General features: G+C 71.6%; 48 protein-coding genes and 4 pseudogenes (1 of these 52 running past the window's edge). 22 read left to right on the forward strand and 30 right to left on the reverse strand.

Annotation, left to right across the window (positions count from 1 at the left end; genetic code table 11):
• The coding region (locus ACFC1R_RS24600; protein ID WP_375942005.1) for an MFS transporter at positions 1 to 365 on the reverse strand (365 nt) is incomplete at its 3' end.
• A 505-nt stretch (positions 366 to 870) separates the two neighbouring features.
• On the opposite strand from ACFC1R_RS24600, the gene ACFC1R_RS24605 reads away from it, so the two are divergent.
• Positions 871 to 1,344, forward strand: coding sequence for a MarR family winged helix-turn-helix transcriptional regulator (locus ACFC1R_RS24605; protein WP_375942007.1), 474 nt, complete (start codon positions 871 to 873; stop codon positions 1,342 to 1,344).
• A 489-nt stretch (positions 1,345 to 1,833) separates the two neighbouring features.
• Here ACFC1R_RS24605 and ACFC1R_RS24610 read toward each other — a convergent pair whose 3' ends face one another.
• The gene (locus tag ACFC1R_RS24610) at positions 1,834 to 2,109 is read right to left on the reverse strand and encodes a hypothetical protein (protein ID WP_375942119.1); all 276 of its coding nucleotides are present in this window, start codon (positions 2,107 to 2,109) and stop codon (positions 1,834 to 1,836) included.
• Between the two features lie 108 nt (positions 2,110 to 2,217).
• Positions 2,218 to 2,550 (reverse strand): annotated as a pseudogene (locus ACFC1R_RS24615) (transposase); the annotation flags it as partial.
• 155 nt (positions 2,551 to 2,705) lie between these two features.
• Here ACFC1R_RS24615 and ACFC1R_RS24620 point away from each other — a divergent pair.
• Positions 2,706 to 3,440, forward strand: coding sequence for a dienelactone hydrolase family protein (locus ACFC1R_RS24620; protein ID WP_375942009.1), 735 nt, complete (start codon positions 2,706 to 2,708; stop codon positions 3,438 to 3,440).
• Positions 3,441 to 3,907: 467 nt separating this feature from the next.
• Here the strand turns inward: ACFC1R_RS24620 and ACFC1R_RS24625 are convergent, their stop codons facing one another.
• On the reverse strand, positions 3,908 to 4,153 hold the full coding sequence (locus ACFC1R_RS24625; protein WP_375942011.1) for an alcohol dehydrogenase catalytic domain-containing protein: 246 nt from the start codon (positions 4,151 to 4,153) through the stop codon (positions 3,908 to 3,910).
• On the reverse strand, positions 4,150 to 5,121 hold the full coding sequence (locus ACFC1R_RS24630) for an antibiotic biosynthesis monooxygenase (protein WP_375942013.1): 972 nt from the start codon (positions 5,119 to 5,121) through the stop codon (positions 4,150 to 4,152). The genes ACFC1R_RS24625 and ACFC1R_RS24630 overlap by 4 nt, the downstream gene beginning before the upstream one ends.
• An 80-nt stretch (positions 5,122 to 5,201) precedes the next feature.
• Here ACFC1R_RS24630 and ACFC1R_RS24635 point away from each other — a divergent pair, with 80 nt between their 5' ends.
• The 6 genes from ACFC1R_RS24635 (at position 5,202) to ACFC1R_RS24660 (ending at position 12,802) form a co-directional block, all read left to right on the forward strand.
• Complete coding sequence (locus ACFC1R_RS24635) at positions 5,202 to 5,771, forward strand: nucleoside deaminase (protein WP_375942015.1); 570 nt, start codon at positions 5,202 to 5,204, stop codon at positions 5,769 to 5,771.
• A gap of 255 nt (positions 5,772 to 6,026) precedes the next feature.
• Positions 6,027 to 7,418, forward strand: coding sequence for an FAD-binding oxidoreductase (locus tag ACFC1R_RS24640; protein ID WP_375942017.1), 1,392 nt, complete (start codon positions 6,027 to 6,029; stop codon positions 7,416 to 7,418).
• Between the two features lie 228 nt (positions 7,419 to 7,646).
• A complete protein-coding gene (locus ACFC1R_RS24645) occupies positions 7,647 to 8,972 on the forward strand; it encodes a UDP-glucose dehydrogenase family protein (protein WP_375942019.1) in 1,326 nt (441 codons plus the stop codon).
• 321 nt (positions 8,973 to 9,293) lie between these two features.
• Positions 9,294 to 9,905, forward strand: coding sequence for a DUF4190 domain-containing protein (locus ACFC1R_RS24650; protein ID WP_375942021.1), 612 nt, complete (start codon positions 9,294 to 9,296; stop codon positions 9,903 to 9,905).
• Between the two features lie 232 nt (positions 9,906 to 10,137).
• The gene (locus tag ACFC1R_RS24655; protein WP_375942023.1) at positions 10,138 to 11,115 is read left to right on the forward strand and encodes a hypothetical protein; all 978 of its coding nucleotides are present in this window, start codon (positions 10,138 to 10,140) and stop codon (positions 11,113 to 11,115) included.
• 7 nt (positions 11,116 to 11,122) lie between these two features.
• On the forward strand, positions 11,123 to 12,802 hold the full coding sequence (locus ACFC1R_RS24660; RefSeq protein ID WP_375942025.1) for a M16 family metallopeptidase: 1,680 nt from the start codon (positions 11,123 to 11,125) through the stop codon (positions 12,800 to 12,802).
• A gap of 793 nt (positions 12,803 to 13,595) precedes the next feature.
• On the opposite strand, the gene ACFC1R_RS24665 is transcribed toward ACFC1R_RS24660, so the two are convergent.
• From ACFC1R_RS24665 to ACFC1R_RS24695, 7 genes are all read right to left on the reverse strand, one after another.
• Positions 13,596 to 14,831 carry an alpha/beta hydrolase family protein gene (locus ACFC1R_RS24665; RefSeq protein WP_375942027.1) on the reverse strand — a complete coding sequence of 412 codons (1,236 nt, stop codon included), beginning with the start codon at positions 14,829 to 14,831 and terminating at the stop codon, positions 13,596 to 13,598.
• A gap of 290 nt (positions 14,832 to 15,121) precedes the next feature.
• Positions 15,122 to 16,381 (reverse strand): VWA-like domain-containing protein, encoded by a 1,260-nt coding sequence (locus ACFC1R_RS24670; protein ID WP_375942029.1) that lies wholly within the window; start codon positions 16,379 to 16,381, stop codon positions 15,122 to 15,124.
• Positions 16,378 to 17,649 carry an AAA family ATPase gene (locus tag ACFC1R_RS24675; protein ID WP_375942031.1) on the reverse strand — a complete coding sequence of 424 codons (1,272 nt, stop codon included), beginning with the start codon at positions 17,647 to 17,649 and terminating at the stop codon, positions 16,378 to 16,380. Before ACFC1R_RS24675 ends, ACFC1R_RS24670 begins: the two co-directional genes overlap by 4 nt.
• 146 nt (positions 17,650 to 17,795) lie before the next feature.
• Positions 17,796 to 19,223 (reverse strand): hypothetical protein, encoded by a 1,428-nt coding sequence (locus ACFC1R_RS24680; protein ID WP_375942033.1) that lies wholly within the window; start codon positions 19,221 to 19,223, stop codon positions 17,796 to 17,798.
• Between the two features lie 798 nt (positions 19,224 to 20,021).
• Entirely contained in the window at positions 20,022 to 20,753 is a 732-nt protein-coding gene (locus ACFC1R_RS24685) for a hypothetical protein (protein ID WP_375942035.1), read from the reverse strand.
• 28 nt (positions 20,754 to 20,781) lie between these two features.
• Positions 20,782 to 21,003 carry a hypothetical protein gene (locus ACFC1R_RS24690; RefSeq protein ID WP_375942125.1) on the reverse strand — a complete coding sequence of 74 codons (222 nt, stop codon included), beginning with the start codon at positions 21,001 to 21,003 and terminating at the stop codon, positions 20,782 to 20,784.
• Positions 21,004 to 21,187: 184 nt separating this feature from the next.
• Positions 21,188 to 22,153 carry a GlxA family transcriptional regulator gene (locus ACFC1R_RS24695; protein WP_375942037.1) on the reverse strand — a complete coding sequence of 322 codons (966 nt, stop codon included), beginning with the start codon at positions 22,151 to 22,153 and terminating at the stop codon, positions 21,188 to 21,190.
• 71 nt (positions 22,154 to 22,224) lie between these two features.
• Between ACFC1R_RS24695 and ACFC1R_RS24700 the strand changes: the two genes are divergently transcribed.
• The 3 genes from ACFC1R_RS24700 (at position 22,225) to ACFC1R_RS24710 (ending at position 23,935) form a co-directional block, all read left to right on the forward strand.
• Complete coding sequence (locus tag ACFC1R_RS24700; protein WP_375942039.1) at positions 22,225 to 22,899, forward strand: HD domain-containing protein; 675 nt, start codon at positions 22,225 to 22,227, stop codon at positions 22,897 to 22,899.
• Positions 22,900 to 22,945: 46 nt separating this feature from the next.
• On the forward strand, positions 22,946 to 23,368 hold the full coding sequence (locus tag ACFC1R_RS24705; protein ID WP_375942041.1) for a Rid family hydrolase: 423 nt from the start codon (positions 22,946 to 22,948) through the stop codon (positions 23,366 to 23,368).
• A 219-nt stretch (positions 23,369 to 23,587) separates the two neighbouring features.
• A complete protein-coding gene (locus ACFC1R_RS24710; protein WP_375942043.1) occupies positions 23,588 to 23,935 on the forward strand; it encodes a hypothetical protein in 348 nt (115 codons plus the stop codon).
• A gap of 608 nt (positions 23,936 to 24,543) precedes the next feature.
• Here the strand turns inward: ACFC1R_RS24710 and ACFC1R_RS24715 are convergent.
• Positions 24,544 to 24,819: an isoamylase early set domain-containing protein gene (locus tag ACFC1R_RS24715; RefSeq protein WP_045303993.1), complete on the reverse strand. Its 276-nt coding sequence runs from the start codon at positions 24,817 to 24,819 to the stop codon at positions 24,544 to 24,546.
• A 603-nt stretch (positions 24,820 to 25,422) separates the two neighbouring features.
• Between ACFC1R_RS24715 and ACFC1R_RS24720 the strand changes: the two genes are divergently transcribed.
• The 3 genes from ACFC1R_RS24720 to ACFC1R_RS24730 all read left to right on the forward strand — a co-directional run bounded on the left by ACFC1R_RS24720 (position 25,423) and on the right by ACFC1R_RS24730 (position 28,763).
• Entirely contained in the window at positions 25,423 to 25,650 is a 228-nt protein-coding gene (locus ACFC1R_RS24720) for a CsbD family protein (RefSeq protein ID WP_375942045.1), read from the forward strand.
• A 37-nt stretch (positions 25,651 to 25,687) separates the two neighbouring features.
• Positions 25,688 to 25,834, forward strand: a complete 147-nt coding sequence (locus ACFC1R_RS24725; protein WP_375942047.1) for a hypothetical protein — start codon at positions 25,688 to 25,690, stop codon at positions 25,832 to 25,834.
• Positions 25,835 to 26,318: 484 nt separating this feature from the next.
• A complete protein-coding gene (locus ACFC1R_RS24730) occupies positions 26,319 to 28,763 on the forward strand; it encodes a SpoIIE family protein phosphatase (protein ID WP_375942049.1) in 2,445 nt (814 codons plus the stop codon).
• Between the two features lie 184 nt (positions 28,764 to 28,947).
• On the opposite strand, the gene ACFC1R_RS24735 is transcribed toward ACFC1R_RS24730, so the two are convergent.
• From ACFC1R_RS24735 to ACFC1R_RS24745, 3 genes are all read right to left on the reverse strand, one after another.
• Complete coding sequence (locus tag ACFC1R_RS24735) at positions 28,948 to 29,541, reverse strand: hypothetical protein (RefSeq protein WP_375942051.1); 594 nt, start codon at positions 29,539 to 29,541, stop codon at positions 28,948 to 28,950.
• 67 nt (positions 29,542 to 29,608) lie between these two features.
• Positions 29,609 to 33,742 (reverse strand): DUF6531 domain-containing protein, encoded by a 4,134-nt coding sequence (locus tag ACFC1R_RS24740; protein ID WP_375942053.1) that lies wholly within the window; start codon positions 33,740 to 33,742, stop codon positions 29,609 to 29,611.
• A complete protein-coding gene (locus ACFC1R_RS24745; RefSeq protein WP_375942055.1) occupies positions 33,739 to 34,464 on the reverse strand; it encodes a WXG100 family type VII secretion target in 726 nt (241 codons plus the stop codon). Before ACFC1R_RS24745 ends, ACFC1R_RS24740 begins: the two co-directional genes overlap by 4 nt.
• A gap of 380 nt (positions 34,465 to 34,844) precedes the next feature.
• On the opposite strand from ACFC1R_RS24745, the gene ACFC1R_RS24750 reads away from it, so the two are divergent.
• From ACFC1R_RS24750 to ACFC1R_RS24760, 3 genes are all read left to right on the forward strand, one after another.
• Positions 34,845 to 35,792, forward strand: a complete 948-nt coding sequence (locus ACFC1R_RS24750; protein ID WP_375942057.1) for a CPBP family intramembrane glutamic endopeptidase — start codon at positions 34,845 to 34,847, stop codon at positions 35,790 to 35,792.
• A 22-nt stretch (positions 35,793 to 35,814) separates the two neighbouring features.
• A complete protein-coding gene (locus ACFC1R_RS24755; RefSeq protein WP_375942059.1) occupies positions 35,815 to 35,943 on the forward strand; it encodes a hypothetical protein in 129 nt (42 codons plus the stop codon).
• A 61-nt stretch (positions 35,944 to 36,004) separates the two neighbouring features.
• Positions 36,005 to 36,733, forward strand: a complete 729-nt coding sequence (locus ACFC1R_RS24760) for a hypothetical protein (protein ID WP_375942061.1) — start codon at positions 36,005 to 36,007, stop codon at positions 36,731 to 36,733.
• Between the two features lie 160 nt (positions 36,734 to 36,893).
• Here ACFC1R_RS24760 and ACFC1R_RS24765 read toward each other — a convergent pair whose 3' ends face one another.
• Positions 36,894 to 37,067 carry a multicopper oxidase domain-containing protein gene (locus ACFC1R_RS24765; protein WP_375942063.1) on the reverse strand — a complete coding sequence of 58 codons (174 nt, stop codon included), beginning with the start codon at positions 37,065 to 37,067 and terminating at the stop codon, positions 36,894 to 36,896.
• Between the two features lie 400 nt (positions 37,068 to 37,467).
• Between ACFC1R_RS24765 and ACFC1R_RS24770 the strand changes: the two are divergent.
• Positions 37,468 to 38,055: pseudogene (locus ACFC1R_RS24770) on the forward strand (DUF6192 family protein); the annotation flags it as partial.
• A 455-nt stretch (positions 38,056 to 38,510) separates the two neighbouring features.
• Here the strand turns inward: ACFC1R_RS24770 and ACFC1R_RS24775 are convergent.
• The 7 genes from ACFC1R_RS24775 to ACFC1R_RS24805 form a co-directional block, all read right to left on the reverse strand.
• Positions 38,511 to 39,095 (reverse strand): hypothetical protein, encoded by a 585-nt coding sequence (locus ACFC1R_RS24775; RefSeq protein ID WP_375942065.1) that lies wholly within the window; start codon positions 39,093 to 39,095, stop codon positions 38,511 to 38,513.
• Entirely contained in the window at positions 39,092 to 40,489 is a 1,398-nt protein-coding gene (locus tag ACFC1R_RS24780) for a hypothetical protein (protein WP_375942067.1), read from the reverse strand. Before ACFC1R_RS24780 ends, ACFC1R_RS24775 begins: the two co-directional genes overlap by 4 nt.
• Positions 40,486 to 41,295 carry an ABC transporter ATP-binding protein gene (locus ACFC1R_RS24785; protein WP_375942069.1) on the reverse strand — a complete coding sequence of 270 codons (810 nt, stop codon included), beginning with the start codon at positions 41,293 to 41,295 and terminating at the stop codon, positions 40,486 to 40,488. Before ACFC1R_RS24785 ends, ACFC1R_RS24780 begins: the two co-directional genes overlap by 4 nt.
• A gap of 32 nt (positions 41,296 to 41,327) precedes the next feature.
• The gene (locus ACFC1R_RS24790; protein ID WP_375942071.1) at positions 41,328 to 41,954 is read right to left on the reverse strand and encodes a zf-HC2 domain-containing protein; all 627 of its coding nucleotides are present in this window, start codon (positions 41,952 to 41,954) and stop codon (positions 41,328 to 41,330) included.
• Entirely contained in the window at positions 41,951 to 42,454 is a 504-nt protein-coding gene (locus tag ACFC1R_RS24795) for an RNA polymerase sigma factor (RefSeq protein ID WP_375942121.1), read from the reverse strand. Before ACFC1R_RS24795 ends, ACFC1R_RS24790 begins: the two co-directional genes overlap by 4 nt.
• Positions 42,455 to 43,098: 644 nt before the next feature.
• Positions 43,099 to 43,680 carry a DUF6368 family protein gene (locus ACFC1R_RS24800; protein WP_375942073.1) on the reverse strand — a complete coding sequence of 194 codons (582 nt, stop codon included), beginning with the start codon at positions 43,678 to 43,680 and terminating at the stop codon, positions 43,099 to 43,101.
• Between the two features lie 251 nt (positions 43,681 to 43,931).
• Positions 43,932 to 44,120: a hypothetical protein gene (locus tag ACFC1R_RS24805; protein WP_375942075.1), complete on the reverse strand. Its 189-nt coding sequence runs from the start codon at positions 44,118 to 44,120 to the stop codon at positions 43,932 to 43,934.
• Between ACFC1R_RS24805 and ACFC1R_RS24810 the strand changes: the two are divergent.
• A pseudogene (locus ACFC1R_RS24810) lies at positions 44,113 to 44,409 on the forward strand (transposase); the annotation flags it as partial. The gene ACFC1R_RS24805 and the pseudogene ACFC1R_RS24810 sit on opposite strands and share 8 nt — an antisense overlap.
• A 9-nt stretch (positions 44,410 to 44,418) precedes the next feature.
• Here the strand turns inward: ACFC1R_RS24810 and ACFC1R_RS24815 are convergent.
• The 3 genes from ACFC1R_RS24815 to ACFC1R_RS24825 form a co-directional block, all read right to left on the reverse strand.
• Entirely contained in the window at positions 44,419 to 45,657 is a 1,239-nt protein-coding gene (locus ACFC1R_RS24815; protein WP_375942077.1) for a multicopper oxidase family protein, read from the reverse strand.
• A 616-nt stretch (positions 45,658 to 46,273) separates the two neighbouring features.
• A complete protein-coding gene (locus ACFC1R_RS24820; RefSeq protein ID WP_375942079.1) occupies positions 46,274 to 46,978 on the reverse strand; it encodes a VOC family protein in 705 nt (234 codons plus the stop codon).
• 366 nt (positions 46,979 to 47,344) lie between these two features.
• A complete protein-coding gene (locus ACFC1R_RS24825) occupies positions 47,345 to 47,887 on the reverse strand; it encodes a hypothetical protein (RefSeq protein ID WP_375942081.1) in 543 nt (180 codons plus the stop codon).
• Between the two features lie 808 nt (positions 47,888 to 48,695).
• On the opposite strand from ACFC1R_RS24825, the gene ACFC1R_RS24830 reads away from it, so the two are divergent.
• Positions 48,696 to 49,520 (forward strand): FAD binding domain-containing protein, encoded by an 825-nt coding sequence (locus ACFC1R_RS24830; RefSeq protein WP_375942082.1) that lies wholly within the window; start codon positions 48,696 to 48,698, stop codon positions 49,518 to 49,520.
• Positions 49,517 to 52,303, forward strand: a complete 2,787-nt coding sequence (locus ACFC1R_RS24835) for a molybdopterin-dependent oxidoreductase (protein ID WP_375942084.1) — start codon at positions 49,517 to 49,519, stop codon at positions 52,301 to 52,303. The genes ACFC1R_RS24830 and ACFC1R_RS24835 overlap by 4 nt, the downstream gene beginning before the upstream one ends.
• A gap of 123 nt (positions 52,304 to 52,426) precedes the next feature.
• Here the strand turns inward: ACFC1R_RS24835 and ACFC1R_RS24840 are convergent, their stop codons facing one another.
• The 3 genes and pseudogenes from ACFC1R_RS24840 to ACFC1R_RS24850 all read right to left on the reverse strand — a co-directional run.
• Positions 52,427 to 53,899: an NADH-ubiquinone oxidoreductase-F iron-sulfur binding region domain-containing protein gene (locus ACFC1R_RS24840; RefSeq protein WP_375942086.1), complete on the reverse strand. Its 1,473-nt coding sequence runs from the start codon at positions 53,897 to 53,899 to the stop codon at positions 52,427 to 52,429.
• The gene (locus ACFC1R_RS24845) at positions 53,896 to 54,738 is read right to left on the reverse strand and encodes a hypothetical protein (protein WP_375942088.1); all 843 of its coding nucleotides are present in this window, start codon (positions 54,736 to 54,738) and stop codon (positions 53,896 to 53,898) included. The genes ACFC1R_RS24840 and ACFC1R_RS24845 overlap by 4 nt, the downstream gene beginning before the upstream one ends.
• Before the next feature lie 347 nt (positions 54,739 to 55,085).
• Positions 55,086 to 55,541, reverse strand: a pseudogene (locus ACFC1R_RS24850) (NAD(P)H-dependent oxidoreductase); the annotation flags it as partial.
• A 142-nt stretch (positions 55,542 to 55,683) separates the two neighbouring features.
• Here ACFC1R_RS24850 and ACFC1R_RS24855 point away from each other — a divergent pair.
• Positions 55,684 to 56,153, forward strand: partial view of an alpha/beta fold hydrolase gene (locus ACFC1R_RS24855; protein ID WP_375942090.1) — the 5' portion only. It continues 373 nt past the right edge of the window; the window shows 470 of its 843 coding nt (coding positions 1-470); it begins with the start codon at positions 55,684 to 55,686; its stop codon lies beyond the right edge, outside the window.

Consider the following 56,153-nt stretch of genomic DNA (forward strand, 5'->3'; position numbering starts at 1 on the left):
GGGGCGACCAGGTCGGCGGCGACCACCGAGCCGATGCCGAAGAAGGCGCCGTGGGCCAGCGAGGTCACGATCCGTCCGACGAGCATCAGCGGGAAGCTCGGCGCGAACGCGGAGAGCAGGTTTCCGACCACGAACAGGCCCATCAGCAGCATGAGCATCGTCTTGCGGCTGATCCTGGTGCCGACCGCCGTCATCAGCGGCGCGCCGACGACGACGCCGAGCGCGTATCCGGTGACGAGCAGGCCCGCGTTGGGGATGGACACGCCGTAGTCGCCGGCGATCTCGGGCAGCAGGCCCATGACCACGAACTCGGTGGTGCCGATCCCGAAGGCCCCGATGGCCAGGGCGAGGAGCGCGAGAGGCATGACGCAACCCTCCGTACGATTGCTAGTGCGTCTTACAAGCCTCAACAATAGTTGCAGACGCGTCATATCTGCAAGTGCGGGCAATTTCCCCTGGCATCCCGCCCGGGGCGGGCCGAGGCGTTCGACAGCAAGCCCCGAGCCACTCCCCCAGGAAGCCCAGCACCGGCCGCAGGACACCCAGGCGTCGGCGGCACTGCCGCACGCCGTATCCGGCCCGACCGGGCACGGCCCCTGCACCGCAACCACCGACACTGGCGCCACCACGGGAACGGCACCGGAACCGGAGCCCGGACAGAGCGCCGGCGGGCGCGGGGCGGGCCCTCGAAGGGTCGAGCGGAACCGGCACTCGGGCGGCGGCGGATCATGCTTCTCGCCCCCCGGCACCTGGCTCCCAGCTCCGGCACCGAACGAGAGATGGTTGCACAGGCCTTATACATGCTCTGGCTGATATTTCAGAACAGGGCTTATCCTGGTCCCTGTCGCACCCGGAAGGAGACCCGGACCCATGACCGCCACGGACCCGGCGCTGACCGCCCTCGCCAACGGATGGGCCGCCCTCTACGTCCTGTACGGCAGGATCGAGGCGCACATCGAACGCGCCCTGCAGTCCGAGCACGACCTGAGCGTGCGCGAGTACTCACTGCTCGACGTGCTCAGCCGCCAGCACGACGGCGTGGGCGGGCACCTGCAGATGAAGCAGGTCGCCGACGCGGTCGTCCTCAGCCAGAGCGCCACCACCCGGCTGGTCACCCGCCTGGAGGACCGCGGCCTGCTCTCCCGCTACCTGTGCCCCACCGACCGCCGCGGCATCTACACCAACGTCACCGAGGACGGGCTGAAGCTCCTCGACGAAGCCCGGCCGACCAACGACGCCGCCCTCCGCGAGGCGCTCGACGAAGCCGCGCGCAATCCCGAACTGGCTCCCCTCGTCACGGCGGTCGAGGCGATCGACCCCCCGTTGGCACTCCGGCAGCCCTGAACCGCCCGGCAGCGGGCAGAGGCCTTTTCCTCAAGTTCCCCCAAGGCCGGGTAGTTGGCGCTGGTGGCGTGGGTGCGAGGAGCAGGCTGTGGGGGCGTGGCTGCCGTGTAACGCCCGGTGCGGACCCTTCTGATCAGCCCTCTCTCCGTCCAGCGGGCGAGCTGTCGATAGGTGGCGACGAGGGTGACGTCACCGAGGAGTCGGCGATCTCCCTTGCCCGCCACTGTCGTTGGGGTTCTGCCTGCGGCAAGGCGAGGACGCGGGGCATGCGATTGCCGGTCCTGCCGGGGCCGCGTTGCTCACGTTCCGGGCATGACGCGGGACCTCGACCTCGCCTTGCACCCCCGCCACCAGCGCCAACCACCCGGCCTTGGGGGTCACCTCAGCTGCAGTCCAGCCCGGTATGCCGGGCTTCAGCCGGTCCGGAAGAACAGCTGAGGCGCGGAGACCAACGTCATGATCGAAGTCAGAGGCGGGCAAAGATGAAGATCAAAACGGGACCGACACCCCGGCCTTGCGCAGCTGGGACAGGGCGGCGGACATGCATTGCTGCACAGTCCTCCCGTCAGCACGCATGCCATGCTCCAAAGGACCGCCACTGGCGGCGAATGTCCACGCCGGCGCGTTGTCAGCCACCCTCTCGGCGTCCACCCTGATCATGGCATTCACGCCCTGTTCGCCCAGCCATTCCAGGATGAGGAGCGTCACGTCCTCGATGCCACGATCCTGGTCGATCTTCGGCCAGCGGCCCCGGTTTCCTGTCATTGCCCAGACTCTACCGAGGGCCCTGCACCTGTCGGCGCGCCCACCGGTCAGGGGTCTGCGTCCGCACTTTCGCCGAACGTGGCAGGAGTAGGGAAACAGTGCAACCTCCGGCGGGTAGTGCACGAGCAGACGGACGTGGGTCTTCTCGCCGTTGGACTCGACCAGTTCGGTTTCGAAGTCGGCACAGACGGCGCGCATGGTCTCCTCACGGCGTCGAAGGATCTCGTCGGTGCAGGGTCCGCGCCGGTGCCTGGGCGTGAAGACCAAATGCGCGTGCAGCGTGCAGGCGGCTGTTCGCCCCTTGCGGATGCCGGGGTTTGACTCCCGGATCCTGAGGTGTTGACCGAGATCGTTCTCGCGAACAGCCCTGTGTGCGTGGGAGGCTGGCATCGGCTCCATCCGGTGGGCTACGTTGTACAGCCATGACGACCGGGACGGCATTGCGCCACACACGGATCGGTGACCCGGTGCTCCTCTGAGCGCCGTACGGGCCGGTGCCGGCCCGCTGTTGGACCGAGGGCCTCGCGCTGCTGCGCGGGCTCCGCCTCCGTCGTGTTGACCACAGGCTCGACACGTCAACCACGACAGGAGAATTCATGCCCACCAAGATGCTGCAGATTCCCACCGCGGACGGCCAGGCCGACGCGTTCGCCTCCTTCCCCGACGGTGGCGGGCGGCACCCGGGGGTGCTGATGTACGCGGACGGCTTCGGCATCCGGCCCGTGCTGCGGGAGATGGCCCGCGAACTGGCCGGGCACGGGTACTACGTGCTCGTCCCCAACCTCTTCTACCGGCACGGCCCGGCACCGGTGATCGAACTTCCCGAGCACATCGGAGAGGAGGTCCGGCCCGCGGTCTTCGCCCAGCTGATGCCCCTGATCGAGGCGCACACCGCCGAACGTGTCCTGAGCGACGCCGACGCCTACCTCAGGTTCCTCACCACCCAGCCCGAGGTCGCCGCCGGACCGGTCGCGGTGACCGGCTACTGCATCGGCGGCCTCCTGGCGGTGCGCACCGCCGCGGCCCACCCCGGCCAGGTGGCGGCCGTCGCCGGATTCCACGGCCCCGTGGGCGCCGACGGGCCCGACAGCCTCGCCAAGCTCACCGCCCAGGTCCACCTCGGTCACGCCGAATCCGACATGACGCCCGAGGCCCTCGGCGAGCTCAACCAGGCCCTGGACGCCGCAGGCGTCAGCTACACCTCCGAGATCTACCCCGGCACCGTCCACGGCTTCACCATGGCCGACACCGACGCCTTCGACCCCGCCGCACTGCAGCGCCACTGGGACTGCCTGCTCCCCCTCCTCGGCCGCACCCTGGCCAACGGCTGAGCATCCGACCCGGAAACCGAACCCGACGTACACGTCTCCGAAGTCCTGGCGATGCGTCGGAGCCGGTGTGAGGGCGGGCACAGCCCGCCCTCACCGACTGCGAGTCGGAGCGAGCCGCGGCAGGTTGGCCGCGTACGCGGGGCGAACTCGGCCAGCAGACACGGCAGGCGGACCCAGGGGCGGGATGGGCAGGGCTTGCCCCTGGGCCCGCGCAGGCCGGAGGGCCGGTCCCCGCAAGCCGCGGTGAACACGTCCCGCTGCCCGGCGACCGGTCCGGCGATCGCCGGACCGCCACGGACGCGGCCGACACCGTGGGCCCCGGGCCGCGGCATCCGCATCATCGTCGTCCGTACGCCGTCGTGATGCCCGGCGCACGAAACGATCACCGCCGCCCATCATCCTTCCTCCGCACTGGGAGGCGAAGCCTCGTTGGCAGGAGTCGCACTGGAAGCACGGCGTGACGCCGCTCACCGCGACCCGTGACCCACCTGCAGGCCGTTCACTTCGACCCCCAGTGCGTGGACGAGGCCGACCGCTTCGTGCCCCAGCGTGACGCCGGGTGCGATCGGGATGGCTCCGTTCACGTTGTGCACGTCCGAGGTGCAGACCATGGCCGCGGTGGTGCGCACCAGCGCCTCGTCGGGCCCGGGTGCCGGTACCGGCTTCTCCGTGACGCCGACTTCGCCCACGCGTTTGAAGACGAACGCCCTCATGATCGGCCGACCGTCCAGCCGAAGAGCGCCAGCAGCGCCACGTAGGCGGAGGCGACCACCAGGGTGCCCAGCACGTGGGTACGTCCCGGAGCCGCCGGCCCGGGTACCAGCCAGAACTCCAGGGCCCGGTTGATCAGCGGCATCACCACCCAGGTGAGGATGCTGACGCTCAGCACGTTGCTGATGAACAGTGCCAGGTAGCCCGGGACGTCGGCGGCCTGCAGCACCTTGCCCACCGTCAGGTTGAGCACCATGACGGTCGGGTAGAGCCCCAGGACCACGGACATGGCCTGCTTCCAGTTGGACGGGATGTCGGCCGCTCCGGTGTCGCGGCCGAAGCGGAACCATCCGCCGAACGCCGAGGCGATCTGCCGTACGTCGAAGGAGGCGTAGGCGTCGCGGCCCTCGGCGAGGAGCTTCCTCCTCGCGGCGGACGCGAGCCACGTCTCCAGGTGTTCCTGGGTGTCGAAGCGCACGACGGACACCCAGTTCTCCTGGACTCCCGGCACCGGCCGGAAGAGTTCGTCCCCCATGTAGCCGGGGGATTTCTCCTGCACCTTCTGCAGCTTCGCGTGCCAGTGCACGAACCGCGGCTCACGGCCGGGGGTGACGCGATGGGAGATCACGGCCGTCACGGCCGCTTGGGCCGGTGGCTCGTCGACCAGCACCTCCTGGGTCAGCGGCCCCTCGAACAGGGGGCGCCCCTCCTCCAGCATCCGCCCGCGCTCGGGGGAATCGAGCCAGGCCGTGAGCTGGTCGATGCGCCCGAAACGGAAGACGACCACCCATTCACCCTCCGCACTCTCCCCGGGCGGATAGACCTCGGTGCCGCTGAAACCGTCGAAGCCTCGCGCCAGCGTGGTCATCCGGTCCTGCCAGTGCCGGTAGTCCGCCTCGCGGTCTTTGCGTACCTTCTGCGAGAGGACCACGGTGGCGAGGTCGTCCCGACGGCTTGCGGAAGCATTCACCCGGACTACGCTAGCCAAAAGGGATCAATCGGGTAATACATGACACTCACCCACACGATGGGCCATCGGGAGGTCATGCCATGGACAACCACAAGGCTTTCCTGGAGGAAGCCGTACGGCTGGCCATCGAGTCCGTCGAGAACGGCTGGGGCGGTCCCTTCGGCGCCGTCCTCACCCGGGACGGTGAGATCATCGCGCGTGGACAGAACCGGGTCCTGCTCACCGGGGACCCCACCGCGCACGCCGAGGTGGAGACCATCCGCAGGGCCAGCCAGATGCTCAACCCGGAGTCGCCCTCCATTCCCGAAGACCATCAGGACGAGTCGACCCTCGAGTACATCCCACGGCCGGAAGGATCCACCGACCCGGTGCCGGAGCGCGCCCGGATGCTCAAGGGCTGCTCCATCTACATCAGCGGCGCGCCATGCCCCATGTGCATGAGCGCCATCTACTGGGCACGGATCGACCACGTCTACTTCTGCCGCGACCTGGAGGACACCCGGAAGATCGGGTTCGACGACGCCTTCCAGTACGAGGACTTCCAGAAGCCCTACGAAGAGCGACGGATCCATGTCGAGCAACTCCACCCCGAGCTCGGTGTGCCCGCCTACCAGGCGTGGACGGACAAGCCGGACCACCACCCGTACTAGAGCAACCACGGCCCGGCTCCGGCCGGCTCGCCGACTCGACGTCGGCGGGGCGTGACGGACCGGCCGGTGCGGACGGGTCCATGCCGGATCTGCCGGGCCGGCCCGTCGGGCCCGGTGGCAGCGGCTGCCACGCGTCCTCCCGCTTTCCAGCGCGCCCGGCGCGGGTCCCTCGCCCGGCACGGGTCCGTGGAGGTGCGTGGAGGTGCGCGGTGGTCGGAGGGCGCTGGAGCCTGAGCGGCCCACCAGGAGGCCGGCATGAGTGAGCACGGTGGGTCCTCGGGCATCGAGGGCGCGCTCGTCCACCGGGGCGACCCGGGTTACGAGGCCCTCTGGGCGGGTGAGCTGTGGAACGACCTCAGACCGCAGCGGTACCCGGACGTGATCGTCCGGGCCGCCGGCGAGCGGGACGTCGCGCAAGCCCTCAGACTGGCCCGGTCCCGCGGTCTGCGGGTCGCGGTCCGGGCCGGCGGACACAACTGGTGGGGCTCGCCCCTGCGCGACGGCGGCATGCTCCTCGACCTCGCCGGGCTCCGCAGGTGGGAGATCGATGCCGACTCCGCGACGGCGACCGTGCAGCCCGGCGCCATCGGCAGTGAGTTCGCTGCGGAGCTCGCCCGGCACGGTCTCGCCTTCCCGGCAGGGCACTGCCCCTCCGTCGCACTGGGCGGCTACCTGCTCAGCGGCGGGCTCGGCTGGAACTCCGGTCTGTGGGGAGCAGGCTGCGCGAGCGTCCAGGAGATCACGGCGGTGACGGCCGGCGGTGAGACGGTCATGTGCACCGAGGACGAGCACCCGGGCCTGTTCTGGGCAGCGCGGGGCGCGGGTTGCGGCTTCTTCGCCGTCGTCACCGGCTTCCGCCTCCGCCTGTACCCGCGGCCGGCGGCACTCGCCACCACCTCCTACGTCTTTCCCCTGACGGCAGTCGAACCCGTGGCCCGCTGGGCCGTCGAGACGGCGCACGAGCTGCCGGCGAACGTCGAACTGTCCTTCCTCCTGGCCACCGCGGACCCGCCCCTGACGGAGGACCGGCCATCCGCCAAGGTGGTCACCGTCACCGCCACCGCGTTCGCAACCTCCCACCCCGAGGCCGTCCGCGCCCTGCGGCCGCTGCACGGCTGCCCGCTCGCCGAGCGCCCGCTCTCCCGGCGGCTCGACGAGCCGACGTCCCTCGCCGCCCTCTACGAGGCCGCCAGAGGACTGTGGCCCGAGAACCACCGGTACGCCGCCGACACCCTGTGGTCGCAGGAGGACCACGCCTCACTGCTGGCGAAGCTGGGCGACGCGCTCACCAGCGCACCCTCCGCGAAGTCCATCGTCCTGGCGCCCGTCTCACCGGTCTCGCAGGAGGACGGGCTGCTACGGAACATGGCCTTCTCCCCCCTCGGCGACAGCTACGTCGTGCCCTACGCGATCTGGGACGATCCGGCGCGTGACGACGTCAACATCGCCTGGCTGCGCGAAGCGATGCACACCCTTCAGCCGCTCGGAACCGGGCACTACATCGCCGAAGCGGACCTGACCGCCGACCGTTCCCGCGCCCGCCGGTCGTTCACGGCGCCCGACTGGGAGCGTCTGCAATCGCTGCGCGCCGAGTACGACCCGCAGCGCCTCTTCTTCTCCTACCTGGACGGCTCCGCTGAGCCGTGAGAGAAGCCCGGGCCGCAGGGCACCTTCAAGGAGTACCCGATCGAGGGCGCCCGTCAAGGTGACGCCGCCATCCGCCAGGAGGAGATCCCGGCGTCGGCTCAGCTGTGCGGGCCCCTGAACGGCGGGCCTGACGGCCGGTCGACGATGCGACGCCCAACTCGGCCGAAGCGATAGCGTTTTGGGGCACACAGCGCTGCGACCCGAGACCACCGAGCGACAGGGGCCATCATGCGAGTTTCCGTCATCGGCTGCGGCCACCTGGGGATCCCGCACGCCGCCGGCATGGCCCACCTCGGGCACGAGGTGCTGGGCGTGGAGCTCGACCGGTCGAAGGTGGACCGGCTCAACCGCGGGCAGGCCCCCATCCACGAGGCCGGCCTTCCCGAACTGCTGGAGAAGCACACCGGCTCCGGACAGCTCCGGTTCACCACCAGCATCGCCGAGGCCGCCGACTTCGCGGACGTCCACTTCCTTGCCGTCGGTACCCCCATCGACGCGGACGGCCGCTCCTACGACCCGGGCCAGGTCTTCGGGGCCGCCCGCGCCCTGGCACCGCTCCTGACCCGCCCGTGCACGATCATCGGCAAGTCCACCGTCACCGTCGGCACCACCGCCCACCTGACCCGGCTCGTCCAGCGCCTGGCGCCCGCGGGGAAGGCCGTACAGGTGGTGTGGAACCCGGAGTTCCTGCGCGAGGGCCACGCCGTCCAGGACACCCTGCACCCGGACCGCCTGGTTGCCGGGCTCACCACCCCCGAGGCCGAGGAGACCGTCCGGGAGGTGTTCGCTCCGGTCCTCGCCGACGGCGTCCCGCTGATCGTCACCACCCCCGAGACCGCCGAACTGATCAAGGGCGCCGCGAACACCTTCCTCGGGCTGAAGGTGTCCTTCATCAACGCCGTCGCCGACATGTGCACCGCGGCCGGGGCCGACGTCCTCACCCTCGTACGGGCGCTCGGCCTGGACCCGCGGATCGGCACCGGCGGGATGCAACCCGGCATCGGCTACGGCGGCGGCTGCCTCCCCAAGGACGTCCGCGCCTTCACCGCGAGCGCCGACCACCTCGGCGCCACCGACGCAGTCGTACTGCTGCGCGCCGCCGAGCAGATCAACGAGAACCGGCCCGACACCGCGCTGCGCATGATCGAGACGGCCCTCGGTCGACCCGTCGGCGGGGCCCGCATCACCGTGTGGGGCGCTTCGTTCAAGGCCGGCACCGACGACGTCCGCGAATCGCCGTCGCTCGCCCTGGCCGGCCTCCTGCACCGTCGGGGGGCGCACATCACCGTCCACGACCCGCACGCCAACGGAGCCGCGATCGTCCGGCACCCCGAACTGGACTACGCCGACGACCTCACGGCCTCCTGCCAGGACGCGGAGGTGATCGTGATCGGCACCGAGTGGCCCCAGTTCCGCGACGTCGAACCCGCCGTGCTGCAGAACCGGGTGGCAGCCCGACTGCTCGTCGACCTCCGCAACGTCCTGGATGCCGGACCGTGGCGCGAAGCCGGATGGACCGTCCACCAGCTCGGACGCCCCCAGTTCACCCGGTAGCAGGGAGCCGCGGCGGCAGACTTCTCCGACCAGATCGAGGCCCTGGCAGTCAAGGGACAGCAGGAGCTGCATCGTCGGCACTTTCCGTGATGCCGGACCCGGCACCGGCGGGGCAGTGGGATGCACCGGTAGCAAGACGTGCTGCGTGGCAGGGTCCGCGGCACTGACGGCCACAAGGGCCGGCCGAGTGCGGGTTTGATCGGCCCCCGGTCCGATCCGAGAACCGCTCCGACGGGCCCGCGGGGGTTGCAGTGGGCGGGACCCGCTAGGGTCTCGCCTCACGGTGATTGCACGGGAGTGCGGGCGAAGGTTGAGGTAGTGATGGCACAGCAGGGCCCCCTCGCGGTACGTGAGTGGGGGGCGGGCAGGGCGGACGACGGTGGTCCGCCGCTCGGTACGAATCGCTTCGCGAGCTGGGCACGCCTGTGCGGGCTGCTGGCGCTGGTGCCGTTGGCTCTGGTCTTCGGTGTGATCGGGCTGGTGCAGGTACGGCGCAGCGGACAGCGCGGCAAGGGCGTGGCACTCACCGGCCTGGTCGCCGCGGTGGTGTGGGTCCTGTTCCTCGTCGGTCTCGCGGATGTGGCCGGTGCCCATGTCCAGCGGGACAAGGCGGGTGGAGTCTCGAAGGAGCAGGCGGACAGTGTGTTCGACCTGAAGCCCGGGGACTGCTTCCTGGTGCGTTCCCGGGATGCGGGCGGCGGGATCCGATCGGTTCTGCTCGTCCCCTGTTCCGAGAGCCATGACGGCCGGGTGTACGCCACGCCGGGGTTGCCCGGTGGGGACGACGTCAACCCCCAGGCCGCCGCGGAGGATGCCTGTACGAAGGCTCGGCCGGCTTCCGTCCCTGCCGACGCCGCGTTCGGCTACCTGTATCCGGATGCGCGCGAACTGTCCCTGGGGCGCGGCCGGGCGTCCTGCTTCGTCCAGCCCTGACCGTGCAAGGGGGCGTTCCCCCGACCGCACCGGATCCGGGCACCCCGTGGTCGGAATGCTGCGCGGCACAGCAGGTGGGCTCCGGCGCCCGAACGGACGACGGGTCACGGCTGAGCGCACGCAGCGCAGGTCGGTGCTGCCGCCGGGGCCGGTGTGCCGTCCGGCCACAAGGCCCCAACTCCACCGGACATCCGGTGCGATGACCGGCTGACAACCTCTTATGATCATCCGCGTGTCCTCTGCTCAGCCGCCGGGTCAACCGGTCTACGACCTCTACGCGGCCTTCCCTCATCTCACCACCCTGCGCACTGCGGTGCGGCAACAGGACTGGTCCGCCGTCAGCGACTTCTTCGCGGCGCTCGACGATGACGACGACGTGGCGACCGCCGCGCGGACCGTTGCCGACACCGCGGGCGCCGATGCGTTCCTACGGTCCGCTGTCGCGGAGCGGCAAGAGGGAGTGGATGCCGGCCTGGCCCGGTCGCTGCTGGCCTTCCGCCTCATCCGTGCCGGCTGGGCGATCCGGTCCGGCTACCGAGCCCAGAACGTGTCACGCGATCAGTTCGCGCAGTTCCACGACCACCTGCGGCGGGCCGAGCAGTTGCTGATCGACGCCGTGGCCATGGAGCCCGGACACGTACTCGGCTGGTACCTGCGCCTGATGACCTGCCGTGGGCTGGAGCTCGGTCAGTCCGAGGCCAGACGGCGCTACGACCGCCTCGCGGCGTACCAGCCGCACCACTTCCAGGCACAGGGCCAGCTGTTGCAACAACTCTGCCCAAAGTGGGGCGGCAGCTGGAAGGCGGCCCACGCCTTCGGCAGGCAGTGCCGGAAGAACTCCCTGCCGGGTGGCCTGGATGCCCTGATCACGGTGGAGGCGCACCTGGAGCGCTGGATGGAACTGCCCACCGGTCGGCAGCACACCTACTGGTGGGCCGAGGGAGTGCAGGAGGAGCTGACCGGGGCAGCGGAGGCATCCGTACTCCACCCCGACCACCGGCCGAACATGAGCTGGATCGCGGCACGCAGCATCCTGGCCGCGGCCTTCAGCGTCTGCGGTCAGCACGGGCCGGCGGCCGTCCACTTCGCTGAGCTGGGCGAGTTCGCCGCGGAATACCCTTGGGACGCCATGTCCGGCCGGCCGGACGCGCTGCTGGTACGCCAGCGCGAGGCCGCACTGCACGCCGCGGCGAGCGCGAAGAAGGGCTGAGCCGAAGATGATCCGCCACACCGAGGTCAACGGCATTCCGACCGTCCTCACCCCGATGAGCGGTCCGCTGCAGGCCGGGCTGATGTTCCGCGTCGGGCGGGCCGACGAGACCCTGGCGACCGCCGGAATCACCCACCTCACCGAGCATCTCGCACTGCACCGGCAGGGCTTGACCGACTTCCACTTCAACGGTGCCACCTCGGCCACCGAGACACACTTCGTGGTCCAGGGGACCGCGACCGAGGTGGTCTCCTACCTCAACGGCGTCTGTGCCTCGCTGCGTGATCTGCCGCTCGACCGGCTGGAGATCGAGAAGGAGATCCTGCGCACCGAGGCGGCCGGACGCGGTGGCAACAGCCCGCTCCCGCTCTGGCGTCACGGCGCGCAGGGGTACGGTCTGCTGAGCTATCCCGAGCACGGACTGCACCGGGTCGGCCCTGACGATGTCCGGGAGTGGGCGGCCCGTTGGTTCACCAGGCAGAACGCGGTGCTCTGGCTCACCTCCGACCACCTGCCCGACGGCCTTGACCTGCAACTCCCCGACGGGGTACGGCATCCGGCGCCGGCCGCGACCTCGGCGCTGCCCACCTCACCGGCGTACTTCCACGGGGGCGAGAACCATGTCCTGCTGCACTCGGTGGTGCGGCGCAGCCCTGCGGCGATGCTCTACGCGGACGTGCTCGGCCGGGCGCTCTTCCGGCAACTGCGCCAGGAGGACGGCCTCTCGTACCAGGCGGCGGCCGAGTACTCGTCGAGGGACGCCGAGTTCGCGGTCGTCACCGCCGTGGCCGACGCCCTGCCGGCGAAACGGGAGGCCGTACTGGGCGGCTTCGTCGACGTACTGGCCGGGTTGCGGGTGGGCCGGATCGACCGGGCCGAGCTGGACAGCGTCCGCGACCAGGCGCTGGGCCGGCTCGAGGAACCGGATGCAGCGGCCCGCAGGCTGCCCGGTACTGCCCGCGACCTGCTGCTCGGCCGCACTCCGCTGGGTGTGGCCGAGTTGAGGTCCCAACTGGCCGCGGTGACCGCCGCGGACCTCGGACGGGTCGCTCAGGAGGCGGCCGCGTCCGCACTGCTGATGACGCCCCGGGGCACCGGTGCGGACTGGGCCGGCTTCACCGCCGCCCCCACCTCGTCGGACACGGCCGTGGCCGGCAAGCGCTGGCGCTCGGCGCCACACGAGGGACACGCTCTCGTGGTGGGGGCCGACGGTGTGAGCATCGTCGGTCCCCACGGCCAGGCGACCGTGCGCTACGAGGAGTGCGCGGCCATGCTGACCCACCCCGACGGCGCCCGCTACCTAACCGGCTTCGACGGCATGAGCGTGGACATCGAGCCCACTCTGTACCGGCTGCCCGCGCGCGTCGTCGCCCAGGTGGACGCGGCGGTTCCCCAGGCCGTCGTGGTCCCGCTCCCCGCCCGTCCGCAGGAACACATCCCCAAGCCTCCGGCGAAGCCGGTGGCGCCTCCCACTCCCCGCTTCAACAGGATCTCCGCGTGGAAAGCGCGGATCTCCCTGTGGGTGCTGTCCCACCCGCGCTCGGCGGCCGCACTGGGACTCCTGCTGATCCTCGGAACTCTGACGGTCGTCGGCAACGACCAGAACCCCTCTGCTGCCGCCGTCATCGCGATGGTCGTGCCGGCCGTGGTGATCTCGTTGCGGCAGATGCTGCGACGACGACGCTGACGAACGGTCAGGACCGGCGGGGCGACGCGGCTGACACGACGATGAGGAGTGTCGACGGCATCCCCCGCCGGTCCGGCTTCGGGTCGCGTCAGCGGCGATTGTCCGTAGCGTCTCCGGGAGCGGCTGTGCAGGTGAGAGCCGAGATCGTGCCGCCCGGCGTGTCACACGCTTCCGACGGTCAGCCGGACGACGTCTCGACTGTCGCTCCGACGGAGTGGTGTCGGAGTCGGGCAGCCACGAGTTCCATCTCGACGAACGTGCCCACGAGGCCGACCGTCTTCAACTCCTCTGCCAAGGAGCGTGCTTGTGCCAGTGACAGGCCGTGCACCTCTCGAATGGCGCGAAGGACGGGCACTGCACTCGCTCCGGGCTCTGTCAGCCGGAGCCGGGCGGGTCCGTGTTCTGCCAGGAGGGCCTGGCGGATCTCCTCCGGAGTCGCGTCGCCGAAGTCCTGCTCGCACCAGGCGACGGGGCAGGACTGGCAGTCCCCCACGTTTCCCCACCGCAAACGTCCGTCTCAACGGCCGCCGCAAGCGGCGGGCGGCTCCCTCCGGTGCGAAGGCACGGCCATCCTCGCTCGGCTCCGCCAAAACGCCGACGTGGAGCAGGAGTTGACGAAGGCGGAGCGGGTTCTTGCTGTGCGGGGGTTCGTCCAGCAGCCCGTGGCCGAGCATGTGTCCCTCGGTTGCGGCACGGGCGAGGAGCCCGGTGTCCGGGCCCTGCTCGATCCTCTGCCCGAGGTTTCGTACGGACCGCGGCGCACCCCCGCGGCGCCGCGGTCCGTCCGCTGCCGCTACGGCAGGTACTGCACCTCGGGGAAGGCCCGCGACGGCCCGTCGAGCAGGTGGCCCCGCTGGTGGTGGCGCAGGTGCTGGTCGAAGAAGGCGACCGGGTAGGCCTGCTGGATCTTCACGGCCCTGGCCGGGTCGAGGGTGCCGATCCAGCCCTTCAGCTGGTCGTCACTCATCCCGACCAGCTTCGCCACCTGTGGCACGAGCACCTGGTTGTCGCCGTAGGACTGGTGGGTCGCGCCGTCGGCCTGGACGTTGAGCCGCCAGCCCTTCAGGTGGGACCAGAACACGGCCGCGTCCGGGTCCTGGGCGCGGGTGTACACGGCGGTCATCATCATGAACGGCCGGTCCAGGTCGGTGGTGATCGTGGGGTGCATCGGTCCGTCCAGGCTCAGCCCGGCCCGTACGCGCCCGTCCGCCAGCATGACGCAGGCGGTGGCCGTGCCGCCCTTCGACCAGCCGAACATGCCGATGCGCGACGCGTCGAGGGCCTCGCACAGCCCGTCCGGCAGCGGGCGGCGCTCGGCGTCGGGGTTGTGCCCGGCGGCGAGCTGCTCGACGCAGTCGAGGACGAAGCGGATGTCCGTGGCGAAGTCCGCCGGGCCCATCCCGTGCTGACCGTCCATGATCGGGGTCACCACCCGGCCGTCGGGCAGCCGGCTGAACGCGTCGTTGATGTGGTCCACCGTCACCACGACGTAGCCGTGGCTGGCGAGTTCCTGCACGATCACGGTGTGGTCGGCGCGGTGGCTGTGTGCGCCGTGCGAGTACACGATCACCGGCAGGCCTTGGCCCGTGCGGTGCACCGGGGCGCCCTCGTGACCGGCCGTCAACGGCGCCAACGCGACGTCGGGCGGGAAGTCGGCGGAGGAGAGGAACGCCCGCAGCACGCCGGCGGGCATCCACGGCACGCGCAGGTACCGGTCGACGTCGCCACGAGCGGGGTACCAGACGCTGGCCATCAGCTGGCGGTAGTGGCCGGGGCCGGCGTCGGGATCGGGGCGGGAGGTGTCGACGAGGTGCAGCTCCACCGTGCCCACCCGGTACGGGCCGGTGGGCTCCGGCAGCGTCAACTGCGCCGGGGCCGAACCGGTCGGGGCCGACGCGCCCCGGGTCGCCGGGGCGGCCCAGCCGGGGCCCGCGGCGGCGAGCGGCACGGCAGCCCCGGTCGCGAGCGCGGCGCCCAGCATGCGGCGGCGCGTCATCCCGTCCCGGCTTGTGAACGGCGTGGTGGTCACGGACCCTCCCCTGGGTGTTCCTGATCCTCGGATGCGTCACGGAGGCCGATCTGACGGTCCGTGAGCACAGACGGAACGCTGTCACGCGCCCCGCTCGGGCTGCATCCGCCCACCGGCTGATCATTCGGGTACGCATTGGCCCGCGGGTCTACATCCGCAGGATGACCCGCTCGGCGGCGCGGTGTTCGCAGAGGACGTTGCGCCCCGGCGGCCACGCACCCTTGACGGCATCGCCGTTTCGAGGTCGGCCGCACACCGGATCCGATGTGTCCGCCTCATCCTGACGGGGCTCACCGAGCAGCCGGAGCCGACCCGATGTCAACCACCCGTGCCCACACGGGCGGTGAGTCCGGCACGTAGTCCGGATCGTCCTCGTCCCACGACCGGGTCACCTGTTGCCGGGAGAAGAGGCCCACCACCGTCCGGCACGGTGGTCGCGTGCTCGGCCAGGGTGTCTGGCCGTCGGTCAGGACCACGATGACATCCGGCCGGGGCCCCGCCCGGAGCGCCCTGGCGAAGCCCGTGCGCAGATCCGTGCCCCCACCGCCGATCAGCGGTATTCCCTCGGCACGGCACAGCGGGTGCACGATCCGGGCCGCCGCGTCGCACGGCAGCACGGTGATCAGGTCGCGACGGCCGCCCACGGCGCGGGTGATCGCGGCAACCTCGTGGAGCGCACTGCCCAGTTCGGCGTCACTGACCGACCCCGAGGTGTCGATGACCACGGAGACCCGGGGCGGTCGGCGCCGCAGACTCGGCAGGAGCGCGCCGGGCACCCCGGCCGAGCGGCGCGACGGCCGACCGAAGGTGTAGTCCTCGCCCGCACCCGCGCCGGAGGTCGCCGAGCGGACCGCCGCTCCCAGCAACTCCCGCCAGGGCTGCGGCGGGTGGAACGCCTCCTCGGCCCATCGGCGCCACCCCTGCGGGGTGCTCCCCGGACGGGCGGTGATGCCCTGCGCCACCCGGAACCTGACCGCGTCGCGTTCCTGCGCGCTGAGGCCGTGTGCGCCGTCCGGTCCCAGGTCCCACTCACGGTCCGAGCCGTCGGCGCCGCTGCCGCAGTCCAGCCACACCAGGCTCTGCGTGCGCGGTCCGAGCCGGAACCAGCGCAGGTAGTCCTCCATGAGCTCCCCTTCGGGCAGCCCCAGGGACCCCGGTTCGACGGCGCCTTCGGGCCGGACCAGCCCGTCGCCGAACACGTCGTCGTTGATCTCGAAGTCCGCGGCGATGTTCATCCGCAGCCGCTCCCCCGGGCCGGTCAGCCCGCGCTCGCGCGCGACCCGGTCACTGCGCCCGTGATGGTCGCGCAGCAGGTGCGACACCTCGTGCACCCAGACCCCGGCCAGTTCCTCCACCGGCGTCCGGTTCACGAACGCCGGGGAGACGTAGCACCGCCAGTGCCGGTCGACGGCCATCGTCGGTACCCTCCGCGACTCCACGGTGTGCAGGGCGAACAGTGCCGTCGCCAGGTAGGGACGGGCCCGTGCCGCGTGCAGCCGGGCGGCGAAGAGCTTGTCGAGGTCTAGTGCCCCCGGTGCGTCCGGGCTCATCGGCCGGCCTCGGCGGCGGCCGCGGCCCGGTCCGCCGCGTGGTCCGCCCGCCGGGACAGGGACACCGCTCTGGCGAGCCGGTCGATCGACACCGGTACGTCCCAGTCCTGTCGGCGCAGCGCGGCGAGCGTGGTCGCGGGGACGACCACCAGGTCCGGGGCTCCGGTCTCGATCGCCCGGGCCATGAGCGCCCACGCCGCGTCCCAGCGGGACTTCTCCGGGCGCCTGCGGACCGCCTCCACCACGCCGTCGAGCACGGCCTGGCGCAGGTCCCCCCGCTCGGGCAGGACGACGCCCGCCGGGTCGGCGAGGAGCACCTCGGGGTCCGGGAGGTCCATCCGGTCCAGGCCGGCCAGCAGCTCCAGTCCCGGCCCGTCCCCCACGGTGCCCCTGACCAGCAGGGAGAGCACCTCCCGGGAGGAGTCGGCCGCGGTCGCGAAGGCGGTCAGGCACAGTGCCATCTCCCAGCTCCGAGGAGACGGCCAGGGGCCGCCCCGGCGGGTTTCACCGCTGGGCAGCCGGTGCACGAGCGCGGGGCGGGCGGAGAGCAGCCCGCAGACCGCACGACGGGCGAAGTCCACGGCCTGTGGCAGCCGCTCGGGGTCGAGCCTCGGCAGTGTGGCCCGGGGCCAGGTCCCACCGAGGCCGCGTACCACGACCTCGTGGTCGTGGGTCCACTGGAGATGGACGAACCGGTTGGCCAACGGCGGGCTCAGCTCCCAGCCGTCGGCCGCCGAGGACCGCGGATTGGCGGCCGCCACGATCCGTACCCCGGGGGGCAGTTGCAGGGCTCCGATCCGCCGCTCGAGCACGAGGCGGAGCAGGGCGGCCTGGACGGCCGGCGGCGCGGTCGACAGCTCGTCCAGGAACAGCAGCCCCCGGCCGGCCCGTACCAGCCGCACCGCCCAGTCCGGCGGGGCCATCGGGACGCCCTGTTCCGCGGGATCGTCTCCCACGATCGGGAGCCCCGAGAAGTCGGACGGTTCGTGCACGCTGGCGATCACTGTGGTCAGCGGAAGGTCCAGGGCCGCGGCGAGCTGGGTGAGAGCTGCGGTCTTGCCGATCCCAGGCTCACCCCACAGGAGGACCGGCAGGTCGGCGGCCACGGCCAGTGTCAGGGCCTCCAGTTGGGTGTCGGGGCGCGGTTCGGTGGTCGTGTCGCGCAGCAGGGCCAGCAACTCGCCGGCGACGTCGAGCTGGGAGGCGCGGGCCGGGCCGGACGGGGTGCCGGCGGCGGCGAACGGGGGGCGTGCGGTGTGTACGGGCATGTTTGATCACCTGTCGGTCGGTGGTGGGCCGAAGTGGGAGCCTGGGCGCAGGCCCCCGGGTCAGCGGGTCAGCGGGTCAGCAGGACAGCGGGTCAGCAGGACAGTGCGTGGCCGGTCAGCGGCACAGCGGGTCAGCGTGTGGCCGGTCAGCGGGACAGCGCGTGGCGCGGGTGCGCGCGGAAGTCACGGGAACGGCGGCGCTCCGGGTGGATGCGGCCGGGGTCGGGCCCGGCCAGGCCTGCCCTGAACAGGCCGTAGGTGATCCGCCGCAGCGCGGCCGCCTCCAGTTCGTCCCGCAGATCGCCGCTGCGCAGCACCGCGTCGGGGCCCAGCAGGCCCTCGACGACGGCCAGCGCGCCGGCGGTGTCACCGTGGTCCAGGCGTTCGCGGACACCGGCGAGGCAGTCCGGACGGCGGTGCGCCAGGTCGATCGCCTGCAGGCAGGGAAGCGGAGTGCCGGTCAGTGCGGCCAGCAGTTCCTCCCGGCGGATCTCGGCCGGGTCGTGGTCCAGCGGGGACAGTACCCCGTCGACCAGGCCGATCCGGTGCCGAGATCCACGGCATTCCACGAGGCGCGGATGTCCCGGCCGGTCCGGGGTCCGGAGCGGACCGGCCCGCGGATGATCCGGTGCCAGCGCCGAGGCGACCAGCGGGTGCAGCCGGCCGACCTCGATCAGACCGGCCCGGATCAGTTCCAGATCGGGCAGCACCCAGGTCGCCGCGTCGGGCAGGACCGGCAGCGCCGCGGCGCCGCCGTCCGCGGACGACGGCGCCGCGATCCGCAGTGCGGGCGGCCCCGCGCCGTCCCGGTCCGCGGCCACGTCGAGGACCAACCGCTGCCGGGCGCCGAGCCGCACGGTGACGGCACCGGCGGGCCGCCCCTCGGCGCGGAGCAGCAACCCGGCCTCGGCCGCCCACCGGTCGACGGCACAACGGCGGTCCTGCGGCCCCGGCCCCAGCAGATCCGGGTACGGGTCCGGCAGATCCGGGCCCGGCGCCGCAGGGCCGTCGGCGAGCAGCCGGTCGGCACCGGACCTGATCCGCAGCTCACCGGCCCTGCGCGCGTCCCAGAGGTGGCGGTGCAGGTCGAGGCGGAACCGCCGGTCGGGACGGGGATGCGGATGACGGCAGGCGCCGGCACCGAAGTGGGATCCGTCCCACAGCGCGAGGCTGATCCGCTGACCGGCATCCGCCCAGGCCGGTGGAGTCCGGACCACGAGGTGCACGGGGCACTCGCCGTCCGGCCCGGCATCGTCGTACCGGGCCAGAGTGATGGTCAGCCCCGGGCGCAGCAGCCCGTCAGGGGCAATCCTCGGCAGGTGCCAGCGCAACAGGTCGGGAGCCAGCCGGCGGAGGTCGGCCCGGACCCGGGCGGCCAGTTCCCGGCCGTGGGTACGCGCCACGGAACGCAGTCCGAGGTCGACGTCGATGCCTGCGGCGGCGCACGCCCCTGCCCAGTCCCCGGCGGAACGGCGGGCTGTCGCAGCATCGATCATGGAGGGCGGCACGGCGAACTCGCGCACGCGCAGCCAGCGGGAAAGGTGGGAGTCCCCATTCGCGGTCCGAGTGAGCATCAGCGCTCACCTTGCGCGGACGGGACCCCCAATCTGTCATCAGAACGAGTCATCATCACGGGGAGCCTATCGTTCCCCACCCGGCCTGTCAGTTGCTTTTCAGCCGGAGCGGCACGCCACCCGTGACTACCGCCCAGGCCCCGTCGGGGACCCCGGGATCCGTGCTTCACCGGGAGTGGAGAGAGGCGGTGCCGCGCGGACAGCAGCGGCAGACGGCCGGCACGATGCGGTCCCTCGTCGAGAACGACCGCACGGACCGAGCGACGCAGGTGCACCAAGGCGATCCGCGCATGCTATCCGCCTGCCCACGGAACGATCCCTCGGAATCGGTCATCCTGCCGTACCAGCCGTCCTGGAAGCGCGAGAGGACCCGGGAGCGTAGCCAGCTCCCGGGCCCCTGTTTGCCGCCCAATTGCGCACACCGGCACGTTTAAGGGTCGCGGATCAGATTGAAATCGACGCGTTCTACCTTTGAACTACCGTGCCACGGAGCGGCACAGACAGGACTTGAACCCGCATTCGTCGATATTCGTCCGCACCCGGTCGATCCGGTGTTCGGCGGCGAATGCTGAGACTGGAGCGAGAGTCTGAGCTTGATGGGGTCTGCCTCTTCCTGGCTTGGGCTACCCCGGCCGGTGGTGCCGGGGGAAGGATTTGAACCTCCACTGTGACCCCTGGTCAGCTTCAACATCAGTGTCAGCTTTTTCGCACCGCGCAGCGCACCCGCCCGGTCTCCCGGACGGGGTCCTTAGCGCGCTCGGCGCACCCGCCCGGCTCCCCGGGCGGGCGATCATGAGGCTACCGGAACAGGTAGCCGAAGACTGCGTCACCCACCCGCTGGTCGGTGACCTCCACCGCGTTGGCCTCCTCGCGGGCGAACTTGACCGCCTGCTGGAGCTTCTCCACCCGCTCGGCGAGCTCGTTCACCCTGCGGGCCGGCAGCGCACCGGAGAACTTGACGGTGGTCCAGTAGCCGACCGCGATGTCCTCGTAGTAGACCTCGACCTGGGCCGGGTGCTTCTCGGTGGCCTCGGCCTTGACGTGGTTGCGCGGCACCTTCTTGGTCCGGATGGTGCGCACCGGCTCGGTCTTCCAGGAGTCGGTGGACGGGTCGAGGTTCCAGGACTCGGAGGCGTCCAGCACCGGGAGCTTCTTCACGAAGGTGAACAGGTCGGTGAGCTGCTTCTCCAGGAAGAGCAGGTACGGGACCGGCACCCGGGCGAGCAGCACCTGACCGTCCACCACCACGTCCGCGCTGGCGCCGATGTTGGCCCAGTCCTTGGTGGCCGTCACGTCGAACAGCCGGGTGAGGGTGACCGCGGTGGACCGCAGGATGTCCTCGGCCTTCAGCTGCACCCGGGTCGACTCCGGCGGCAGCTGCTCGCCCTCCTCGTCCTTGGGCTGGTACGTGCGGGAGATCCCGGCCAGCAGCGCGGGCTTCTGCAGGTCCTGGTGGGCCTGGGTCAGCTCCTGGAAGGACTTGGACTTGACGCCCTTTTCAACGGCGATGATCTGGTTCAGCTTTGCCACGTCGAGGACGCTACCAGTCCCGAACTGATCAGCGACACTCAATTGTTGATCGAGTGGTTTCCCCGCGGGTCGTCCAGTGCAGCGGCGGGTTGAGATCCAGGTGGCCCGCCTTGCGGAAGACCCGCTGCTCGGTGCCGACCCTCCTGGTGCCGAGCCTGCTGGTGCCGTGTGCGCGGCTCCGCCCCTCGCCATGAGTCACGCCGCGCCAGGCCGTGGACTGGCCGTTGAGGCGGTGCTCCTCGGAGGGCATCGAGTCCCATTCGGTATACGCCCCGTCGCGCGGCACCATGAACAACGGACACGATCGGAGGACCGCGCCGACCTCCACCAAGGCCTGCTTCAACTCGCCTGCGGCATCATCTGCTTGAGACGGCTCGGAGCCTCGTTCCGAAACGATCGGCAAGGCTGTCCGAGGCAGTGGTGAGGCGTCCGGGTCATGGCGACGGGTCCGGCTTGCGTGTGTGGTCCGAACACCAGAAGGTGCGTCGGTAGGCAGTGGGAGTGGTGTCGAGTGCGCGGCGGAAGTGCAGGCGCAGGTTGGCGGCTGTGCCCAGTCCGCAGTCGCGTGCCACCCGGTCCACCGGGTGGTTCGTGGTTTCCAGTAGTTCCCGTGCCAGGCTGATTCGGGCGTTGAGCAGCCACCGCAGCGGGGTCGTGCCGGTCTCCTCGGCGAACCGGCGGATGAAGGTGCGCTGCGACAGGCCGGCGTGGCGGGCGAGCACCGGCAGGGTGAGTGGCTCCTCGAGTCGTTGCAGGGCCCATCCCCGGGTGGTGGAGAGCGAGGCCTCGCCAGTTACTGCGACCGGAGCGGGTACGTACTGCGCCTGCCCGCCGTCTCGGTGCGGGGCGGCGACCAAGCCGCGGGCGATCTGGTTGGCCACCACCGCCCCGAGGTCGCGGCGCACGATGTGCAGGCAGAGGTCGATGCCGCAGCAGACCCCGGCCGAGGTGAGCACGTCACCCTCGTCGACGTACAAGACGTCGCGGTCGACCGTGATGGCGGGGAAATCTCGTTCGAGCTCCTCGATGTGCTTCCAGTGGGTCGTGGCGTGCAGGCCGTCCAGCACGCCCGCCGCGGCCAGCGCGAAGGCTCCCGTGCAGATCGACACCACGCGCCGACCACGGTCGCGGGCCTCGGCCAGCGCGTCGAGTACGGCGTTCGGAAGCTGGAGGATCGGCTCGAACCCCGGAACGATCACCGTGTCGGCGACGCGCACCTGCTCCAAGTCCCCACCGGCGATCAGTGCGAAGCCCGCGCTGGTGGTCACCTGCGCGTCGAGCGCGCACACGGTCATCTCGTACGGGGTCTCCGGTCGGGCGTTGAAGATCTGCGTCGGGATCGCCAGATCGAGCGGGGTGACCCCGTCCAGCGCCAGGACTGCGACTCGGTGCACTGCCATGGCAGGATCCTATCGAAGTTGGGTAATTTTGCCTCTCGCCAGGTCAGGGCGGTCACGGCCACGCTGAAGTCATGAACGGATCTACCCGCGAGGTGACCACGGACCTGATCACGCTGCCCGGCACACCACTTGCCGACGCCGTCGTGAATCTCGTCCGGACGGTGCAAACGCCCTCCGTGTTCAACCACAGCGTCCGCAGCTACCTGTTCGCCAGGTTGGTGGCCGGCCGCCTCGACCTGGCCGTCGGCCGTGACTACGACGACAACCTGCTGTTCGCCGCCTGCGTGATGCACGACCTCGGCGTCGCGTCGGACGGCGCGCACTGTCAGCGTTTCGAGGTCGAGGGGGCCGACCGGGCCGCCGAGTTCCTCGTCGCGCGCGGAGTTTCCGCGGCTGACGCCGATGAGGTCTGGCAGGCCATCGCCCTGCACACCTCCCCAGGCATCGCGGAACGGCGCGGCACGTTGTGCCTGCTCGTCCGCGAAGGCGTCGCACTCGACTTCGGCGGCGCGGTGGGCAGCGGTCACGTCGAAGCCGTCACCGACGAGCAGGCCGACGCGGTGCACGCCGCCTACCCGAGACTGGAGATGATCCGCTCACTCACCGACGCGATCGTCGCGCAAGCCGCGAAGAACCCGAAGAACGCACCCCGCTACACGAATCCCGGTGAATTCCTCCGAGAACGTGAGACCTACGGCCGGACCCGACTGGAGCACGCCTGTCGTTCGTCCCGCTGGGGCAGCTGACGTCACGGATCCCACGACCACTCAACAGAGAAAGGGAAGCACTGCCATGACCATCCACACCGTCGAGATCCCCGAGGGCTCCGAAGTCTTCGGAGAGACCCGCGGCGCCTTCGCCCGCTTCGGCTATTCCGCCGCGGTCCGTGCGCACGGTCTACTCTTCATCGCCGGAACCATCGGCCGCCGTGCCGACGGAACCATCGCGGACACCATCGAAGAGCAGACCGAGATCGCCATCCGGCGCATCGAGGAGATCCTCCGGTTGGAGAACCTCGACCCGTCCGCCCTCGTGGACGTGACCAGCTACCACGTGGACATCCACCAGCACATGCCCGGCTTCCTCGAAGCCAAGCAGCGCCTCATCAAGCCCCCTTTCCCGACCTGGTCGCTGATCGGTGTCAGCGCCCTCGCCAGTCCGGGGCTGCTCGTCGAAATTCGCGCCACTGCCGCCTATTCCGACGCATCTCGGTAGACCGCCGCTCCTGGGCCGCCCCCGGCTCAGGAGCGCCCCACCACCGACCTGAGGTCCCATCCCCGGCCCCTGCCGTCTTCGGAGCAGGCGGTCTGCGCCGCTCTCGGCAAGGGGCCGGTGCAACGTGAGCAGCGACCATGACTTCCCGCCGGACGCCGGAGGTTCACCCGGCCTCGGCCCCGGAGGCGACCAGGGGCAGCCCGACATAGATTGCGGGGCATGACCGGTGACGAGACGGCGATACCGACCGTGGGGGCGCGCGGCCTGGACGAGGTGTTCGAGGCGATATCGGAGGCGAACGGGCGGCCCCCGCCGTGGAGCGGCTTCGAACACGGCGTACTGGGCAGCTACCGATGGGCCGTCGGATGCCAACTCGGCGGCCCGGTAACGGCCGTCGCTGCCGTCCTCGGCGCCGCCGGTCCCTGCCCGGCGCAGCTCGTCGCCGAATGCGAGGCGGCCGCCGTACGGCTGCGCGAGTCCCGGGGCGATGACGCCGACGCCGCGTACGCCCTCGGCGCCTATCGGGCACTGGCCTGGCTCTGCGGCCATCACGACGACCGCCCCTGAACGAAGCGGCCGGCTGACTTGTCGACGGCAGCTCCCGCTCCCTACCGCGGGCTCGATCCGACAGTCCGGTACTTCCGCTGCCGAAGCCGCAAAGGGGTTGTCCCGCGAACCGCTGGGCCGCAGGGCCGCTGGGAAGGGCCTCTGCGTCAGGATGCGCCAGCGTCCGCCCCGTCGTGAGGAACTCCTCCAGGAGCTGTTCGAGCCCGCTCAGCCGGACCGCTCACTCGGCGTGTCACCGGTCACGGTGACCTCCCGAGCCTCCTGCGGTTCCGCAGGAGGCTCGGGAGGCAGGGCCGCAGGAGGCGGGCCCGCCCGTCGGCCGAACGTCGTTGCCCGGCCGCTGCCCTCGTTCCGGCGAGCCGCGCCGCACGGTGCGGCCGTCGTGCACCCGGGCGGTCCGCTGCCCTCCGGCATGCCGCGGACCGGATCTCCGGTGGGCGACGTCCCGGCGACCGGCTCACCGGTGGGCCGCGGCGTCCTGCACCTCCGTTTCGGCTACCGCGTCGAGCGGCAGCGAGCGGCGGCACGCTGGGTGGATGTCCGGACGGACCGCCCGGTTCGCTCGGAACCGGGCCGTCACTCGGAACAGGGCTGCCGAACCTGGGATGTCAGGTGTTCAGGAGGCTGTTGCGCCCGTCGTGGCCGTCCGCCGCCTCCTCGTCGAACCAGTAGTCGCCGTGCGCGAGGTAGCGGAACCCCACCTGCTGGTCCGCTGGCAGGGCGACCTTGACCGCCCGGGAGCCGTCGGGGCGCGGCGCGAGCGGATGGGCGCCGGGCCGCCAGTCGTTGAAGTCGCCGACCACACTGGCCTCGCCGGCCGGATGACCGGCCGGCAGCACGAAAGTGACCTCGGTGCGGTTCTTGCGACGGGTGCGTTCCAGCATGGGTGATCGCTCCTAACAGCGTTCGGGGAGTGCATTCAGCCGATCCTCGCGCGGCCGGGCCACTCCCGCGCGCGGTGGCAACCCGCCCGGTGCAACTGCCACTCGTCCGGCCCTGCCGTACGGCCCCTCGGCCGAGCCCGGTCCACCTCTCGGAGCTCCCGGAGCTCCCGGAGCGTCCTCGCCGACTTCCTCGGCGCCGAGGACGCGGCCACGGTGGAGGAGAGCTCGGACGCGTATTGGAGACCGGCACGCTGATGATCCTCACCGAGCTGCCGCAAAGGCTCCCACGGGACCTTTTCCGCGAGCGGTTCGTGTCCGTCTCGGCGTTCCACCTGAATGAACTCCCTAGCCCAAAAGGGTAGTTCGGTTATCCGGTGCCGGCCGACCGCTCCCGGAGGCGCAGTTCGGCACTCCGAGCAGACGGCGGGGCATCTGCACCGAGGGCCTGTGCGGCACCGTGCGGCGTGTGTCACCCAGCCGGCCTGACGGGTAGCTCGTCGTCCCTTCGGCCGACACGGGATGCGTGGTCCCGGCGGGTCGACCAGGCTCGGCTGAGCCGGTGGGCGAAACGGTTCCCGGCGTGAACCCCCCAAGGGAGTGACGATGAGCAAGGTGTCCGAGAAGGCCAAGCAGTCCAAGGGCAAGGCGAAGGAGAAGGTCGGCCGGATCTCCGGGGACCGGCAGATGGAGACCGAGGGCCACGCCGAGCAGGCCGCGTCCATGGCCCGCGAGGCCGCGAGCAAGGCCAAGGACGGCGCCACGCACGCGGTGGGTGCGGCGAAGGACAGCACCCGGCAGGCCGCCGACAAGGTGAAGAACACCGCCAGGTGACGCCTCCCCGACCGCCCCGGGCATATCGGAGTTCGCCGTGGTGCTCATCCTGCTCATCCTGCTGATCGCGGTCGTCTGCGGATTCGTCGGTGCCCTGGCCAAGGGCCTGTTGCGGCTCCTGGTGATCGGCATCGTGCTGTTCCTCGCGGGCCTTGTCTTCGGCGGCGTGCCCCTTGGCCTGTGATCGCGCCGGTGACGTCACCCGCTGACCAACGACCGAGCGCGGCTCAGGGAGCACGGTCCGGTGACAGAGCGGCTCCCGGTCGGCCGGCCGACCGGTCCGAACTGCCGACCGTCCGAACTGCCGGGGCGCCCCGGGCCGCTGTGGGCGGACGTCCACAGCGGCCCGGACATATCCGGCCACCCGTGAGCCGCCGCGGACGCACAGCGCCTGAGTCGGTGCGGGCGCCCGAGCCTGTCCGGTCCGCTCACCACTTGCCGACTCCCCCGGCCCGTCGTGGCCGGGTGCCCGCCAGGAGTCGGCCCTCGTCCCGGTCCGACGGGGGCGTGGCCGTGCGCGAGCCGGTGCCGCCGGGCCGTTGAACGTTCTCCTTTCGGCCCCCTTTCCGACCGGCGGGGCGGCGCACCGGCCATAACCGCGCCACGCTGGACATAGCCGCCGTTTTCGCGAGCCTGCGGACCGGCATGCCGGACTGAGGACGGCCGAGATGAAAGAATCGGTGACCGCGTTCGAGGAGAGCCCCAACGATCCGTTCGCGGTGCGTCGAGCAGCCACAGCGGTGCTGGACCGCTCTGCCAGGCTGACCGGCTGGAGCGAGCGGGCCCGCGAGCTGCTCGGCTACCGGCCGGAGGAGGTCCTCGGCCGGCCTGCGGCAGAGCTGCTCGTCGACCCGGGCGACGCGGAGTTGATCACGGCGGTGGCGGATGCCTGTCGGCAGGGAAGCGGGTGGTTCGGCGTGCTTCCCGTCCGTCACCGGGACGGCAGCCGGATGCTCCTGGGCGTCCGCGCCCGGTGCGTGACGCGTGCCGGGCCGAGCTGCGAGTGGTTCCTGGTCGGCGCGCCGGCGCAGGAGGTGGTCCAGTGGGAGACCGACCGCGCGATCCTGGACGGGCTGTTCCGGCGGTCCCCGATCGGCTTCGCCAGTCACTCCCCCGACCTGCGCGTCCTGCGGGTCAACCGGGCGATCGCCCGTATCGGCGGCCTGCCGTCCACGGAGTTCGCCCGAGGGCACCGGATCGCCGACTTCCTCGTCGCCGAGGACGCGCGCACGATAGAAGCGAGACTCAGGCGCGTGCTGGAGACCGGTGATCCGATGATCTTCACCGAGCAGCCGTGCAGGCTCCGGCGGGACCCGTCCCACGAGCGGTTCGTGGCCGTCTCGGCGTTCCGCCTGGAGGACCCGGCCGGATCCGTGCTGGGCGTCGCGCAGCTGATCGAGGACGTCACCGAGCGGCACCGGGCCCAGCGCCGACTGGCGCTGCTGAACGAGGCCAGCGACCGCATCGGCACCACCCTGAACGTGACCACGACGGCCCGGGAGCTGTCCAAGGTCGCCGTCCCCAGCCTGGCCGACTGCATCACCGTGGACCTGCTCGAATCCGTGGTCCGCGGCGGCGAGCCCGCCCAGTTCGCCGTCGGGCCGGTCATCCGGGTGGCCGCCATGACGGTGGCTCCGGAGGCGGAGCAGCTGCTCTTCCCGGTCGGCGACTCGATCCGGTTCTCTCCGGACACCCCCCAGGCCCGGTGCCTGTCCGAGTTGCGCCCCATCATCGAGCGCGAGTTCGGAGCCTCCCTCTCCTCCACCTTCGCCGATGCCAGGTGGTCCCAGCGTCTGCGCGAGCTGGGCGTCCGCTCCCTCATGGTGGTCCCGCTGGTCGCGCGCGGTGTCGTGCTCGGACTGATCAGCCTCTGGCGTACGCGGCAGACCGAGCTCTTCGATCCGGACGACCTCACCCTGGCCGTCGAGTTCGCGGCCCGGGCGGCGGTCTGCATCGACAACGCACGCCGCTACACCCAGCAGCACCAGGCGGCGCTCGCACTGCAGCACAGCATGCTGCCGAGTACACTCCCCGGCCACCCGGCGGTCGAGGTGGCGCACCGCTACCTGCCCGCCGGTTCGGTCACCGGCGTGGGCGGCGACTGGTTCGACGTCATCCCCCTGTCCGGGGCCAGGGTCGCCCTGATCGTCGGCGACGTGGTCGGCCACGGCATCCATGCCGCCGCCACCATGGGCCGCCTGCGCACCGCCGTCCAGACCCTGGCCGACCTCGACCTCGAACCGGACGAAGTCCTCACCCACCTGGACGACCTCGTCAGCCGTCTGGCCGACGAGCAGGAAGCGACCTCCGCCCCCGGCCTCCCGCAGGAGAACCTGATCGGCGCCGCTTGCCTCTACGCCGTCTACGACCCGGTGACCAGACGCTGTTCCCTCGCCCGCGCCGGCCACCCCCCGCCCATCGTGGTGACGCCCGAAGGGGCCGCGAGCCTGGTGGACGTCCCCGCCGGTCCTCCACTCGGCCTGGGCGGGCTGCCGTTCGAGACGGCGGAACTGGTCCTGGCCGAGGGCAGCCTGCTCGCCCTCTACACCGACGGCCTCATCGAAGCGGGCGACCGGAACGTCGACCACAACCTCGCGCAGCTGCTCCGGACGCTGAGTACCGGCCGCAGCTCGCTGGAGGTGACCGCCACGGCTGCCATCACCACCCTGGTGGCTCCTCCGCTCTCCGACGACACCACCCTGCTCCTGGCCCGGACCAGGGCACTCGCCGCCGACCAGGTCGCGACCTGGCAGCTGGCCGCGGAACCCCGGGCAGCCGCCCTGGCGAGGGGCTTCGTCACCAAGCAGTTGAACGCCTGGGGCCTGGAAGAAATGACGTTCACCACCGAGCTGATCGCCACCGAACTGGTCACCAACGCCTACCGCTACAGCAGCGGACCGATCGAGCTGCGGCTCATCGTCGACCGCACCCTGATGTGCGAGGTCTCCGACGCGAGCACCACCACTCCCCACCTGCGCCGCGCCCGTACCACGGACGAGGGAGGCCGTGGCCTGTTCCTGGTCGCACAGCTCACCCAGCGGTGGGGCACCCGGTACACCCACCAGGGCAAGACCGTCTGGACCGAACAGCTCCTCAACCGCCTGGACCTGTGACCCGGAGTCCGCCGGGAAGCCCGGATGCCGATTCCGGTGGTCGGTGCCCCGAGGTGGCCGGCCTGTCCGGGTGGCCGGCCGACCGTCGTCCGCGCGCCGTGCCGCCGGTGTGCACCGGCCGGTGGCCGCGCCCACCGCCGGGGCGGGCGCGGTCACCGGTACTTCGGGCCGATCCGGCCACCGGTCAGACCGACGGCTCGGCCAGCCAGCCGTCCAGCTCCAGGAGCGTGGGGCCGGCGACGGAGACCGCTCCGGCGGTGTAGGCGGCCCAGCGCAGCTCGTCGCAGGCGAAGAAGTCCTCGCCCCCGGCGCTCACCCAGAGGGACAGCGTGTGATCGCCGGCCCGGGTGAGGTCCCACCACGACCACGTCCGGAACGCGTCGTCGGGATCGAACCTCTCGAGCCACCCGTCCAGGTACCAGCCGCTGCCGTGGCCTGCGGCGGCGTAGTGCTCACTGCCGCGCCGGGCGAAGTCGGGGGCGACCCGCCCGCCGTCCTCGTCACAGATCGCGGCGAACCACTCGGGGGCCCGGCGGGGAGTGCGGTGCGGATCGATCCCGGCCTGGGCGACGGCGCCGTCCAGGCCGGCCGCCAGGACGGCACGCAGCCGGTCCGCGTAGTCCTGCACCGACCCCTCGACCTCCACCACGAAGCAGCTGAGCCCGGGCGGGGCGGCGTCCGCCTCCGGGCGGGCACCGATCCGGTCCCGCTCGTCGAGGAGATCCTGCTCCTGCTCGTCCAGGACCGCTTCGCCCCGGAGTTCCTCGTCCTCGCCCATGTCCTGCTGCCTCTCCTGTGCCGTGCCGGGCCGGCGCGTCCCGCGCCGGCCCCAGCCCCGCATTCTGCTACGACTTGCCCCGCTCCGTGTTCCACAGGTCCTGCTGCTGCTGCCAGGTGAGCTCGTTGCCCTTCGGGTCCTTGGCCTTCCATCCGTTGGGAGTCCACGACTCGGTGGTCCCGCTGCCCGGGATGATCTGGTCCTCCAGGCGCTTCAGGTGACCGCCCGGAATTCCGTAGAGGTGGTCGCCCTGGGTGGGGTCGGAAATCTCCGGGTAGTCCTTCTTGTAGTCCTTCCAGTTGGTGCCTTCGGGAAGCTGCTTCCCGGTCATCTCCTCCCACTTCTTCTGACTCTGCGGGATGGCCTGGCCGTGGATCTCGTCCACGTACCGCTTCGGCACCTCGAACGACTGCACACGGCCACCGAACTTGCTGTCGGCCTGGTAGTTGTCGGTGTGGGCCCGGTCTCCGCTCATGTTCACGTAGAGGTTCGTGCCCTTGCTCCCGTCGTTGGGGCGGGGAATCGTGACGTTGCCGTGCTCGTCGACCTCGACGCGGTAGCTCTTGTCCTTCCCGCCCCTGAAGTCCCACTTCTCCTTCCGGTACACCCGGACCACTTCGCACATCTCGAGGCCCAGCGGGTCCATCCAGGTGTGCGGGTTGACGACGTAGTTCGCCGGGTTCGGGGACGGCGCCAGACCGAGCGGGTCGGGAGAGGTGTAGCGGGCGGTCGCCGGGTCGTAGTACCGGTTGACGTTGTAGTGGAGGCGGGTCTCGGGGTCGAAGTACTGCCCCGGGAAGCGCAGCGGGGTGTAGGTGCTGCTGCCCGCCGGCCAGGTGGTGGCGCCCCACAGGGTGGTCCTCGCCCGCCAGGCGACGGCGCCGGACGGGTCGACCAGCTCGGTGGGGGTGCCCACCAGGTCGGTCACGATCGCGAAGAACCGGCGGTCGGTCTCGCGCTGAGGGGTGTCGGCACCGGTGACGATGGTCTCCGCCTGGGCCAGCGGACGGTCGCCGTCGTGCTCCCAGGTGAGGGTGTGCGGGCCGGGGAGGTGGGGGGCGTAGGTGGTCTGCTCGCAGAGGGTGGAACCGTCCCAGGTGAAGTCGGTGCGTTCGAGCACGGTGACCCCGTCGTCGGCGACGCGCAGCTTCGCGGTGCGCCGGCCGAGCGGATCGTAGGTGTAGCGCCAGAGTTGGCCGTCCGGGGTGGTGACGGCGACCAGCCGGTCCTCGACGTCCCAGGTGTAACGCCAGGCCCCAAGGCCGCCGGTGCCCTCGGGACCACCGGCGGCCCGACGCACCACCACCCGGCCCGCGCCGTCGTACGTGTAGTCCACCGAGCCCGCGCGGGTGAGCTCCGTTCCGCGGTAGGCGCGCGGACCCACGGCGTCGGTGGTGGCGGCCGATCCGGGCCAGTGGGCGTCGACGATGTTGCCGGAGGCGTCGTAGGCGTAGGACTCGGTCCAGCCCTTGCCGCTCACGGCGGTCACCCGCCCGGCCGCGTCCAGGGTGAAGGCGCGCGGGCCCGCGAGGTGGTCGTCGATGCCGACGAGGCCGCCGTCGGCGCGGTAGCCGTAGCCGCGGCGCTGGACGAGGCGGCCGCCGGTTTCGTCCGCACCTCCCAGCTGGAGCAGCTGGGAGGTCAGCCGGCGTGCCCCGTCCCAGGTCTGGCGCAGGGTCACCCCGGGGCCCCACTGGCGTGAGGTCTCCCGGCCCGACGCGTCGCGGGTGAAGGACAGGATCCGGTCGGCGAAGCCGAGTCCCAGCGGGTTCCCGGCGTCGTCGTAGGCCCAGCCGCTCTCCACCCCGGTGGGGGTGCGCCGGCTGATGCGGCGGCCCCGGGCGTCGTACCGCATGGCCAGCCGGCGCCCGTCGACGGTCTCGGCGGCGGTGCCGTCGGTGCCGAACTCGCGTTCCAGGAGGGAGGTGGGACTCTGCGCGGACAGCAGCCGGCCGGCCGGGTCGAAGGTGTAGCTGGTGACCGTTCCCGCGACGTCCTTGGACAGCACCCGGCCCAGGACGTCCCGGGTGTAGGCGATGCGGTGGCCCAGCGCGGTGACCCGTGCGGTCATCTGCCCCACGGCGTCGTGCTCGTACCGCCGGGTGCGGCCGTCGAAGTCGGTCTCCGACAGCGGGTTGCCGACCCCGTCGTAGGTGTAGTTCCAGGTCAGGCCCTGGGGGTTGGTCACCTGGGTGAGCCGCAGCTCGGTGTCGTACTCGAAGGTGTACCGGTTGCCGTCCGGGTCGGTGCGGGAGGCCGGCAGGCCGAAGTACGTGTAGGTGTTGACCGTCACCGCGCCGAGGCGGTCGGTGTGGCGCAGCAGATTGCCCTCGCCGTCCCACTCCCAGCGCTCGACCGCGCCGTCGGGTCCGGTGCGCGAGAGCGGCAGGCCATCGACCGTCCAGGTCATGTGCGTGGTCCCGCCGACGGCGTCGGTGACGGCGACCGGACGGCCGAAGGCGTCGCGGACGGTGGTCTCCGTCCCGCCCGTCGGGTCGGAGATCCGGACCGTCAGCCCGGCGGCGTCGCACTGGACGAGGGCGGTGCCGCCCGAGGGGTCGGTGATGGTGGCCAGGTGGCCCAGCTCGTCGTAGCCGTAGCGGGTGACCGCCCCGGTGGGGTCGGTGGCCTCGGTCCGGTTGCCCCGGTCGTCGTAGTCGAAGGACCAGGCGGCGCCGTCGGGGCCGACGTAGTGGACCGGCAGCTGCAGCTCGTTGTGGACGATGGTGGTCCTGCTGCCGTCCGCCCGGGTGCAGGCGGCCGGGTTGCCGTCGACGTCGTACTCCATGAGCACCGTGCGGCCCAGTGCGTCGGTCCGGCCGAGCGGCCGGTCGTACTGGTCCCAGGACCGGTGGAGGGTGTTCCCCAGCGCGTCCGTCTCCGAGACGGTCTGGCCGAGCTCGTTGAACCGGTAGACGGTGGCGTTGCCCAGCGAGTCGGTGACGGTGGTGGTCCGCCCCTCCGGGTCGTAGGCGAACACCGCGTCCAGGTAGCCCCCGTCGCCACGGGTCTGCACGCACCGGCCGGCGCGGTCGTACAGGTAGCGGTAGCGGCGCTGGTTGCTGTCGGTCCAGGTGGTGATCCGGGACTGCTCGTCGTAGGTGAAACGCTTCCGCCGCCCGGCCGAGTCGATGATCTCGGAGAGGTTGCCGTTGCCGTCGTAGTCGAAGCCGACCAGCGGCAGCGCGTCGGCCTCCGGCCCGTACTCGGAACCCGCGCCGAGCAGGTGGAGTCCGGTGATGCGCTCGTCGTCGGTGTCCACCGCGATCCGGTAGCCGCCGGAGTGGCGCACCTCGACCGGTGCGCCGTGGTCGGAGCGCAGGAAGTCGATCCGGTTGCCGTTGCGGTCGGTGAGGGCGACCAGCGGCAGGGTCAGCACGCCCGAGGCGTCGGGCTGCGCACCGGGCAGCAGGTCGAAGTGCCGGGTGACCCCGGAGCCGGAGTCGCTGATCCGCAGTGCGGTGCCGCCCTCCGGGTCCCGCTCCAGCAGGTGGCGCGGCCCCTCCAGGGCGAACACGGGCTCGTCCGGGTCGGGCAGCGGGTAGTGCAGCACGATGCCGTCCTCACCCGCGAACAGGACTCCCTCGGCGTCGATTTCGACCCGCTGGTCGAGGGTGGAGGCCCAGGAGGGACCGAACCAGCCGCCCACCCGGTAGGAGGAGATGTGGGTCCGGGAGAGCACCAGCGGCAGCGCGCCGTCCAGCGTGACGTCCTCCTGGGCGAGCACCATCTCGCCGGAGGCGACGTCGACGGGGTCACTGCGCAGCTCCCGGCCGGTGATCGGCTGGGCGGTCTCGCGCGGGGGCCGTTCGTTCCGCAGGTTCGGGGGCTTGGGGCCCCCGCCGCCACGGCCGCCCCGGCCTCCGCCTCGACCGCCACGGCCGCCTCCGCTGCCTCCGCCGCGGGGCTCACCGTTGCCTCCGCCGCCGCCACCCCGACCGCCGCGGCCGCCGCCTCGGCCTCCCCGGCCACCGCCACCACCGCCGCGGGGCGCGGAGGGCCCCGGCTTGTTCCCCGACATGATCTTTTTGAGCTCGCCCGCGTGATGGGCGTCGGTCTCGGCGGTGTTCTTGGCGACCTTCCTCAGGTTGTTCCCGGCCGAGCTGTAGAGCTTCTTGACCGCCTGGCCGGCGTCCTCGCCGAGCGTCTTGCCCAACTTCTCGGCGCCGTGCTCCAGCGCCTTCGTCACCTGGTTGGTCATGCGAAGCTCACCCCTGCGAGGTTGGAACGGAACGTTTCGGCGTGGGCGGCCACTGTCTCCGCGTGCTCGTGCATCGTCTGCGCGTGCGCCTCCAGCGCAGCCGGATCGATCCGGAACCCCGAACCCCCCGCTCCGCCGCCGGACACGCCCAGGGCCCCCTCGGCGGCCTGGAACACCAGACCGCTCACCGCCTTGCCCACCACCTCCACCAGCGGATTGATCGCGGCCTCGATCACCTTGCCGATGATGTACTGCTCCAACTGCTGCTCAAGGAAGTTGACGAGCTTCTTCGCCCCCTCGATGATCAGGGCCAGCGCCGCCTCCGCCAGACCGAACGTCACCACCGCCGCGGCCTGGTCCGCCGCGAAGGCCACCGCCATCGCCACCAGCTCGGCGATCGCCTCGACCTTCATCGCCACGATCACGTCGGCGGCGACGTCCAATGCCGTCGCCACCACATGGCACGCCTCGATCAGGTCGTTCATGTGACCGTCCGACATCTGCGACCACTTGGTCAGCAGCGCCTCGTACGACGCACCCTGATAGGCCTCGCCGAGCCCCTTGATGGTGGCCGTCGAACCCTGGTGCGCCGATTCGATATTGGTACCGAACTCCCGCACGTGCGAGGCGAACTCGCGGACCTTGTCCTCGTTCACTGCAGGCCAGTTCACTCCGATGAACTGCAGGAACGATTCCACCTCACTGGGTAGTTCGATCGCCATGGCTTCCCCTCGACTGTTCGCTTCGCAGTCTGACGATCATAGGAGCAGGTGACGCGAGCACGACGCCCGCCTCCGGGGCTGCCGCCACGGCCTGGAAATCCCGTCGCCCACAGGGCATCCGACGAGGTCACAGCTGTCGCCGCAGCACATCGGGCCGGGCGCGGCACCACCGGTCCCGGCCCGCCCAGCGGCGCACCGCGCCGTACGGGGAGGCCGGGCGGCGGGCCCGGTCAGCGGTGTCCGGGCGGCGGGCCCGGGCGGGCCGTGGACCGGATCCAGGGGCGAGCGGGGCGGCAGGATTCGACAGGGGGAAATCCCCACCCCGGTGCGGGGGTTGGCCGGATTCTCCGGCGCTCCTTCGGGTCCGTACCGTCTGCGGCATGGCACTCTCGACATCGTTACGACCCCCCGCGCCGCCCGCCGCCCGGCGACGCGCGCTCCTCGTCTACCTCGGCCTCGCCTACGCGGGCATGTGGGCGGCCATGTCCCCGCTGCTCGCCGGGGGGTTCCAGCGCGGCGACGCCCGGGAGGATCCGGGAGCGCTCGAACAGGCCTGCATCGCAGCCGCGATGTTCGCCCCGGCCCTCGCCGCGGTCCTCGTCGTACGCTTCGTCGAGCGCGACGGCACACGGGTGCGGGACGCCCTCGCGCTGCGCCTGCCCCGGCCCCTGACCCGCGCCGTGTCGGCCTGCCTGCTGCCGGTCGGCGTCCTCGCCGCCCTCACCGCAGCGGTGATCGCCCTCGGCACCCTCGCGGGCAGCTACCCCTTCGCCGGGCTCGACGCGCTGACGGCGGGCGGGGTCACCGGATGGGCGGTCCAGGGCCTGGTCGGGATGCTGGTCTCGCTGCCGCTGTTCTTCGGCGAGGAACTCGGCTGGCAGGGGTTCCTCTTCCCCCGTCTGCTGCGCGCCGGCGGCACGGCCGGCCTGGTCCGGGCGTACGTGCTCACCGGTGGGGCGTTCGCGCTCTGGCACCTGCCCACGCTCCTGATGGGCGGACAGTACCCGGGCAGGCCCTGGTACGTGGCGGTGCCCGCGCTCACGGTCAGCTGCGTGCTCGTCCTGCCGGTCTTCACCTGGCTGCGCCTGCGTTCGGGTTCGGTCGTGCCGGCCGTGTTCGGGCACGCCTTCGCGAGCACCCTGGGCGTGGCGACGCTCAAGGAGTTCGCCGACCCCGACGCCACCCTGGACCCGCTGACCATGGGTCTGGCCGGCTGGCCCGGCTGGGTCGTCACCGGCACCTTCGTCGCCTTCCTCGCGCTGACCGGCCGACTGCGGCCCTCCCACTACGAGGAGCGCGACGCCCGGCGCCCGGCTGCCGTGTCGTGACGAGGGTGCCCGCGAGGAGCGGTTGCACCTCCCGCTCGGCATCGCCGGCCACGGCATCGCGGCCGCCGCACCGGTGAACGCCGCCGCCGCGCTCGGCCTGGACCTCGAACGGCCGGAGTGCCCGACCGGTGCCCGTCCGCGGGCATCCTGACACTCGTGGGGGACAACGCGTCTGGCAGAATCTCCGAGCCGGTCTGATAAGCACTCAGACCATGTCTTGGGAGGAACCCGTGCACCACCCGGCCCGTACAGCCATGGCCGCAGCAGCTCTGCTGCTGGCCGCAACCGCCGTCGGGTGCTCGTCGTCGACGGGGCACCAGGCAAAGTCCGGCGGCGGTCACACCAAGCCGGTTCCGACGCAGACCGCCGCTTCGGGCGCTGCTGCCGGGACGATCCCGACCGGGGCCGGCCCCCAGAGCACCTACACCGTCGCCGCACAGCCGGCCGCGGGGACGTGCCACTACCGGTACACGGCGGACAAGCAGCCGCTGCCGGACGTGAACTGCACGCCTGGTGCGACAAGTCCGGCCGTCACCCAGGCCAACATCGGCGGAACGATCTGCAAGACGGGTGGATACACCTCGGCGATCCGGCCGCCGGCGAACATCACCGGCAAGGAGAAGGCGGCCAACGCGCAGTCGTACGGCTACACGGGCCCGATGGGCGACGGTGAGTACGACCACCTGATCAGTCTCCAGCTGGGCGGCGATCCGAACGACCCGCGCAACCTGTGGGTGGAGCCGCCGTCGCCGGGGCACGTGCCGGGCAAGGGGCCGAACAACCCGAAGGACTCGGTCGAGACCCACTTGCACACCGCGATCTGCAAGGGGAAGGTCACCCTCGCCGCCGCCCAGCAGGCCATCGCCACCGACTGGACGACCGCCGAGGCGAAGCTCGGCATCAAGGACGGCTCGCCCAGCGATCCGGTCGACTCCGAATGACCCCGTGCCGCCGGCCGGTGCGGGTCGCCCTCCCTCCCGTCGGCCGGCGGCAGCCCGTACGCGATCCGCTGCCCGCCGGGAGCGGCACCCGCTCGGCCTGAGGCCGGCAGCCGGCGCGACCGGTGCGGCGGCACAGCCGGTGCGTCCAGTGCGGGCGCGTTCAGTGTTTCCGCGCCTTCGAGGCACCGGGGACGATGTCGAGGACGCCCATCATGCCCTCGTCCTCGTGGTTGAGGAGGTGGTAGTGGAAGACGGTCCTGCCGGTGAGGTCGGCGAAGCGGATCCGCAGGGGCTGCGGTGCCCGGCTGAGGCCAGCAGCGCGGCCCGGTGCCATGTTCTGCTCGACGGCGTGTCGTGCCAGGCGGTGGCTGGTTGACTGCCAGTTGCGGAAGCGGGTGGCGGCCGAACTCAGCGACGCCGGCCGGGCCGAGTGCCCGGAGTGCGGCGAGCGTTGGGTGGCCGGGGTGGATCGGCGTTCGAACGCCGTCTACTGCTCGCGGCGGTGCGTGATGAGGGCCTGGAAGGCCCGGAAGGAATCGTTCGGCGAACGGTCACAGTGACCACAACGCGAACGGCCGAGTCGATCGAGAGCGGTCAACTCTCATCATCCGACGGCCCATTGTTGTGATCCGCCGATTTACGGCTCGACTCTGCTGCGCGGAAGCGGGCCGTGTCCCGTCGCGGCCAAATGCCGTGCCCGGCCCGTGGGTTGGTGGTTGAGCCATGCCGAGGAGATCGAGAAGGCCGACAAGGTCGGCAGCGTCAGCCTCGAGCGGTATACGGAGATCGTTGCCGAGCTGCGGAAGCTGGTGGAGTCGGTCAGCCGCGCACAGTTCACGGTCGGGGATGCCGCGCTGGAGATCGAACCGATGCGTGAGCACGGCGGCCAGGAGCGAGGTGAGGAACTGTTCACGGTCAAGGATTCGCTGTTCCGTCTCGCCGAGGACATCGGGGTGTCGTACTCGATGGTGCGGGACACCAGGTGGACGGCCTCGAAATGGCCGAAGGAACACCGGCAGGCGGGAATGTCCTTCACCGTGCACCGCATCCTGGCGTCCATAGCGGTGGACGAGGAGCGGTTCGCCGCGATCCTCACTCCTCCGCCGGGCAAGGCGCGGTGGACACCGGACGAGGCGAAGCGGCGGGTCGGCCAGCAGGTCGTGAAGCCGATCACGCCGCAGGAGAAGGTCAGCGCGATCCACACGCTCGCCCAGGACGAAGAGGTCGCCGCGCGGGTGACCGGCGACTACGAACGCCTAATCCAGCACTCGGAGTCGCTGATCACCTGGGCCGCGATCACCCTCATGACCAGGCGCATCACCCACCGCCAGTCCCACCGCGAGGGACAGCCGCCGCCCCGTGAGGCCCAGCGGGACTGATCGGACAGTAATCGGCGCGATCACGTCGGTCTCGCGTGGCGTTGCCTCGGGGGTGGGAGTCAGCCCGATGCTTGCCATCTGCTCGGGTGACATCTGCATCTTGGCGGGGCCTTTTGAGTTGGGCGTGGTCTCGGGCATGGCGCCTCCTCACGGGCCGACTCCGCTGCCGACCCGCCTGGACCTTCCCGTGACGAACCGTGGTCAGACAACTACTCCGCATGAAAGCAGGTGCGTGCCCTCGCGCGGCAACCAGCTGGCCGCCGACTCCGCAGCTCAGCTCGCCATTTCAGGTGCGCATCCGCCCAGCGAAGTGCTCAGTCACCTTTTTCGTGGTCGCACACTGAGCGCTTCAGTTGGCGAGCTTCGCCAACTGAAGCGCTCAGCGCGGGGCGTGTTCGTTACCGTCTCGGTCCTGCTGCGGCGTAGAGCATGGTGCCGGTCACCAGCAGGGCCACCGCGGTCCAGGTGGATGCCTCCGTGCCGGGGGGAAAGGTCATCCAGCCGACCGCCTTCCCCGCGGTGTTGGGCGGCAGCGGCGGGACGAGGACGGTGAACGCGAGCCAGCCGATCGGAAGGGTCCAGGCGAGGTGCGCCCCGCACAGCACCGCCCCAAGCGCGGCCAGGCCGACCAGGCCCGCGCTGTCCCGGACGACGACCTCGGTGGGGGCGAACTTCGGCCCCATCGCCTGGACCGCCAGCAGCGCCGCACCGGCGACCGCGCCGATCAGCAGCGTGTGCGCCGCCCGGCGAGGCGCCCACCGGATCGCGGCCGTCCGGTCCAGTGCGAGATCCTGCCCGCCGAGCCCGACGGAGCCGGCCGCCACGCTCGCGGCGAGCACGAAGAAGGCGATCGGATTGATCGCATCCACCGCATCCGTGCCGTCGCCCCGGTTGAAGGCCCACACTGCCAGTGCGATGAGCGTGACCGCGGCGGCCGAGGTGGGCGCCTGTCGTGACCGCGCGTACAGCATCAGCCACCTCATCGCGACGCCATCCCCGCCAGCACCGAAAGCTCGTTGTACCCCGTGCAGGAGAGGGCGGCGGCATGCACCTCGGCGATCCGCGACCGCTGCTCGGCCGGTGACAGCGCCATCAGCCGCTGCCAGGCGGTGTCGGCGTCCGCCCATGTGCGCTGCGAGTACGCGTAGGAGTCCGGCCTCCGCAGCGGTTCGAACTGGTGATCGCCTAGGGCCCAGCTCGCGGCGATGCTCTGTACGGGGATGTCGACCTGCCCCCCGCCCTCCCAAGTGGTGCGCGCTGCGCAGTTCGGTGCCAGGCCCTGGGCGACCAGGAGACGGGTCAGTTCCGCCCCCGTCGCATGGGCGATCAGCGGGTCGTCGAAGTCGACCAGCACCGCGTCGCCGGAGAGTTGGCGTTCGTCGCCGAGCGCGCGCAGCTCGGTGTCCTCCCGCACCGAGTTCGGCGCCTTGTCGCCCAGGGCGTCGTGCAGCACGCGCAGCGCGTCCTTGCCACGCGGCGCGAGTTCGGGCAGGTGTGAGCGGTTCGCCTGCGTCACGCACACCGGTCCGTCGCAGACCAGGGTGGCGGCGGCCTTGTCGATGACGTAGGTGTCGCGCGCAGCGGCCGGGAGGATCAGCAGGGCCAGGGCCGCGCCGGCCAGGACGGGGGCCACCGCGAGCAGTCGGGCCCGGCGGGTGGCGGCCGACAGCAGTGCGAAGCCGGTGGCGAGCATGCCGAGCAGCCAGAGCGTCTGGCCAAGGTGCACGGAGCCGGACAGGGTCAGCAGCATCTCCCGCGGCTCCGCGGTCACCGGGAACAGCAGGGCGAGCCGGTTCGGCGCGCTGCTCGACGGCAGTGCCCCCTCATTGCTCTCCCGCAGGAGGAGGGCCGTCAGCAAGAGGAGCACCGTCAGGGCCGGCGGGGTGAGCACGGAGGGCACGGCCCGCGCGACGCCCATGCCGAACACGGCCCCCGCGACGAGGGACAGCGCCGCCACCAGCGAGATCGGCAGCCAGCCGAGACTCGTGTAGGCGGTGGCGCCGAGGGCCACCTGGACTCCACCCACCAGGACGAGGAGGCCGAAGCCGGACGCCAGCACGAGTGCCGTCGCGCCGGCCGGCAGCGCCGCACGGCGCCAGGCCGGCAGCGGCGTGGTCGTCAGCAGTTCGGCCATCAGCGAGCGGGAGTCGCGCAGCCCGTACACCGCCCCCAGGCCCACCACGAGCGGCCACCAGAAGCCCAGCAGGTAGCGGGTCCACAGGGCCATGGAGGTCCACTGGGCCGTCCACCCCGCAGTGCCCTTCCACCAGAGCCCGTCGATCAGTAGGAGGACCGCCAGGCTGCCGCCCAGGACGACGACGCCGGGCCACGGGGCTACGGAGCGCTTCAGCTCGATGCGCAGGACACGCCCGTTCACCAGGTGCCTCCCTGCCGGCCGGAGTTGCGGAGCAGCGCCGAGTAGCCGCGTTCCAGGGGGCTGTCGCCCGGGTGCTCGGGGCCGCCCGCCGCGGCCAGGTCGTCCGGCGTGCCCTGGAAGACGAGGCGGCCGTCGGCGAAGAGCACCACGTCGGAGCAGGCGGCCGCGACGTCCTCGACCAGGTGGGTGGAGACGACCACGCAGGTGTCGCGGCCCAGTTCCTGCAGCAGCTCGCGGAAGCGCAGTCGCTGCGCCGGGTCCAGGCCGGCCGTCGGCTCGTCCAGCAGCAGGACCGCAGGGTCGTTGACGATGGCCTGGGCGATGCCGGCCCGCCGCACCATGCCGCCGGACAGGGTCTTCATCTGGTGGTCGGCGCGGTCCGCCAGGCCGACCCGTTCCACGGCCCGCTGGACGGCCGCGGGGACGTCCGCCTTCGGAACCTCCTTCAACCAGGCCATGTACTCGACGAACTCGCGCACCGTGAAGCGCTTGTAGTAGCCGAACTCCTGCGGCAGGTAGCCGATTTGGCGGCGCAGGGCCCGCAGGTCGCCCAGCGCGCTCATGGAGGTGCCGAGCATCTCCAGTTCGCCCTCGGTGGGGCGCAGCACGGTCGCCAGCGCCCGGATCAGGGTGGTCTTCCCGGCCCCGTTGGGCCCGAGGAGGCCGTGGGCGCCGATGCCCAGGGACAGGTCGAGCCCGTCGACGGCCGTCTTCTTCCGTCCGACGCGCACTCTCAGGCCCTCGGCCCGGATCTCCCAGGCGTAGGTCTTCGGCGCGGTGTCAGCCGCGCTCGTCACGGGTGTCATGCGGTGGTCCCTTTCAAGGGTCGAGGAAGGCTTCACAACGTCGAGTACGCGTTCCTGCGGGCGATCACGCCTGCGGTTCCGAGCGCGAGGAGCAGCCCCCACACGGGCAGCCGGTCCGGCTGCAGGAGGAGTTGCAGGGCGAGGGGGACGTGGCCGACGGCCCACGCGGGGACCACGCCGACGACGCCCCACGCGGCCGCCAGCCCGGTGGCGGCACGACTCACGCCGACCACGCTGCCGAGCGCCAGGGCTGTTGCGGTGAAGGCCAGAGAGGGCAGCAGCCACTGCGCGGCCGTCATGGTCCCGGTCAGCCACCCACCCAGCAGGAGCCCGGGCAGCGCCGTCAAGGTGACGACGCCGGTCATGGCCAGCCACGGGGCCATCACCGGCGTCATCCAGGCCGACAGCCACCTCGGGCGCCGTCGCAGTGAGGAAGCCCTGACGGCCGCGTCCAGCTGCGGTTCCAGACCGGCCCGGACGGTGTCGAGGAGCGCGGCGATGTCCGGCGCCCCGGTGGACACGGAGCCCGCCAGGAGGCTCCGGCACGGCGCGCACGTCTCCAGATGGGCCTCCAGCGCCCAGAGCGTGTCCGCGGCCATCGTCGCGTCACCCCGTGCGTAGTCGTCGATCAACCGCCTCGACGCGTGTTCCCCGCTCATGCCAGCGCCTCCCTCATCGCGATCCGGGCCCGGCGGGCACGGGTCTTGACCGTGCCTTCGGGCAGTCTGAGCAGGACGACGGTCTCCCGGACGGACAGCCCGTCGAGCACCGCGGCCTGCAGTACCGCTCGGAGTTCCGGCGCCAGTCGCCCCAGGGCGTCGCCGACGTCGCCGCCGACCGTCCCGGCGAGCGCCTTCTCCTCCGCCGCGGGCACCACCGCCCGCTCGGCGGCGGCCACCGGCGGTTCGGCGTGGCGGGCACGGCGCCGGAACGCATCGACCAGGCGGCGCGCCGCGATCGTCCACAGCCACCCGACGGCCATCCCACCGACCGCACTCCCGGCGAACGCGCCGGCCGCGCGCCACACCGCCAGATAGGTCTCCTGCATGACGTCGGCGACGATCTGCTCGTCCGCGCAGCGGCGGCGCAACCGCACCGCCAGCCACGGCGACGTGCGCCGGTACAACTCCTCGAACGCCCCGCGGTCACCTCTGGCCACCGGCCGGACGAGGCGCTCCTCGTCCAACTCGTCCAGTGCTCTCCTGCGTGATCTCACACCAGCCAGACGCCCGATGCTGCGCACAGGTTCTGCGCCTGCCGTGACCTGCATCACAGTGTCACGCGCGGAGGATTTCGATCCCCGTGAAACCCGGTCGCCGGTTTCGATCCGGCTCGTGGTGAACCCTGGCGCCTCGCGGTGCTTCACCCTCCTCGGTGCAGCCCTGACCGAGTACGCCGACTGACTCGCAGTTGTGCCGGGACGCGCTGATTGGCACCGAACAACGCCGACGACCTGGTGCTCCATGTTGAGCGGGACAGGCTTGTTGGCACCGACGGGACGCGGTTCTTGTCACCACCGGCCCCATGGACAGCGCCCCTGCCACCGGGTCCGGGACGCCGGCCTGCGGCAATCGTCCGTGCGGACGCACGCTGTCGCACGCGGTACCAGAAGCCGTGTCCAGGTGCCAACCAGCGTGTCCTGGCACAGCAGTTGTGACCCAGCACGCTACTTGTCGCTGACAGTGCTACTTGACGTGCGACTCTCTCGCCAGGTCAGCACGGCAACTGTCGGTGAATCAGCGAGGTATCTGACGGCTGATGATCGTTCAGCAAGCAAGCTGTCGGCAACTCCGAGCCGAGGCGCTACTTGATCAAGTGGAAATCGGGGTGCTGCAGCCAGGCCTGCAGGCATTCCACGTCGCCGACATGCCGAAGCCACCGCCCTCCGCCTCCGGTGTCACAGGAAACCTCCGTGAGCCTTCCCGGGAGGGCCGACGCCAGTACCCTCGCCCGGGCCAGCACCGCCTCGTTCCCCGTGTCGTCGCCTGCGGCGGGGTGGCTGCTCAGGAGGCCGTCGAAGTCGACCAGCGCATCGAGACGGCGGGCGAGAGCGAGCGCCAGGTGGCCGAGCAGCACGTGGTTCACCGAGCCCGAGCAGCCGGCACCGACTACCAGTCCCTGTACCGGTGGCTGCGAGAAAGCTGAGTAGTCCTCGTCCTCGGCAGGCATCTCCTCGTCCTCTGACAAGAAGAACACGCCGACGTCGGCAGGATCGAAGGCCCGCAGGCCCAGGGCCGAACCGTCTCGCACCCAGAAATCCACGTCGCCGCTGGCCTTGGTCTCCACCGGGTCGCAGAAGGTCTCCAACCACGGGACCGCATCGGCCAGGATGTCCGCGAACCCGCGGGGTTCGAAGAGCCACAGTCCAACTGCCGGTCCCGACATGCCGCCCCCAGAGCCTCGTGGCCCAAGTGCCACCGGACCCGGTTCTACCAGGACCTGGCGACGGGCGCCGGATCATTTTGGGTCATAGCCCGCCCTGGACGACAGATGTCGTGCTGACACGACAGTTAGCCTGCTGAGTCACAGCAGTCGCAATCGATGCCGAAGGTCCAGCCCGCCAACTAAAGCACTCACTCGCCAACCGAAGCGCTCAGTCACATTTTCTCAGCGACGCAGGGGCCGCCGGGAGGTGGTCACAGCTCGATGTCTATCCATTCGACGTCGTTCACCTCGGCGTCGAGGCCGCGGGCACGGGTGCCGTTGTGCCGGAAGTAGTGCTCGCCGAGGGCGTCGGCGAGGATCGCTTCCTGCTCGGCCTGGCTGGCTTCGGCGTCGATGGCCTCGTACAGGCGCCGGGCGACATCGCCGGGCAGGCTCATCATCGCCGCCCACACCCAGCTCCGCCTGGCCCGGCCCTTCGCCGAAGACCTCCGCCGCCCCTGGAGCGCGCCATCGTTCCCCGGCGCCTCACCCCCGCCCGAGTGCGGCGGGGGTTTCGCAACATCCGCGCGACAACGGCCGGCCCGCCCGGCAGCCGCACCGAAACCCTCCCGACCAGGCCCGGGACGGCCCGCAGGCGCGAAGAGCAAGCACCGGGCCAGACGCCACAACGTCGGCAAGACGGTCAAACGCGCCGAATCGATCAAGGAACACAAGGCGCAGCGGGGATAAACGCCAAGCTCAGTGTTTCCGCGCCTTCGAGGCACCGGGGACGATGTCGAGGACGCCCATCATGCCCTTGTCCTCGTGGTTGAGGAGGTGGCAGTGGAAGACGGTCCTGCCGGTGAGGTCGGCGAAGCGGATCCGCAGGACGGCGCTTCCCCTGGCCGGGACGTTGATGGTCTCGTACCAGCTGTGACCGGGCTCCGCGGGAGTGCCGTTGACGCTCATCAGCTGGAAGTGGTTGGTGTGCAGGTGGAAGGAGTGCTCCTCGCCGGTGTTGTTGACGATGTTCCACTCCTCGACGGTGTTCAGTCCTGAGGTGATGTCCACCCGGTTCGGGTCGAACTGCTTGCCGTTGATGTAGAACTCGGTGCCCGCGGCGTTCTCCGTGTAGACGATGTCGTGGCGCGCGGCGATGTCGGCGTGGCTGAGATCCTCGTTCGGCGCGAAGCGCTCGGGCAGTCGGGCCGGACGCACCGGCGTGCCCCCGCTGACCACGGTCGCCAGGTTCACCTGTGGGAACTGGTTCCCGGCCGGTCCGGTGTCGTAGGCGAGCGTCTGCAACTGGGTGCTGCCGGGCGCACCGCCCTGCACCAGCACGTCGAACCGCGCGCCGGCGGGGATGACCAGGGAATCCGCCGAGTGGACCCGCTTCACGGGGTAGCCGTCCTGCGCGATCACGTGGAACTTCACGCCCGGCAGGTTGAGCTTGTAGTAGATGTTGGCGCCGATGTTGGCCAGCCGCCACAGTTGGGTCTCTCCCGGCCGGATGCTGATGACCGGGTTCTGCTGGCCGTTGACGGTGCGGTTGGTGGACGCTCCGATGCTCAGGTTCTCGGTCTTGATCGAGTCGCCCTCGACCTGGTCGTCCTTGAGCGCGATGACCCGTTCCCTGATGTGGCGCAGCGAGCGGGGCAGGTACTGCTCCAGCCCGTCGACGACGATGACGCCCGACTCGCCGCCCGCCACCTGCGGGGCGGAGCGCATGTCGGCGTGGGAGTGGTACCAGTAGGTCCCCGGTGTGACGTTGCGCGGGATCCGGTAGGAGTAGTGGTAGGTCTCGCCCGGCTTGATGGCGATGAAGATGTCGTCGGACGGGCTCTTGGGCGACACGTGGAGCCCGTGGACGTGGACGTTGGTGTTCTCGCTCACCTGGTTCGTCATGGCCAGCTCCACCCGGTCGCCCGGCCGGATCCGCAGGGTGGGCGGCATGTAGAGGCCGTTGTAGGTCAGCGCGTACAGCTCGCGATCACCCACCGCCACCTTCCGCCTCTCGACGACGATCCGCGCTCTCAGCACACCGTTGTGGCTCACCAACTCCGGCGGTTCCCGCAGCGGTTGGCCGGTACCGGCACGCGGTGCCGCCGGTCGGCGCGGTGCGTCTGCGGACGGCGGTGCCGGTGGCCGTTCCGATCGTGCGGCCGCCTGGGACGGGCCGGCTCCGTCGGGTACGGACACCGTGGTGAGTGTCAGGCCGGCGGCGAGCCAGACCGAGGAAGGGCGAGGCCACATGTGACTGCCTCCATCAGAGCCGCGGATCGGTGACGGCAAGGGGCCGGTCGCCGCTCCCGGAGCGGGTCGGACCCGGAACTCCGGGCGAATCGATCACAGAACGGATCGTGCCTTCGATACCACCCTGAACGACCGCTCATCGCATGCCGGAACGGCCATCCGGTCTACGAGCCGGTCCCTGCTGGTCGCCGCATCCCGTTCCAGGGCGCGGGCGTGGTCGGGAACGCCTCGCCGGCCAGGTACCGACCGCCGGAGTCGATCGCAGCGTCCTGGTGGAGGCGGGTGCGGGTGCCGATGCCGCAGAACCGCCGGTCCGACGACCGCCACGGCCGTCCTCAACGAGCGGCTGTGGCCGGCACGTTCAGAGTGTGCTCTCGCCGTCCCGGCCCTGCCAGGTGGTCACGCAGGCCTCGTTTCCCTCGATGTCCGCGAGTACCCAGAAGGCCGGCGCGCGCATCGCGGACACCAGCCGGCCACCGGCAGCCAGCGCGGCCTCCACCCGCCGGGGTGCCTCGTCATGCGGAACGCAGACATCGAAGTGGATGCGATTGCGTTCCGTGCGCACCCGGTCCATCTGCTGGAACCAGATCGCCGGGCCCTGTCCGACCAGGTCGACGAGCGGATCCTCGGGAGCGTCGGCGCCCGCCTCATCGGCGTAACCCAGCACGGCCTTCCAGAACGGCCGGATCGCCGCGATGTCGAGTGCGTCGATCGCGATCTCCAGGAGTTGGACCGATCGTGGCGCCTCCACGCTGATCTCGGGCTCCGTCCGCAACCCGGCCTCGCGCACGACGCCGGAGATCCGACGCGCGAGGTCGACATCGCGCGTGGTCACCGCGGCACGGTCGAGCGACTGGAGAGTCAGGACGACCCGCCCGGGTCTCAGATCAACCCGAAGGTGCTGATCGGCGAAGTCACCGCACACCCCCACCACGCTCGTCGCCATCTCGACTCCCTGGGCCAGCGACCCGACCGGTACCGACGTCCGTACCGTGCCCAACAGGAAACGCCATCCCAGGTCGCTGACCGCGCCCGAGGCTTCCCGCCCACTCAGCGTCTGCTCCATGGCGACATCCTCGCAGCACCCACCGTCGACGCCGCACCAGATCGAGCATCTGGTACGAACCCCGGTCACGCGTTTCAGAGCACGCTCGGCAAGGTCGTCATGAGCGTCTGGGGTGCCTACGGCCTGCTGGGGATCCTGTTGCTCGGCAAGCGCTCTCAGCAGAAGAGCAGTTGACTGCCCCCTGGCGCGGTGGGGGTGGCGTTCGCGACCCTGTTCAGTCGTGTCCGGGTCGCCAGCCATGCCCCGTGACGGCTTGACGCCGCCTCTTCTCGTGCTGGTGCGGCACGTTGCACACCGCAGGCGGAGATCGGTGACGAGGTGTGCCGGCCCCGGGGAGAAGAACCGGGGCCGGCACGCGGAGGGCTGTCACACGGGGGTACCCGGGACCAGGGCGAACCCCGAGCCGCAGGCAGCCGCCAGGTTCGACGCGTTGAACGGCGTCGCGGTGATGTCGCACACGGCCCGGTAGATGGAGCCCTCGTCGGTCTGCACGTTGAGGAAGAGCTTGTTGGGGATGTTCGCACCGCTCTCGGTGGCGGACAGGTCGGTTTCGGTCACGCACCTCGGGGCGCCGGGGATGACGTCGACGTCCACCCATACTCCCGGGTTCCGGCTGTCGTTGAGGAAGGCTCCGCCTCTGCCGTCCGTCGCCAGGCGGAACTCGGTGTCCGAGAAATCTCCGTAGTCCACGACGTCGGCGCTGAAGGCACGCTCTTCCCGGTGACAGTGCCTGCTGCCCCCGTTGCCGCCCTTGGGGTCCGCCGAGGTGCCGGGGCGGAGTCCGGAAGTGGCGGCGCCGGCCCGAATCATGGTGTCCGTGCTGCTCTGGGCGACCGCGGGCGAGGCGAGGAGAACCCCGGCGACCACCGCCCCGGTCACTGCGGACAGGCCTCTGAAGCCGTACTTCATTCGTGTGTCCCTTTTCTCTGGAGGTGTGCGATGCCGGCCCGGCAGTCTCCGAGTGAGTTCTCCGACCGGTTCCCCGTCGGTGCGATCCCACCGTGGGTCGGGATGCGGCCCTTCCGCCGGGCGCAGGCTGCGTATTCGACCGAAATTGATGATCCCGATGGCCGGTGCATGGCACGTCACGCCATGCCGGAGCCGTCGCTCCCCGGGAGCACGGCGCTGCCCCCGAACGGAGCAAGCGATCCTTGCAGGTGCACAGGGCGCAACGGCGGCAGCGGTGTTGCGGGTCCGGTGACCTCGCCGGGTCCGGTGACCTCGCCGGGTCCGGTGACCTCGGGCAGGTCCCTGTGGTGTCCGGATCATGAGCGGAAACGCGAAAGTGCCTTCTGCACTGGGAAGATGAGGCTTGCCGAAGGCCCCTGCCAGCCAGTTCGACCCGTGTCCGTCGCACGCTGTCCGCTTCCGGCCGGCCTGACGAACCCTTGGACAGCCGACCGGAGGGCCGACCGAAAGGCAGTCCGGGCAGGAGCGACCCGCGACGCCGGGGCAGGCGTAACCCGCGACGCCGGGCAGGAGCGGACGTCGTCGCGCCAGGCGTGGCCGCAGCCGCCCACCTGGAAGCCGCATCCAGCCCGCGCAGGCAAGGAGGGTTCGACGGGCTTCACCGCAGGTGCAGGTCATCAGCATCCCGGCTCGCGCATTGGATGATCACCCCACCGGCAGGCGGGAGACTGGTGCACCAACCCACTCGTTCCGGTCGGTCCGCGTTGCTTCAATCCTCGTATCGAGCTGTCGAGGACGGTGGTGTGTCGTGGATCTGAACACGGTGGTGGAGGTGCGTGACGCGCGGCGTCGCGACACGTGGCGGCCCGGTGACGCCTGGCTGGGCGGCGGGACGTACCTGTTCTCCGAACCCCAGCCCCACATCCGCCGGCTGATCGACCTGAGCCGGATGGGCTGGCAGCCACTGCAGGTGACCGCGGCCGGGGATCTGGAGATCGCCGCGACCTGCACGATCGCCCAGCTGTCCCGGTTCGCGCGGAGTGCGGACTGGACGGCGGCGCCGCTGTTCGAGCAGTGCTGCCGGGCCTTCCTCGCCTCGTGGAAGATCTGGAACACGGCAACCGTCGGCGGCAACCTGTGCAACGGCCTGCCCGCCGGCCCGATGATCTCCCTCACCGCGGCCCTCGACGGCGTCTGTCGCCTCCAGGCCCCCTCGGGCGTGGTACGCAGGGTGCCGGTCAAGGACTTCGTCGTCGGCGCCGGTGTCAAGGACCTGCGACCCGGCGAGCTGCTGCGCTCGATCGCCCTGCCGGCTCGCGCGCTGGCGACCCGGACCGCCTTCCGGCAGGCGTCGCTGTACGGACTGGGCCGCTCCGCTGCGCTGGTGATCGGCACGCACGATCCGGTCGACGGCGAACTGGCCATCACCGTGACCGCCTCGACGGTGCGGCCCGTCCAGCTGCGGTTCGCGGTGCCGCCGAACGCGGCGGCGGTCAAGGAGGCGGTCGAGTACGCCGTCCGACCGGACGAGTACTTCGACGACATCCACGGACTCCCCGCCTGGCGGCGGCACATGACGTTCCGCTTCGCCGAGGAGATCCGCCGCGAACTGACCGAGGGGGCCGGACGATGAGCTTCTCGATCCGCGTCAACGACGAGGACTTCGACGCCGAGCCCCGTCCGGGCCAGTGCCTGCGCACCTACCTGCGCGACCGCGGCTGGTTCGGGGTGAAGAAGGGCTGCGACGCCGGGGACTGCGGTGCCTGCACCGTGCACGTCGACGGCGAACCCGTGCACAGCTGCCTCTACCCGGCGGTCCGCGCCGGGGGCCGCGCGGTGACCACCGTCGAGGGCCTTGCCAGGGACGGCGAACTCCACCCGATGCAGCAGAGGTTCCTGGACGCGCAGGGCTTCCAGTGCGGCTTCTGCACGGCCGGCTTCCTGATGACCTCATCGGCCCTGGACGAGGAGCAACTCGCCGACCTGCCGAGGTCCCTGAAGGGCAACCTGTGCCGCTGCACCGGCTACCGCGCCATCGAGGACGCCATCCGCGGGGTCAGGCACACCGAGGAGCCGTGCGCCGGGCAGGCCGTCGGCCGCAGCCCGGGCGCACCGGCCGGACCGCAGGTCGTCACCGGCACCGCCCGCTACACCTTCGACATCGAGGTCGACGGCCTGCTGCACATGAAGCTGCTGCGCTCCCCCCACCCGCACGCCCGGATCGTCTCCATCGACACCTCCGCCGCCCTGCGCGTGGCCGGCGTCCACGCCGTGTTCACCCACCACGACGCTCCGGACAGGCTGTACTCCTCCGCCCGGCACGAGCACCCCACCGAGGACCCGGACGACACCCGCGTGCTGGACGACGTCGTCCGCTTCGTCGGCCAGCGGGTCGCGGCGGTGGTCGCGGACAGTGAGGGCGCCGCCGAGGAGGGCTGCCGACGGGTCGTCGTCGAGTACGAGCAACTCCCGTACGTCATCGACCCGGAGCTGGCGATGTTGCCCGGCGCACCGGTGATCCACCCGAAGGGGCCGGAGTCGCGCATCGCCCGCGCCGGGAACAACGTCTGCGGCGAGGTGCACGGCGAGCTGGGCAGCGTCGAGGAGGGCTTCGCCGAGGCCGACGCCGTGTACGAGGAGACCTTCCGGACCCAGCGGGTGCAGCACGCCAGCCTGGAGACGCACGGCTGCGTCGCCTACTTCGAGAAGACCCTCGGGGAGGACGGCAGCGAGACCGGCGAGGAGCGGATCGTCGTCCGCTCCAGCACCCAGGTGCCGTTCCTGACCCGGCGCGCGCTCTGCGATCTGTACGACCTGCCGATGGAACGGGTCAGGGTGGTCGCGGGCCGGGTCGGCGGCGGGTTCGGCGGCAAGCAGGAGATGCTCACCGAGGACATCGTCGTACTCGCCGCCCTCAGACTGCACCGGCCGGTCAAGCTGGAGTTCACCCGCCCCGAGCAGTTCTACGGCGCCACCACCCGGCACCCGTTCAGGATCACGGTGAAGATCGGTGCCAGGAGCGACGGCACCCTGACCGCGCTCCAGTTCCGGGTGGTCGCCAACACCGGCGCGTACGGCAACCACGGCCCCGCGGTGATGTTCCACAGCGTCGGCGAGTCGATGGGCGTGTACCGGGCGCCGAACAAGAAGGTGAACGCGTACTCCGTGTACACCAACTGCGTTCCCGCCGGGGCCTTCCGCGGCTACGGGCTCGGCCAGGTCACCTTCGCCCTGGAATCGGCGATGGACGAGCTGGCCCGCCGGCTCGGCATCGATCCGCTGGTCCTCCGCGAGCGGAACATCATCGGCCCCGGCGAGCACATGGAGGGCCCCCTGGGCGAGGAGGAGGACCTGCACATCGCCAGCTACGGCCTCGACCAGTGCCTCCAGGTGGTGCGCAAGGCCCTCGCCGAGGACCGCAGCGCCGAACTGGCGCCCGAGGGCTGGCTGGTCGGGCAGGGCTTCGCCATGGCGGCCATCGCCACCGGGCCGCCCGGCGGCCACTTCGCGGACGCCACGGTCAAGCTGCTGGAGGACGGCACGTACGACATCGCCGTCGGCACCGCGGAGTTCGGCAACGGCACCACCACCGTGCACAAGCAGATCACCGCCGGCGCGCTCGGCACCACGGTGGACCGCATCGCCGTCCGGCAGTCCGACACCGACGTCGTCAGGCACGACACCGGCGCCTTCGGCTCCGCGGGCACCGTGGTGGCGGGCAAGGCCGTGATGAAGGCCGCCAACGCGCTTGCCGAGCAGATCCTCTCCTTCACCGCCGAGTACGCCCGCACACCGCGCAGCCTGCTGCGGCTCACCGCCGACGCGGTCGAGTGCGAGGGGCGGCCGGTGGCCCTCAAGGAGATCTTCGCGGCCGCGCACGGCAAGGGAGTCGAGCTCACGGCCGACGGGCACTGGGGCGGCTCGCCGCGCTCGGTGGCCTTCAACTCGCAGTGGTTCAGGGTCGCCGTCGACCCGGACAGCGGCGAGACCAGGATCCTGCGCAGCGTCCACGGGGCCGACGCCGGCAAGGTCATGAACCCCCTGCAGTGCCGCGGCCAGGTCGAGGGCGGCGTCGCCCAGGCCCTCGGCGCGACCCTCTTCGAACAGGTCCTCGTGAACGAACGCGGCGAGGTCACCACCGCCGCCTTCCGCCGCTACCGGCTGCCCGCGTACGCCGACGTACCGCGCACCGAGGTCCACTTCTCCGAGACCTCCGACGCCATCGGACCACTGGGCGCCAAGTCGATGAGCGAGAGCCCGTTCAACCCCGTTCCGCCCGCGTTCGCCAACGCGCTGCGCGACGCCACCGGGATCCGCTTCACCGAGGCACCCTTCCTGCGCGACAGGATCTGGCAGGCCCTCCACGAGCAGCGCGGAGCCGGGGCAGCCGGCACAGCCGAGCGGCGCCGGCGGTGAGCCGGCTCCGGCTCGGGCGCACCGGGACGACGAGCCGCGCGTTCGCCCTCGGCCACCGGGCGACCCCGGCACGCCGGCCGGCGTGGTGGTGACCGGCGGCGAGGACGGCGCGGTCTGCGAACGTCAGCCGCCCGGGCGCATCCGCAGGGCGAGCGCGGGGCACTGGTTCACGGCGCGCCGGGCGCCGTGTTCCTGCCAGCGGGCGACGGGCACGGAGGACGACGACGGGTAGCCGTGCGGGCCGAGGCGGACCAGACCGGGGGCCAGTACGGCGCACAGGCCGTGGCCGGAGCAGCGCGACCAGTCCACTTCCAGCCGCGCGCCCTCCGCTCGCGGAAGCGGCAGCACACCGCGCACCGGCCGTCCGCAGCCGGGGCCCGACAGGTGGGCGTCGACGTCCGGGGCGAACACGTCGAGCGCGCTCAGCACGAAGCGTGCGGTGCCGTCGGGGTGCGAGCAGGCACCGCCGCCCTTCGCCGCGCCGAGGGCGCTTCGGGCCTGCTCCAGCGCCGACGGCTGGCCGGCGGCCAGTGCGGCGAACGCCTCGGCCGCGTCGGGCAGCCCGCGCTTGCAGGGCCCGCACTGCCCGGCCGACTCGGCCGCCAGCCAGGCGGCGACCAGTGCCACCTCGCCGAGCGCGCAGGTGTCGGCGGGGAGCACGGCGATCGCGCCGGCTCCGAGCGTGCCGCCGAGCGCGGCCAGACCGGCGCGCGAGAGCTGCGCACCGGCGGCGTCCACCGGGTGCAGCCAGGTTCCGTGGTAGCCGCCCACCAGGACGCCGTCGCCCGGCGGGATCGCGCAGGCGTCCAGTACCGGGCCCAGTCGGGTGCCGGCCGGGACCTCGACCACGAGCGGCCCCGTCCCCACCCGGTTGACCGTGAGCAGCACCGTGCCGGGCTCGGCGGCGGTGCCGACGGCGGCGTACGCCTCCGGGCCCAGCTGGGCGGCGACGGCGAGCTGCGCCCAGGTCTCGGCGTTGGACAGCAGCGTCGGCCGCTGCCGTACCCCTCCCGCTCCGCCGTCGGCCGCACGGGCCTTCACCGCCGGGGGCAGCGCCGGCTGACCGTTGACGCCGCGGATCAGGGCCCCGGACTCGCCGGAGACGAACCGCTCGGGCAGGCACACCGTCCGGGCCGGGCAGGGCAGGTCGCGCTCGGCCAGGGCGGCCGGCACCGAGATCTCACCGGGGCTCCCCGCCGCGACGCCGATCACGATCTCCTCGGCCCCGAAGGCCACGGCGGCGAGGCAGGCACCGTCCAGGACGAGGTGCGGCGCGCGGGCGAGCAGCATCGCGTCCTTGGCGCTCGGCGGCTCCCCCTCCGCGCCGTTCACCACGATGACCGGGCGCGCCCCGCTCCGGTCGGCGCCGGCCAGGGTGGCCCTGGCCTTGCGGGCGAAGGGGAAACCGGCGCCGCCGCGACCGCGCAGGTCGACGTCCTCGGCCAGCTCCAGCAGGTTCGCCCTGGTCCGGTCGGCGAGCGGCGGGTGGACGCGGCTGTGCGCGGCGAGGTCCAGCCGCTGGTGACGGTCCAGTCCTGCCGTCAGCCGGGCCGACCCCAGCCAGCGGACCTCCGGCAGCTCCAGTGCGGCGCTCACCGGCCGCCCCCCGGCTCGGCCACCCGCAGTGGCCTGGGGACCTGGGGTGCCGTGGGGCCGGGCTGCCGGGACTGCCTGCCGCCGGTCTGCGAGCCGCGCGGTGCGGTGCTGGTCGCCGAAGACGGGTCGGCCCAGGCGATCGGACGGGTTCCCCAGGGCCGTACGGACGGTGTGGAGAGGGCTGCGAGCGCGGCCGGGCGCTGGGCGGCGGGCCGGTAGGCCTTCGAGCCGCGCCGGTGCCGGGCCGTGGCCGTCCGGCGGCCGACCGCGCCGAGGGCGCGGACCAGCAGTGCGAGAGCGACCGCGGCCGCGCACAGGCCGTACCCCCAGAGCACCCAGGCGTGCGCCTGCCGCCCGGCGGTCAGCCCGTGGGCCAGCGCGATCGGCCAGCAGGCGTACGCGGTCGCGTGCAGCACCCGCCACAGCCACGGGCGGCGACTGCCCGCGAAGCGCCCCCGGATCGCGCCGGTGGCGGCAGCCAGCACCAGCAGGTCGGCGGCGACGGTGCCCAGCGTCACCGCGAACGCCGCGCCCCCGGTGAAGGGCAGCACCGCGGTCTGCGCGGCGGCGTGCCGCTCGGCGACCTTCACCGCGACGTGGACGGTCAGGAAGCCGAGCGCCGCCACGGCGGTGGCCCGGTGCACCGACTGGGTCGCCACGCGCGACCGGGGCGTCAGCACCAGGCGGTCGGTGGCGGCGAGCCCGCACACGACCGCGGCGGTCAGCGAGAGCAGGGTGAGGACACCGGCGAAGTAGTCCAGGAACGCCATGACACGGTCGGCTACGGTGGCCACCGCGCCGACGACCGCCGTCCCGGCGAGTGGGATGAAACCGGACATGGGCACCTGTCTTCCGTGCGTGCGGGACGCCTCCTGGTGCCGCAGGAGCCCGCAGCACCATCGAAAGGAAGCCCTGCTCGTGCACCCGCATCGAGGGAGCCCGCCCTCCGGTGTGGGGCCGGCGGAGCGGTATGACCAGCTCATTGTCAGCAGTTCCCGACCCGTGACAACCGTGCCCGGATACGACACCCGGCCGTAGCAGGGCCCCGGTGCGAGCGCCCCCGCGGCCACCGGAGCAGCACGAACGCACCTACGCCGTTCGGTAGTAGACACCGGGCGGACCGTGACCGGCCTCACACTCCGCGCCGGGCTGCCGCACGCACCCGTCCCGTCCGGCGCCGGCGCGCTCAGCCGCGCACGTGCAGCCCGAAACCCGTGCGGCCCGCGGGCTCCAGTCCCCCCTTCAGGTGCAGCGAGGGGATCTCGTAGTCACCGAAGTTCTGCCGCCGGAACGCGATCGGCTCGGTCGACTCCAGGGTGAGCAGGCGCTGCTCCCAGGCCCTGGCGACGTCCGGGTAGTCCTCGCCGGTCATCCGGTCGGTGCCGTACAGCACGAACGGCGGCAGCACCTCGATGCCCGGGTAGTAGAGGATGCCGTGGTGGATCGGGAACAGCAGATCGTCGATGGGGCCGTTGATCCCGCGAGCGGCGTAGTGCGACTCCGGGCCGCCGGCGGTCACCGACAGCAGAGCCCTCCGGCCCGCAAGGGTGCCTTCGCCGAAGCGCTCGCCGTACCTGGTGTCGCTGTGCTCGCCGACGCCGTACGCGAAGCGGTAGGTGAACACCCGGTCGACCGCACCGCGCTGGGCCCACTCCGCTCCGCCCCGGACCCAGCCCCTGCACCGAGGCGCGCCCAAGTCGCCCTTGCCGCGCCCCTCCGGCACGGATGCGGCGCGGAGGGTAAACCGGTTGTCGCTTCCACCTGGTGATCACCATGATGGCGCCATGCCGACGTTCACCGCTCCCGACGGAACCGAGCTCGTCCACCGTCTCGTGGGTGAGGGCGAGCCACTGCTCGTCCTTCCCGGTGGGCCCATGCGCGCCTCCGCCTACCTCGGCGACCTCGGCGGCCTGTCGAGGCACCGCCTGCTGGTCGTGCTCGACCTCCGGGGCACCGGCACCTCCGGGATCCCCGCCGACCCGGCGACGTACCGCTGCGACCGGCAGGTCGACGACGTCGAAGCCCTCCGCGACCACCTCGGGCTGGACCGGGTCGACGTCCTCGCGCACTCCGCCGCCGGCGATCTCGCGATCCTCTACGCCGCCCGCCACCCGCAGCGCGTCCGGACCCTGACGCTGGTCACCGCCCGCGCCCGCGCCCTCGGGGTCGACTTCACCGCAGAGCACCGCCGGGAGGCGGCCGCCCTGCGCGCGGGCGAGCCGTGGTTCGGGGCCGCGCGCGACGCCTACGAAGC

It is taken from the genome of Kitasatospora sp. NPDC056138 (genome assembly GCF_042264695.1).
Taxonomy (GTDB): domain Bacteria; phylum Actinomycetota; class Actinomycetes; order Streptomycetales; family Streptomycetaceae; genus Kitasatospora.

Excerpts from the sequence above, each read along its gene's own strand:
- ACFC1R_RS24605 (WP_375942007.1), top strand. The coding sequence starts at position 871 with ATGACCGCCACGGACCCGGCGCTGACCGCCCTCGCCAACGGATGGGCC.
- ACFC1R_RS24610 (WP_375942119.1), bottom strand. The coding sequence starts at position 2,109 with ATGACAGGAAACCGGGGCCGCTGGCCGAAGATCGACCAGGATCGTGGC.
- ACFC1R_RS24620 (WP_375942009.1), top strand. The coding sequence starts at position 2,706 with ATGCCCACCAAGATGCTGCAGATTCCCACCGCGGACGGCCAGGCCGAC.
- ACFC1R_RS24625 (WP_375942011.1), bottom strand. The coding sequence starts at position 4,153 with ATGAGGGCGTTCGTCTTCAAACGCGTGGGCGAAGTCGGCGTCACGGAG.
- ACFC1R_RS24635 (WP_375942015.1), top strand. The coding sequence starts at position 5,202 with ATGGACAACCACAAGGCTTTCCTGGAGGAAGCCGTACGGCTGGCCATC.
- ACFC1R_RS24640 (WP_375942017.1), top strand. The coding sequence starts at position 6,027 with ATGAGTGAGCACGGTGGGTCCTCGGGCATCGAGGGCGCGCTCGTCCAC.
- ACFC1R_RS24645 (WP_375942019.1), top strand. The coding sequence starts at position 7,647 with ATGCGAGTTTCCGTCATCGGCTGCGGCCACCTGGGGATCCCGCACGCC.
- ACFC1R_RS24650 (WP_375942021.1), top strand. The coding sequence starts at position 9,294 with ATGGCACAGCAGGGCCCCCTCGCGGTACGTGAGTGGGGGGCGGGCAGG.
- ACFC1R_RS24660 (WP_375942025.1), top strand. The coding sequence starts at position 11,123 with ATGATCCGCCACACCGAGGTCAACGGCATTCCGACCGTCCTCACCCCG.
- ACFC1R_RS24670 (WP_375942029.1), bottom strand. The coding sequence starts at position 16,381 with ATGAGCCCGGACGCACCGGGGGCACTAGACCTCGACAAGCTCTTCGCC.
- ACFC1R_RS24675 (WP_375942031.1), bottom strand. The coding sequence starts at position 17,649 with ATGCCCGTACACACCGCACGCCCCCCGTTCGCCGCCGCCGGCACCCCG.
- ACFC1R_RS24680 (WP_375942033.1), bottom strand. The coding sequence starts at position 19,223 with ATGCTCACTCGGACCGCGAATGGGGACTCCCACCTTTCCCGCTGGCTG.
- ACFC1R_RS24690 (WP_375942125.1), bottom strand. The coding sequence starts at position 21,003 with ATGCCCTCCGAGGAGCACCGCCTCAACGGCCAGTCCACGGCCTGGCGC.
- ACFC1R_RS24695 (WP_375942037.1), bottom strand. The coding sequence starts at position 22,153 with ATGGCAGTGCACCGAGTCGCAGTCCTGGCGCTGGACGGGGTCACCCCG.
- ACFC1R_RS24700 (WP_375942039.1), top strand. The coding sequence starts at position 22,225 with ATGAACGGATCTACCCGCGAGGTGACCACGGACCTGATCACGCTGCCC.
- ACFC1R_RS24705 (WP_375942041.1), top strand. The coding sequence starts at position 22,946 with ATGACCATCCACACCGTCGAGATCCCCGAGGGCTCCGAAGTCTTCGGA.
- ACFC1R_RS24710 (WP_375942043.1), top strand. The coding sequence starts at position 23,588 with ATGACCGGTGACGAGACGGCGATACCGACCGTGGGGGCGCGCGGCCTG.
- ACFC1R_RS24715 (WP_045303993.1), bottom strand. The coding sequence starts at position 24,819 with ATGCTGGAACGCACCCGTCGCAAGAACCGCACCGAGGTCACTTTCGTG.
- ACFC1R_RS24720 (WP_375942045.1), top strand. The coding sequence starts at position 25,423 with ATGAGCAAGGTGTCCGAGAAGGCCAAGCAGTCCAAGGGCAAGGCGAAG.
- ACFC1R_RS24730 (WP_375942049.1), top strand. The coding sequence starts at position 26,319 with ATGAAAGAATCGGTGACCGCGTTCGAGGAGAGCCCCAACGATCCGTTC.
- ACFC1R_RS24735 (WP_375942051.1), bottom strand. The coding sequence starts at position 29,541 with ATGGGCGAGGACGAGGAACTCCGGGGCGAAGCGGTCCTGGACGAGCAG.
- ACFC1R_RS24740 (WP_375942053.1), bottom strand. The coding sequence starts at position 33,742 with ATGACCAACCAGGTGACGAAGGCGCTGGAGCACGGCGCCGAGAAGTTG.
- ACFC1R_RS24745 (WP_375942055.1), bottom strand. The coding sequence starts at position 34,464 with ATGGCGATCGAACTACCCAGTGAGGTGGAATCGTTCCTGCAGTTCATC.
- ACFC1R_RS24750 (WP_375942057.1), top strand. The coding sequence starts at position 34,845 with ATGGCACTCTCGACATCGTTACGACCCCCCGCGCCGCCCGCCGCCCGG.
- ACFC1R_RS24760 (WP_375942061.1), top strand. The coding sequence starts at position 36,005 with ATGTCTTGGGAGGAACCCGTGCACCACCCGGCCCGTACAGCCATGGCC.
- ACFC1R_RS24765 (WP_375942063.1), bottom strand. The coding sequence starts at position 37,067 with ATGGCACCGGGCCGCGCTGCTGGCCTCAGCCGGGCACCGCAGCCCCTG.
- ACFC1R_RS24775 (WP_375942065.1), bottom strand. The coding sequence starts at position 39,095 with ATGAGGTGGCTGATGCTGTACGCGCGGTCACGACAGGCGCCCACCTCG.
- ACFC1R_RS24785 (WP_375942069.1), bottom strand. The coding sequence starts at position 41,295 with ATGACACCCGTGACGAGCGCGGCTGACACCGCGCCGAAGACCTACGCC.
- ACFC1R_RS24790 (WP_375942071.1), bottom strand. The coding sequence starts at position 41,954 with ATGAGCGGGGAACACGCGTCGAGGCGGTTGATCGACGACTACGCACGG.
- ACFC1R_RS24800 (WP_375942073.1), bottom strand. The coding sequence starts at position 43,680 with ATGTCGGGACCGGCAGTTGGACTGTGGCTCTTCGAACCCCGCGGGTTC.
- ACFC1R_RS24805 (WP_375942075.1), bottom strand. The coding sequence starts at position 44,120 with ATGATGAGCCTGCCCGGCGATGTCGCCCGGCGCCTGTACGAGGCCATC.
- ACFC1R_RS24820 (WP_375942079.1), bottom strand. The coding sequence starts at position 46,978 with ATGGAGCAGACGCTGAGTGGGCGGGAAGCCTCGGGCGCGGTCAGCGAC.
- ACFC1R_RS24825 (WP_375942081.1), bottom strand. The coding sequence starts at position 47,887 with ATGAAGTACGGCTTCAGAGGCCTGTCCGCAGTGACCGGGGCGGTGGTC.
- ACFC1R_RS24835 (WP_375942084.1), top strand. The coding sequence starts at position 49,517 with ATGAGCTTCTCGATCCGCGTCAACGACGAGGACTTCGACGCCGAGCCC.
- ACFC1R_RS24845 (WP_375942088.1), bottom strand. The coding sequence starts at position 54,738 with ATGTCCGGTTTCATCCCACTCGCCGGGACGGCGGTCGTCGGCGCGGTG.